This window comes from Pseudomonas sp. UBA7500 (assembly GCF_002478435.1).
Classification (GTDB): Bacteria; Pseudomonadota; Gammaproteobacteria; order Pseudomonadales; family Pseudomonadaceae; genus Aquipseudomonas; species Aquipseudomonas palmensis.
Map to the genome: position 1 here is coordinate 1 of NZ_DLNW01000051.1, position 56,358 is coordinate 56,358.

General features: G+C 64.3%; 56 protein-coding genes (1 of these 56 only partly in view). 35 read left to right on the forward strand and 21 right to left on the reverse strand.

Features of this window, described 5'->3' with window-relative positions:
• Positions 1–41: 41 nt before the first annotated feature.
• Both B4I46_RS22020 and edd read right to left on the reverse strand, forming a co-directional pair.
• Positions 42–1,007 (reverse strand): glucokinase, encoded by a 966-nt coding sequence (locus tag B4I46_RS22020; protein ID WP_286901826.1) that lies wholly within the window; start codon positions 1,005–1,007, stop codon positions 42–44.
• Positions 1,004–2,830, reverse strand: coding sequence for a phosphogluconate dehydratase (edd, locus tag B4I46_RS22025; protein WP_058541439.1), 1,827 nt, complete (start codon positions 2,828–2,830; stop codon positions 1,004–1,006). Before edd ends, B4I46_RS22020 begins: the two co-directional genes overlap by 4 nt.
• A 252-nt stretch (positions 2,831–3,082) precedes the next feature.
• Here edd and gap point away from each other — a divergent pair, with 252 nt between their 5' ends.
• The 7 genes from gap to B4I46_RS22060 all read left to right on the forward strand — a co-directional run bounded on the left by gap (position 3,083) and on the right by B4I46_RS22060 (position 11,120).
• On the forward strand, positions 3,083–4,084 hold the full coding sequence (gap, locus tag B4I46_RS22030) for a type I glyceraldehyde-3-phosphate dehydrogenase (RefSeq protein ID WP_054915083.1): 1,002 nt from the start codon (positions 3,083–3,085) through the stop codon (positions 4,082–4,084).
• A 156-nt stretch (positions 4,085–4,240) separates the two neighbouring features.
• Positions 4,241–4,759, forward strand: coding sequence for an RNA polymerase sigma factor (locus B4I46_RS22035; RefSeq protein ID WP_043860382.1), 519 nt, complete (start codon positions 4,241–4,243; stop codon positions 4,757–4,759).
• 67 nt (positions 4,760–4,826) lie between these two features.
• Complete coding sequence (locus B4I46_RS22040; RefSeq protein WP_286901827.1) at positions 4,827–5,786, forward strand: FecR family protein; 960 nt, start codon at positions 4,827–4,829, stop codon at positions 5,784–5,786.
• A gap of 119 nt (positions 5,787–5,905) precedes the next feature.
• Complete coding sequence (locus B4I46_RS22045) at positions 5,906–8,500, forward strand: TonB-dependent receptor (RefSeq protein WP_286901828.1); 2,595 nt, start codon at positions 5,906–5,908, stop codon at positions 8,498–8,500.
• 141 nt (positions 8,501–8,641) lie between these two features.
• Entirely contained in the window at positions 8,642–9,250 is a 609-nt protein-coding gene (locus B4I46_RS22050; protein WP_043860379.1) for a biliverdin-producing heme oxygenase, read from the forward strand.
• Between the two features lie 62 nt (positions 9,251–9,312).
• Entirely contained in the window at positions 9,313–9,726 is a 414-nt protein-coding gene (locus B4I46_RS22055) for a YbaN family protein (protein ID WP_043860378.1), read from the forward strand.
• Between the two features lie 35 nt (positions 9,727–9,761).
• On the forward strand, positions 9,762–11,120 hold the full coding sequence (locus tag B4I46_RS22060) for a CoA transferase (RefSeq protein ID WP_286901829.1): 1,359 nt from the start codon (positions 9,762–9,764) through the stop codon (positions 11,118–11,120).
• A 94-nt stretch (positions 11,121–11,214) separates the two neighbouring features.
• Here B4I46_RS22060 and arcD (B4I46_RS22065) read toward each other — a convergent pair whose 3' ends face one another.
• On the reverse strand, positions 11,215–12,642 hold the full coding sequence (gene arcD / locus B4I46_RS22065) for an arginine-ornithine antiporter (RefSeq protein ID WP_054915087.1): 1,428 nt from the start codon (positions 12,640–12,642) through the stop codon (positions 11,215–11,217).
• A 441-nt stretch (positions 12,643–13,083) separates the two neighbouring features.
• On the opposite strand from arcD (B4I46_RS22065), the gene arcD (B4I46_RS22070) reads away from it, so the two are divergent.
• The 12 genes from arcD (B4I46_RS22070) (at position 13,084) to B4I46_RS22125 (ending at position 27,221) form a co-directional block, all read left to right on the forward strand.
• Complete coding sequence (arcD, locus tag B4I46_RS22070) at positions 13,084–14,511, forward strand: arginine-ornithine antiporter (protein ID WP_054915088.1); 1,428 nt, start codon at positions 13,084–13,086, stop codon at positions 14,509–14,511.
• A 33-nt stretch (positions 14,512–14,544) separates the two neighbouring features.
• Positions 14,545–15,801, forward strand: coding sequence for an arginine deiminase (gene arcA, locus B4I46_RS22075; protein WP_043862423.1), 1,257 nt, complete (start codon positions 14,545–14,547; stop codon positions 15,799–15,801).
• Between the two features lie 82 nt (positions 15,802–15,883).
• The gene (locus B4I46_RS22080) at positions 15,884–16,894 is read left to right on the forward strand and encodes an ornithine carbamoyltransferase (RefSeq protein WP_043862424.1); all 1,011 of its coding nucleotides are present in this window, start codon (positions 15,884–15,886) and stop codon (positions 16,892–16,894) included.
• Positions 16,895–16,946: 52 nt separating this feature from the next.
• A complete protein-coding gene (gene arcC / locus B4I46_RS22085; protein ID WP_043862425.1) occupies positions 16,947–17,876 on the forward strand; it encodes a carbamate kinase in 930 nt (309 codons plus the stop codon).
• 54 nt (positions 17,877–17,930) lie between these two features.
• On the forward strand, positions 17,931–18,290 hold the full coding sequence (locus B4I46_RS22090; protein ID WP_043862426.1) for a DUF5064 family protein: 360 nt from the start codon (positions 17,931–17,933) through the stop codon (positions 18,288–18,290).
• Between the two features lie 139 nt (positions 18,291–18,429).
• Positions 18,430–19,947 (forward strand): sigma-54-dependent transcriptional regulator, encoded by a 1,518-nt coding sequence (locus B4I46_RS22095; RefSeq protein WP_229589551.1) that lies wholly within the window; start codon positions 18,430–18,432, stop codon positions 19,945–19,947.
• Positions 19,948–20,201: 254 nt separating this feature from the next.
• Entirely contained in the window at positions 20,202–20,585 is a 384-nt protein-coding gene (gcvH, locus tag B4I46_RS22100; protein ID WP_043862428.1) for a glycine cleavage system protein GcvH, read from the forward strand.
• A 10-nt stretch (positions 20,586–20,595) separates the two neighbouring features.
• The gene (gene gcvP, locus B4I46_RS22105) at positions 20,596–23,451 is read left to right on the forward strand and encodes an aminomethyl-transferring glycine dehydrogenase (RefSeq protein ID WP_286901830.1); all 2,856 of its coding nucleotides are present in this window, start codon (positions 20,596–20,598) and stop codon (positions 23,449–23,451) included.
• Positions 23,452–23,551: 100 nt separating this feature from the next.
• Complete coding sequence (locus B4I46_RS22110) at positions 23,552–24,928, forward strand: L-serine ammonia-lyase (RefSeq protein WP_078479978.1); 1,377 nt, start codon at positions 23,552–23,554, stop codon at positions 24,926–24,928.
• Between the two features lie 29 nt (positions 24,929–24,957).
• Complete coding sequence (gene gcvT, locus B4I46_RS22115) at positions 24,958–26,082, forward strand: glycine cleavage system aminomethyltransferase GcvT (protein WP_123752935.1); 1,125 nt, start codon at positions 24,958–24,960, stop codon at positions 26,080–26,082.
• Positions 26,083–26,422: 340 nt separating this feature from the next.
• Entirely contained in the window at positions 26,423–26,635 is a 213-nt protein-coding gene (locus tag B4I46_RS22120; RefSeq protein WP_003175786.1) for a cold-shock protein, read from the forward strand.
• 97 nt (positions 26,636–26,732) lie between these two features.
• On the forward strand, positions 26,733–27,221 hold the full coding sequence (locus tag B4I46_RS22125) for an RDD family protein (protein ID WP_043862432.1): 489 nt from the start codon (positions 26,733–26,735) through the stop codon (positions 27,219–27,221).
• Positions 27,222–27,304: 83 nt separating this feature from the next.
• Here B4I46_RS22125 and lptG read toward each other — a convergent pair whose 3' ends face one another.
• Positions 27,305–28,366 (reverse strand): LPS export ABC transporter permease LptG, encoded by a 1,062-nt coding sequence (gene lptG, locus B4I46_RS22130; protein WP_043862433.1) that lies wholly within the window; start codon positions 28,364–28,366, stop codon positions 27,305–27,307.
• Complete coding sequence (gene lptF, locus B4I46_RS22135; RefSeq protein ID WP_043862434.1) at positions 28,359–29,474, reverse strand: LPS export ABC transporter permease LptF; 1,116 nt, start codon at positions 29,472–29,474, stop codon at positions 28,359–28,361. Before lptF ends, lptG begins: the two co-directional genes overlap by 8 nt.
• Positions 29,475–29,761: 287 nt before the next feature.
• Here lptF and B4I46_RS22140 point away from each other — a divergent pair, with 287 nt between their 5' ends.
• The 5 genes from B4I46_RS22140 (at position 29,762) to rlmF (ending at position 36,195) form a co-directional block, all read left to right on the forward strand.
• A complete protein-coding gene (locus tag B4I46_RS22140) occupies positions 29,762–31,255 on the forward strand; it encodes a leucyl aminopeptidase (protein ID WP_054916377.1) in 1,494 nt (497 codons plus the stop codon).
• A gap of 51 nt (positions 31,256–31,306) precedes the next feature.
• Positions 31,307–31,735, forward strand: a complete 429-nt coding sequence (locus tag B4I46_RS22145) for a DNA polymerase III subunit chi (RefSeq protein ID WP_043862523.1) — start codon at positions 31,307–31,309, stop codon at positions 31,733–31,735.
• Between the two features lie 2 nt (positions 31,736–31,737).
• The gene (locus B4I46_RS22150) at positions 31,738–32,103 is read left to right on the forward strand and encodes a hypothetical protein (protein ID WP_043862436.1); all 366 of its coding nucleotides are present in this window, start codon (positions 31,738–31,740) and stop codon (positions 32,101–32,103) included.
• Positions 32,104–32,273: 170 nt separating this feature from the next.
• Complete coding sequence (locus tag B4I46_RS22155; RefSeq protein WP_043862437.1) at positions 32,274–35,120, forward strand: valine--tRNA ligase; 2,847 nt, start codon at positions 32,274–32,276, stop codon at positions 35,118–35,120.
• A gap of 112 nt (positions 35,121–35,232) precedes the next feature.
• Entirely contained in the window at positions 35,233–36,195 is a 963-nt protein-coding gene (rlmF, locus tag B4I46_RS22160; RefSeq protein ID WP_210014153.1) for a 23S rRNA (adenine(1618)-N(6))-methyltransferase RlmF, read from the forward strand.
• A gap of 72 nt (positions 36,196–36,267) precedes the next feature.
• Here rlmF and B4I46_RS22165 read toward each other — a convergent pair whose 3' ends face one another.
• The gene (locus B4I46_RS22165; protein ID WP_009398256.1) at positions 36,268–36,549 is read right to left on the reverse strand and encodes an HU family DNA-binding protein; all 282 of its coding nucleotides are present in this window, start codon (positions 36,547–36,549) and stop codon (positions 36,268–36,270) included.
• Between the two features lie 408 nt (positions 36,550–36,957).
• On the opposite strand from B4I46_RS22165, the gene yejK reads away from it, so the two are divergent.
• Complete coding sequence (gene yejK / locus B4I46_RS22170; protein WP_043862439.1) at positions 36,958–37,965, forward strand: nucleoid-associated protein YejK; 1,008 nt, start codon at positions 36,958–36,960, stop codon at positions 37,963–37,965.
• Here yejK and B4I46_RS22175 read toward each other — a convergent pair.
• The 14 genes from B4I46_RS22175 to B4I46_RS22240 all read right to left on the reverse strand — a co-directional run bounded on the left by B4I46_RS22175 (position 37,946) and on the right by B4I46_RS22240 (position 48,872).
• A complete protein-coding gene (locus B4I46_RS22175; protein WP_229589547.1) occupies positions 37,946–38,239 on the reverse strand; it encodes a GIY-YIG nuclease family protein in 294 nt (97 codons plus the stop codon). The two genes, yejK and B4I46_RS22175, sit on opposite strands and share 20 nt — an antisense overlap.
• Before the next feature lie 40 nt (positions 38,240–38,279).
• A complete protein-coding gene (locus B4I46_RS22180; protein WP_043862441.1) occupies positions 38,280–38,750 on the reverse strand; it encodes a nuclear transport factor 2 family protein in 471 nt (156 codons plus the stop codon).
• A 152-nt stretch (positions 38,751–38,902) separates the two neighbouring features.
• Positions 38,903–40,180 (reverse strand): CynX/NimT family MFS transporter, encoded by a 1,278-nt coding sequence (locus tag B4I46_RS22185; protein ID WP_100633030.1) that lies wholly within the window; start codon positions 40,178–40,180, stop codon positions 38,903–38,905.
• Positions 40,170–40,817, reverse strand: coding sequence for a FadR/GntR family transcriptional regulator (locus tag B4I46_RS22190; protein ID WP_286901890.1), 648 nt, complete (start codon positions 40,815–40,817; stop codon positions 40,170–40,172). Before B4I46_RS22190 ends, B4I46_RS22185 begins: the two co-directional genes overlap by 11 nt.
• 129 nt (positions 40,818–40,946) lie before the next feature.
• The gene (gene hisC / locus B4I46_RS22195) at positions 40,947–41,993 is read right to left on the reverse strand and encodes a histidinol-phosphate transaminase (protein WP_286901892.1); all 1,047 of its coding nucleotides are present in this window, start codon (positions 41,991–41,993) and stop codon (positions 40,947–40,949) included.
• A 2-nt stretch (positions 41,994–41,995) separates the two neighbouring features.
• Positions 41,996–43,336, reverse strand: coding sequence for a histidinol dehydrogenase (gene hisD / locus B4I46_RS22200; protein WP_286901894.1), 1,341 nt, complete (start codon positions 43,334–43,336; stop codon positions 41,996–41,998).
• Between the two features lie 126 nt (positions 43,337–43,462).
• Entirely contained in the window at positions 43,463–44,098 is a 636-nt protein-coding gene (gene hisG / locus B4I46_RS22205) for an ATP phosphoribosyltransferase (protein WP_043862446.1), read from the reverse strand.
• A 97-nt stretch (positions 44,099–44,195) separates the two neighbouring features.
• Positions 44,196–45,461 (reverse strand): UDP-N-acetylglucosamine 1-carboxyvinyltransferase, encoded by a 1,266-nt coding sequence (gene murA / locus B4I46_RS22210; RefSeq protein ID WP_043862447.1) that lies wholly within the window; start codon positions 45,459–45,461, stop codon positions 44,196–44,198.
• A 23-nt stretch (positions 45,462–45,484) separates the two neighbouring features.
• The gene (locus B4I46_RS22215; RefSeq protein ID WP_010223373.1) at positions 45,485–45,724 is read right to left on the reverse strand and encodes a BolA family protein; all 240 of its coding nucleotides are present in this window, start codon (positions 45,722–45,724) and stop codon (positions 45,485–45,487) included.
• A gap of 115 nt (positions 45,725–45,839) precedes the next feature.
• Complete coding sequence (locus tag B4I46_RS22220; RefSeq protein ID WP_054916378.1) at positions 45,840–46,142, reverse strand: STAS domain-containing protein; 303 nt, start codon at positions 46,140–46,142, stop codon at positions 45,840–45,842.
• A complete protein-coding gene (locus B4I46_RS22225) occupies positions 46,139–46,789 on the reverse strand; it encodes an MlaC/ttg2D family ABC transporter substrate-binding protein (RefSeq protein WP_043862449.1) in 651 nt (216 codons plus the stop codon). Before B4I46_RS22225 ends, B4I46_RS22220 begins: the two co-directional genes overlap by 4 nt.
• Positions 46,790–46,798: 9 nt before the next feature.
• Positions 46,799–47,266 (reverse strand): outer membrane lipid asymmetry maintenance protein MlaD, encoded by a 468-nt coding sequence (gene mlaD / locus B4I46_RS22230; RefSeq protein WP_043862450.1) that lies wholly within the window; start codon positions 47,264–47,266, stop codon positions 46,799–46,801.
• The gene (mlaE, locus tag B4I46_RS22235; RefSeq protein ID WP_043862451.1) at positions 47,266–48,063 is read right to left on the reverse strand and encodes a lipid asymmetry maintenance ABC transporter permease subunit MlaE; all 798 of its coding nucleotides are present in this window, start codon (positions 48,061–48,063) and stop codon (positions 47,266–47,268) included. The genes mlaD and mlaE overlap by 1 nt, the downstream gene beginning before the upstream one ends.
• Positions 48,063–48,872 carry an ATP-binding cassette domain-containing protein gene (locus tag B4I46_RS22240; RefSeq protein ID WP_043862452.1) on the reverse strand — a complete coding sequence of 270 codons (810 nt, stop codon included), beginning with the start codon at positions 48,870–48,872 and terminating at the stop codon, positions 48,063–48,065. The genes mlaE and B4I46_RS22240 overlap by 1 nt, the downstream gene beginning before the upstream one ends.
• Positions 48,873–49,128: 256 nt before the next feature.
• Between B4I46_RS22240 and B4I46_RS22245 the strand changes: the two genes are divergently transcribed.
• The 10 genes from B4I46_RS22245 (at position 49,129) to B4I46_RS22290 (ending at position 56,146) form a co-directional block, all read left to right on the forward strand.
• Positions 49,129–50,103 carry a KpsF/GutQ family sugar-phosphate isomerase gene (locus B4I46_RS22245; RefSeq protein WP_043862453.1) on the forward strand — a complete coding sequence of 325 codons (975 nt, stop codon included), beginning with the start codon at positions 49,129–49,131 and terminating at the stop codon, positions 50,101–50,103.
• Positions 50,104–50,628: a KdsC family phosphatase gene (locus B4I46_RS22250; protein ID WP_043862454.1), complete on the forward strand. Its 525-nt coding sequence runs from the start codon at positions 50,104–50,106 to the stop codon at positions 50,626–50,628.
• Positions 50,629–50,636: 8 nt separating this feature from the next.
• On the forward strand, positions 50,637–51,209 hold the full coding sequence (lptC, locus tag B4I46_RS22255) for an LPS export ABC transporter periplasmic protein LptC (protein WP_043862455.1): 573 nt from the start codon (positions 50,637–50,639) through the stop codon (positions 51,207–51,209).
• Positions 51,196–51,720 (forward strand): lipopolysaccharide transport periplasmic protein LptA, encoded by a 525-nt coding sequence (lptA, locus tag B4I46_RS22260; RefSeq protein WP_054916380.1) that lies wholly within the window; start codon positions 51,196–51,198, stop codon positions 51,718–51,720. The genes lptC and lptA overlap by 14 nt, the downstream gene beginning before the upstream one ends.
• Positions 51,721–52,446 (forward strand): LPS export ABC transporter ATP-binding protein, encoded by a 726-nt coding sequence (lptB, locus tag B4I46_RS22265; RefSeq protein WP_043862457.1) that lies wholly within the window; start codon positions 51,721–51,723, stop codon positions 52,444–52,446.
• A 188-nt stretch (positions 52,447–52,634) separates the two neighbouring features.
• Positions 52,635–54,128: an RNA polymerase factor sigma-54 gene (locus B4I46_RS22270; protein ID WP_043862458.1), complete on the forward strand. Its 1,494-nt coding sequence runs from the start codon at positions 52,635–52,637 to the stop codon at positions 54,126–54,128.
• Between the two features lie 82 nt (positions 54,129–54,210).
• On the forward strand, positions 54,211–54,519 hold the full coding sequence (hpf, locus tag B4I46_RS22275) for a ribosome hibernation-promoting factor, HPF/YfiA family (protein ID WP_043862459.1): 309 nt from the start codon (positions 54,211–54,213) through the stop codon (positions 54,517–54,519).
• Between the two features lie 12 nt (positions 54,520–54,531).
• Complete coding sequence (gene ptsN, locus B4I46_RS22280; RefSeq protein WP_043862460.1) at positions 54,532–54,996, forward strand: PTS IIA-like nitrogen regulatory protein PtsN; 465 nt, start codon at positions 54,532–54,534, stop codon at positions 54,994–54,996.
• Positions 54,997–54,998: 2 nt separating this feature from the next.
• On the forward strand, positions 54,999–55,853 hold the full coding sequence (rapZ, locus tag B4I46_RS22285; RefSeq protein WP_043862461.1) for an RNase adapter RapZ: 855 nt from the start codon (positions 54,999–55,001) through the stop codon (positions 55,851–55,853).
• 20 nt (positions 55,854–55,873) lie between these two features.
• The gene (locus B4I46_RS22290) at positions 55,874–56,146 is read left to right on the forward strand and encodes an HPr family phosphocarrier protein (protein ID WP_043862462.1); all 273 of its coding nucleotides are present in this window, start codon (positions 55,874–55,876) and stop codon (positions 56,144–56,146) included.
• A 15-nt stretch (positions 56,147–56,161) separates the two neighbouring features.
• On the opposite strand, the gene B4I46_RS22295 is transcribed toward B4I46_RS22290, so the two are convergent.
• Positions 56,162–56,358 carry the end of a ZIP family metal transporter gene (locus B4I46_RS22295; protein ID WP_058541430.1) on the reverse strand. It continues 697 nt past the right edge of the window, so 197 of the gene's 894 nt are visible here — the last part of the coding sequence; its start codon lies beyond the right edge, outside the window; its stop codon occupies positions 56,162–56,164.

Sequence of the window (56,358 nt, forward strand, 5' to 3'; positions counted from 1 at the left end):
GCGGGCTTGACCCGCGACAGGGCCCGGCCAGTCACTCCAACTCAGGCGTGCTGGGCCAGTGCCTGCTGCAACGCCACTCCCGCCCCTTCCAACCCGGAATACTCCGCCGTCACCAGCCACACCGGCACCCCTTCAAGGTAGGCGCTCATGCAGCCCTTGTCGGCAAAACTCGCGGCAAAGCCGCTGCGCAGGAACAGCTCGGCAAAGCGCGGAATCACCCCGCCCACGATGAACACCCCGCCACGCCCGCCCAGGGTCAGCACATTGTTGCCGGCCACCCGCCCCAGAAAACGGCAGAACTGCTCGATCACCTCCAGCGCCACCGGGTCGTCGTGCAACGCCGCGTCGGTGATCTGGGCCGGCGTGCCCAGCGTGGGGGCATGCCCGTCCAGTGCACAGATGGCGTGGTACAGGCGCAGCAGCCCGCCGCCACTGAGCACGGTTTCGGCGCTGACGTGGCCGGTGTCCTGCGCGATCGCCTGGCGAATCGCCGCCTCGCGCGCACTGCCCACCGGCAGGTCGACATGCCCGCCCTCACCCGGCAGCGCCAGCCAGCGCTGCTCGCCAAGGCCAAGCAAGGTCCCGACACCCAGGCCGGTACCCGGCCCGATCACCACCGCCGGACGGGTGGTGTCCGGGGTGCCGGCGCACACATTGCGCACTTCATCCGGCTGCAGGCGGGTCATGCCCAGCGCCATGGCGGTGAAGTCGTTGATCAGCAGCAGGTGCTCGACCTGCAGGTTGGCGCAGAATGCCTTGCGGCTCAGGCGCCAATGGCTGTTGGTGAAACGAAATTCATCGCCGCTGACCGGCCCGGCCACCGCCAGGCACACCGCCGCCACCTCGCCCTTGGCCAGGCCCTGCGCGGCCAGGTACACGCCGATGGCCTGCTCGGGGCTGGTGTAGTCAGCCGTGGGGAACACCTGCACCGCGTGCAGCGCGTTGTCGCGCCACAACGCGAAGCGGGCATTGGTGCCGCCTATGTCACCGACCAGTGCGACCTTCATTTGAAGTTCTCCAGGGCCGAGGTGAAGGCGCTGGCGCCCTGCTCGGCCGAGCTCAGCGCCACGCGCAGGAAGCCGAACAGCTCGCGCCCGCAGCCCAGGTCATTGCCCAGCGGCGCTGCCGGCAGCTCGCGAGCGGCCAGTTCGGCCGGCTCGACGCGCACCTGCAAGGTGCCGGCCACGCCGTCCACGCGCACGATGTCGCCATCGCGCACCCGCGCCAGCGGGCCGCCATCGAACGCTTCCGGGCACACATGAATGGCCGCCGGAATCTTGCCCGAAGCCCCCGACATGCGCCCGTCGGTCACCAACGCGACCTTGAAGCCGCGGTCCTGCAGCACACCCAGGAACGGGGTCATCTTGTGCAGTTCGGGCATGCCGTTGCAGCGCGGGCCCTGGAAGCGCACCACGGCGACGAAATCGCGCTCCAGCTCGCCGGCCTTGAACGCATCGGCCAGTTCCTGCTGATCGTGGAACACCCGCGCCGGGGCTTCGACCACCTGGTGCTCGGCCGCCACCGCAGACACCTTCATCACCCCACGGCCAAGGTTGCCTTGCATCACCCGCAGGCCGCCCTCGGCGGAGAACGGTTTGGCCACCGGACGCAGGATGCTTTCGTCAAGGCTGGCCTCGGGGCCTTCGCGCCATACCAGCCTGCCGTTGTCCAGGAACGGCTCCTGGGTATAACGGCGCAGGCCGGGGCCCGCCACGGTGTTCACGTCTTCGTGCAGCAACCCGGCATCGAGCAGCTCGCGGATCAGGAAGGCCATGCCGCCCGCCGCCTGGAAGTGGTTGATGTCGGCCTTGCCGTTGGGGTACACGTGCGACAGCGTCGGTACCACCTCGGACAGGTCGGCCATGTCCTGCCAGGTCAGCTGGATGCCGGCCGCCTGGGCAATCGCCGGCATGTGCAGGGTATGGTTGGTGGAGCCGCCGGTGGCGTGCAGCGCGACGATGGAGTTGACCAGCGACTTCTCGTCGACGATCTCGCCCAGCGGCATGAAGTTGCCACTGGCCCTGGTCAGGCGCGTGACCTGCTGCGCGGCCTCGACGGTGAGCGCATCGCGCAGCGGCGTGTACGGGTTGACGAACGAGGCACCGGGCAGGTGCAGGCCCATCACTTCCATCAGCAACTGGTTGGTATTGGCCGTGCCGTAGAAGGTGCAGGTACCGGGGCTGTGGTAGGACTTCATTTCCGACTCCAGCAGCTCTTCGCGACTGGCCTTGCCCTCGGCGTAGCGCTGGCGCACGTCGGCCTTTTCCTTGTTGGAGATACCCGAGGGCATCGGCCCGCCCGGCACGAACAGCTGGGGTAGATGGCCAAAGCGCAGCGCCCCCATCAACAGGCCCGGCACGATCTTGTCGCAGATACCCAGCAGCAGCGCCGCGTCGAACATGTTGTGCGACAGCGCAATCGCGGTGGACATGGCGATCACTTCACGGCTGGCGATGCCCAGCTCCATGCCCGGTTCACCCTGGGTGACGCCGTCGCACATGGCCGGCACCCCGCCGGCAAACTGGCCCACCGAGCCGATTTCGCGCAGCGCCTGCTTGATCTGCTGGGGGAAGTGCTCGTAGGGCTGGTGCGCCGAGAGCATGTCGTTGTAGGCCGAGACGATGGCGACGTTGGCCGCGTTCATCATGCGCAGGCTGTGCTTGTCGTCGCTGCCGCAGCCGGCCACGCCATGGGCGAAGTTGGCGCATTGCAGCTTGGCGCGCATCGGGCCGTCGCTGGCCGCCCCGCGAATCAACTGAAGGTAGCGCTCGCGGGTAGGACGGCTACGGGCGATCAGCCGTTCGGTGACCTCAAGAATGCGCGGATGCATGTACTGGACTCCAGGCTAAGGGGCAGCAACCTCTGCGGCGGTTTCCCTTACAAACGATTGCGACCTAGGCTCAAGGCAGGGGCGCGAATGTCGGTGGGTAACGGCTTGGCCGGTCACTCGTTGTAGATTGAACAAAATACTGCCAGCAAAAAGGCTTGTTTTCTATTTTTTTACGAATAATCTTGTAATTCCAACAACAAAATCAGATTCAGGCTCTTTCCGGGGCTCAGACAGTCTGCCAGAGGTAGCTCCATGACATTACGTATCGCAATCAATGGTTTTGGCCGCATCGGCCGCAACATTCTTCGCGCACTGTATACCCAAGGCTACCGTCAGGACCTGCAGGTCGTCGCCATCAACGACCTGGGCGACAGCTCGATCAATGCGCACCTGCTCAAGTACGACAGCGTGCACGGGGCATTCGATGCACAGGTTCACAGCGATGGCGAGAGCATCACGGTCAACGGCGACCGAATTGCCGTCAGCGCGATTCGCAACCCCGCCGAGCTGCCGTGGCAGGCGCTGGGTGTGGACGTGGTGTTCGAATGCACGGGCCTGTTCACCGAGCGCACCCGGGCCGCGGCCCATCTTACTGCCGGGGCACGCAAAGTCATCATCTCGGCCCCCGGCAAGGGCGTGGACGCAACAGTTGTGTACGGGGTCAACCACGACATCCTGCGCCCCTCGCACCAGATCATCTCCAGCGCCTCGTGCACCACCAACTGCCTGGCGCCGGTGGCGCAGGTACTGCACCGCGAACTGGGCATCGAACAGGGCCTGATGACCACCATCCATGCCTACACCAACGACCAGAGCCTGACCGACGTGTACCACAGCGACCCGTACCGGGCGCGGGCGGCCACCCAGTCGATGATCCCGAGCAAGACCGGCGCAGCCGAGGCCGTGGGCCTGGTGTTGCCGGAACTGGCCGGCAAGCTGACCGGCATGGCGGTGCGGGTGCCGGTGATCAACGTTTCGCTGGTGGACCTGACCCTGAATGTGACACGCGAGGCCAGCGTGGAAGAGGTCAATGCACTGATGAAAGAGGCCAGCCAGCACTCGAAGATCCTCGGTTACAACACCCTGCCGCTGGTGTCGTGCGACTTCAACCACAACCCGCTTTCGTCGATCTTCGACGCCAATCACACCAAGGTTGCCGGCAAGATGCTCAAGGTGATGGCCTGGTACGACAACGAATGGGGCTTTTCCAACCGCATGCTGGACAACTGCCTGGCGCTATGGGAGGCGCAATAGTCTCAACCCGCAAGCTTCAGGCGGCAGGCAAGCAGGGGGTAAGCCTGCTTTTCCTCCTGCCGCCTGGCGCAAAAAGCTTGCCGCTGCTTTTCCCCCTTGACCAACAGCATTGATGATAAGCATTATCATTCGCTGAAATCCCGGTCAGGTATCGCTGTGAGTCAGTCCCACTTCAACGCCGTCTTCCTCGCCCAGCGGGTCACCCTGCTACGCACCCTGCAGCGCATGGTCGACAACCCCAGCACCGCCGAAGACCTGCTTCAGGAAACCTACCTGCGCGTCACCCGCGCCCTGGGCGAACGCCCCATCGAGCACCTCGAACCCTTCGTGTTCCAGACCGCCCGCAACCTCGCCCTGGACCACCTGCGCGCCCGCCGCGTGCAAGCCCGCACCCTGCTCGACGATGTGCCCGAGGCGGTGCTGCACAACGTGGCCGCCAGTCACGGCAGCGCCGAGGACGCCACCCACGCGGAGCAGTTGCTGCGCCGCCTGAGCACCTCGCTGGGCGAGCTCAGCGCCCGCCAGCAGCGCATCTTCATCCTCAGCCGATTGCACGGCGCCAGCTATCTGGAAATCGCCGAACAACTGAAGGTGTCCGCCAGCACGGTTCAGAAGGAACTGAAACTGATCATGGCCATCTGTGTAGGCGTAGCCGATCGTCTCAATCGCGATTGAGCCTGCTTGCCTCACATGCCGATACACTTGATCATTACCTGATACACAAGCATGCCAAGGACCCTCCGTGACCGACAGTGCCCCTGACCGCCCTGCGCCGCCAGACCCGGCTGCCTGCGACAGCGCCATGGACCAGGCGCTGGACTGGCTGATACGCCTGCAATGCGCCACGCCCGAAGACACCCGGGCCTTCGAGGCCTGGCTCGAGGCCGACCCGGCCAATGCCCCGGCCTACGTGCAGGCCGAAGCCCTGTGGCACGGCGACAGCGTGCGCGCCGCCGCGCTGCAGCTGCAGCAACGCCAGCGCCCCTCACGCCTGGCCCGCCTGCGCCCGCACTGGAAGCCACTGGCCACCGCCGCGGTGCTGCTGGTGGGTGTGTTCACGGTCGGCAACCTGCCCATGCGCCTGCAGGCCGATCACCTGACCGTGGTCGGCGAGCGCCAGCGCCTGGAACTGCAGGACGGCTCCAAGGTACTGCTCAATACCAATTCGGCGTTCTCCAGCAACATCAACGACCGCCAGCGCATCGCCCGGCTGTACCAGGGCGAAGCCTACTTCCAGGTCCCCGGCGGGCAGCAGCCCTTCGAGCTGCGCGCCGGGCCGTTGCGCGCCAGCGTGCGCGACACCGATTTTGCGGTGCGCTACCTCGACGGCCAGGCAGAGGTGCGGGTGCAGCGCGGCGACGTCGACCTGCTGGGCAACAGCGACCAGCGCATCCGCCTGTCGGCCGGCGACAGCATCAGCCTCGGCCCCAACGGCTTCAGCCAGCGCGAGCGCCTGGACGGGCAAAAGGACCTGGCCTGGATCGAGGGCCGGCTGGTGTTCGAGAACTGCCCCCTGAGCCAGGTGCTGGCCGAGCTGGGGCGCTACTACCCGGGCTGGATCATCAACACCAGCGAGCGCCTGCAGAACGTCGCCGTCACCGGCAACTACCGCCTCGACCAACCCCTCGAAGCGGTGCGCTCGCTGGCCCACATCACCTCCGCACGCCTGCAGGAGTACCCGGCGCTGGTGATTCTGAACTGAATCGGAATCTTTTTTTACGCGATGCCCCGTGGTCACACGTCTCGTTATAGCCAATGCAACTGATTCTTATTTTTGAATCGGCCGCACCTATAACATTCGCGCGACAGGGAGCGCTTTCGATGTCCAGAGGTTTCACTCGCCGGTCTACCGTCTCCACCCGCACAGCGGGCCTGCAACGTTGCACGCTGTCGCTGCTGACCTTGGCCATGCTGGCCGGCGGCGTCTGCAGCCTGCCGGCGCTGGCCGCCGAGCCCGCCCAGGCAGCCAACCCGCGCATGGGTGACTACCGCTTCGCCATTGCCCAGCAGCCGCTGGTGTCGGCGCTCAACGCGTTTACCGCCGTCACCGGCTGGCAGGTGGGGTTGTCCGCCGAGCTGGCCGAAGGTGTCGCCTCGCCAGGCGTGCGCGGCTCGATGCCGCCCGAGCAGGCCCTGCGCCAGATGCTCGCCGGCACCCAGCTGAACTACCGCAAGCTCAGTGCCGGCAATGTGGTGATCGAGCGCGCCGCCTCCAACGCCATCACCCTGCAGCAGGTGACCGTCAGCGCCACCCGTACCGCGCAGGACGTGAACCAGGTGCCAAGCACGGTGAGCGTGCAGACCCGCGAGCAGCTGGACCGCAGCAACGTCAACACCATCAAGGACCTGGTGCGCTACGAGCCAGGCGTCTCGGTCAGCGGCGTCGGCCAGCGCAGCGGCCTCAACGGCTACAACATCCGCGGCATCGATGGCGAGCGCGTACTGACCCAGATCGATGGCGTGTCGATCCCCGACAGCTACTTCTACGGCCCCTACGCCCAGACCCAGCGCAACTACGTCGACCCCGAGATCGTCAAGCGCGTGGAGATCCTGCGCGGCCCGGCCTCGGTGCTGTACGGCAGCAACGCCATCGGCGGCGCGGTCAGCTACTTCACCCTCGACCCGGACGACATCATCAAGCCGGGCAAGGACGTGGGCGCACGCCTCAAGGCCGGCTACAGCTCGGCCGACGAGAGCTGGCTGACCTCGGCCACCGTGGCCGGGCGCGAGGGCGACTTCGACGGCCTGCTGCACCTGAGCCAGCGCAACGGCCACGAGACCGAGTCCTACGGCAGCCACAGCGGCGATGGCCTGGCGCGCACCGAGGCCAACCCGCAGGATGCGCGCACCACCAACGTGCTGGCCAAGCTGGGCTGGAACTACGCCGACGACGCGCGGCTGGGCCTGACCTACGAGCGCTACAAGGATGATCGCGATACCAACGTGCTGAGCGCCGTTGGCGGGCCGTTCATTCCAGGTTTTCCCGCGATGAATTCCTATCGCGCACGCAGCGGCAACGACACCGTCAGCCGCGAGCGTTTCGGCCTCAACCATGAGCTTGCCCTGGACAGCCTGCTGGCCGACAACATGAAGTGGAGCCTGAACTATCAGGTCGGCAAGACCGATCAGCGCACTGACGAGCTGTATGTGGCCGGTGGGCGCGAAGTGGCGCGCGATCGCAAGACACTCTACCAGGACCGCCAATGGATACTCGACGCCCAGTTCGACAAGGCCTTCACCCTGGGCAGCACCGAGCACCTGCTGACCTACGGCACCACACTCAAGCAGCAGAAGGTCACCGGGTCGCGCAGCGGCACCGCCACCTGCCTGAATGCCGGGGGCACTTGCGGCGCCATCGGCGATGCCAGCCCGCGCGACGCCCAGGTCAAGGTCAGCGACTTCCCGGACCCGACCATCAATACCTACAGCCTGTTCGCGCAGGACGAGATCCGCTGGAACGACTGGACCTTCCTGCCGGGTGCGCGCTATGACTACACCCAGCTCAAGCCGCACCTGACCGACGAGTTCCTGGCCACCCTGCCTACCGGGCCGACCACCACCGTCAACGACAAGCAGAAGAACTGGCACCGCGTGTCGCCCAAGTTCGGCGTGACCTATGCCTTCAACGACAACTACACCTGGTACGGCCAGTACGCCGAGGGCTTCCGCACCCCGACGGCCAAGGCACTGTACGGGCGCTTCGAGAACCTGGCCGGCAACTACGTGGTCGAGCCCAACCCCGACCTGGAGCCGGAGAAGAGCAAGGGCTACGAGACCGGCCTGCGCGGCAACTTCGACGCGGGCAACTTCGCCGTCGCGGTGTTCTACAACAAGTACCGCGACTTCATCAACGAAGACGCCCTGGTCAACGGCAAGGACGCGATGGACTTCCGTGCCGAGAACATCAAGCACGCCACCATCAAGGGCGCCGAGTTCAAGGGCCGCCTGAACCTGGACCACTTCGGTGCACCGCAGGGCCTGTATACCCAGGGCTCGGTGGCCTACACCTACGGGCGCAACAATGACACCGGCGAGCCGCTCAACAGCATCAACCCGCTGACCGGCGTGGTTGGCCTGGGCTACGAGCAGGAAAACTACGGCGGCCTGCTGAGCTGGACACTGGTCAAGCGCAAGACCCGTGTCGACGACAACCAGTTCAAGGCGCCCGATGGTGCCAGCAGCCACTTCCGTACCCCCGGCTACGGCGTTCTGGACCTGAGCGGCTTCTACAAGGTGAGCAACGACGTGACGATCAACGCAGGCATCTACAACCTGGCCGACAAGAAATACTGGCAGTGGGATGACGTTCGTGCCTACGACGGTGTCGGCGAGGCATCGGTGACCCAGCCGGCCAACATGGACCGCCTGACCATGCCGGGGCGCAACTTCGCCATCAACCTGGTGTGGGATATCTAGACGCTACGCCGGCAAGGCCGGCTCCCACAGGGAGCTGGCCTGCCGGCGAATGGCCCGCAACCTTTTTTACTATTTCCACGCCCCTCATTCGTCTAGTTACTAACGTCTAGTCACCCGCTCACCATTTCCCAAGGATGCCCCATGACCGCAACCGCCGAACGCCCTGCACTGCGCTCGCAGCGCCTCAACCAGCTCACCCATGCGCCGCACAGCGAGCTCGATGCGCTGGTCAAGTCCCATGCCCCCTTCGACACCCGCGAAAGCTTCGCCCGTTTCGTGGTCGCCCAATACCTGTTCCAGTCCGAACTCCAGGCGCTGTACAACGACCCGCAACTGATCGCCATCGTGCCCGACCTGGCCGAGCGCTGCCGCGCCGAACAGGCCCGCCTCGACCTCGCCGACCTCGACACCGCAGTACCGGCCGCCTTCCCCGGCGCCGTGCATAACCCAAGCCTGGGCGCCGCCATGGGCTGGATATTCGTCTCCGAAGGCTCCAAACTCGGCGCCGCGTTCCTGATCAAGCGCGCCGTCGGCCTGGGCCTGTCGGACAGCTTCGGTGCCCGTCACCTGGGCGAGCCGGCCGGTGGTCGCGCCGAGGGCTGGAAGCAGTTCACCCGCATCCTCGATGGCCTGGAGCTCAGCGCCGAAGAAGAAGCGGCCGCTGAACAAGGCGCCGTGGCTGCGTTCGAACGTTTTACCGAGTTGCTCAAACACGCCTACGCCACCGCGCCCAAGGCCGAGCTGGCCTGATGCGTGCCGGGCCGGCCAGCCGCGTTGGCAGCCGGCCCTCACCTGTGCAGTCAATGGACCCCATGACCCGCCCATCCACCTCCAAGCTGTCCCGCGTGCTGTTCGGCCTGCTTGCCTATGTAAGCCTGGGCATCGGCCTGGTGGCCATCGTGATCCCCGGCCTGCCGACCACCGAGTTCATCCTGCTCGCGGCCTGGGCTGCCACGCGCAGCTCGCCGCGCCTGAGCGCCTGGTTGGAAAACCACCGGTTGTTCGGGCCGATCCTGCACAACTGGCGCAACGGCAAGGTGATTCAGCGCCGGGCCAAGGTCAGCGCCACGCTCAGCATGCTGCTGTGCGCCGGCCTGATGCTGGTGTTCATCGGCCTGCGCTGGCCGGTAGGGCTCGCCATCGGCGGCATGGCCCTGGGCAACCTGTGGATCTGGTCGCGCCCCGAGCGCGTGCCTGCCGCCCCGCATTTGACCAATCAGCCCTGATGGTCTGCAATGGCCCACCAACGGGAGGGCCAACCATGAGTCATGTTCTCAACAGCATCGTCAGCGCCCTGGGGTTAGCCCAGGATGCGCTTGAGCACCTGCACCTGCACACTGCAGGAGCCCTGCCATCGACCTTCGAAGTCACCGAACTGGCCAGTGCCAGCATTGCCGCCACGGGCCTGGCCATTGCCGACCTGCTCGCCTGCCAGACCGGCACGCGCCCCGGGGTGCAGGTGGACCGACGTCTGAGCTCCCTGTGGTTCGCCACCAGCATTCGCCCCCAGGGCTGGAGCCTGCCGCCGCTGTGGGACGCCGTGGCAGGCGATTACCCGACCCGCGATGGCTGGGTCCGCCTGCACACCAATGCCGCGCATCACCGCGCCGCTGCCGAACGGGTGCTGGGAGCGGTACACGACCGCGATCAGATGGCCCGGCGGGTTGCCGAGTGGGAGGCAGAGGCGCTGGAAACTGCCGTGGTGGCTGCGGGCGGATGTGCCGCGCAGATGCGCAGCTGGCAGCAATGGTCGGCGCACCCGCAGGGCATGGCGGTCAATGCCGAGCCGCTGATCGATCGCAAGGCTGGGCCGGCTGGCGTACTCAAGGGCTGGACCGGCACCGCGGCGCAGCCGCTCAAGGGGGTACGCGTGCTGGACCTGACGCGCATTCTTGCCGGGCCCGTTGCCAGCCGCCTGCTGGCGGGGTTCGGTGCCGACGTGTTGCGCATCGATCCGCCGGGCTGGGAGGAACCCTCGGTGGTGGCCGAGGTGACCTTGGGCAAGCGCTGCGCGCGCCTGGACCTGCATGCTGCAGAGGACCGCGCCGTGTTCGAAGGCCTGCTGGCAGGTGCCGATATCCTCCTGCACGGCTACCGCGCCGACGCGCTGGAGCGCCTCGGCTATGGCGCCGAACAACGGCGCAGGCTCAACCCCGGGCTGATCGATGTCAGCCTCAATGCCTATGGCTGGAGCGGCCCGTGGCAGCATCGTCGCGGCTTCGACAGCCTGGTGCAGATGAGCAGCGGGATCGCTCGCGAGGGCATGCGCTGGCGTCAGGGCGAGCGGCCGGTGCCGTTGCCGGTGCAGGCCCTGGACCATGCCACCGGCTACCTGATGGCGGCTGCCGCGATCCGTGCACTGGATAAGCGGCTGCGCAGCGGCTGTGGCGGCTCGGCGCGTCTGTCGCTGGCGCGCACGGCCAAGCTGCTGGTGGACCAGGGCACGGTGATCGAGGACTTGCCGTTGGCCGGCGAAACCGAGGCAGACCTGGCCCCGGCCGTGGAGCAGACGCCGTGGGGGCCGGCCAGGCGCCTGCAGGCGCCGTTGCAGGTGCAAGGCGCGCCGCTGGCATGGGCGCGGGGGGCTTGCGAGCTGGGGTCGGCCGAGCCTCGCTGGTGACCGCCAGAGGCTCTTCGCCNNCGGCAAGGCCGGCCCCTACAGACACCGCCAACCTGTAGGAGCCGGCCTTGCCGGCGAACACCTCGACACCGCTCTAAAGCGTCAACCACCCCGCATACAACGCATACGCCGCCACCCCCGCCCCCACCAGCACCGCCGCGAAAATCAGCTTCTCCCACCCGGTGAACAGCGGCTGCCCCTGCTCGTGCTTGGCGCGGTAGAACAGGATCACCCCCGGCGCGTACAACAGCGCCGACAGCAGCAGGTACTTCAGCCCCCCGGCGTAAAGCAGCCAGATCGCATACACCAGCGCCACCCCGGCCACCAGCAGGTCCTTGCGCCGCGCCCCGGGGTGGCGCTCATAGGTTTCCCCGCGCAGTGCCAGCAGAAACGCATAGGCCGCCGACCACAGGTACGGCACCAGGATCATCGACGACGCCAGGTAGATCAGGCTGGTGTAGGTGCCCGCAGAGAACAGCGTGATCAGCAGGAACAGCTGGATCATGCAGTTGGTCATCCACAGCGCATTGACCGGCACATGGTTGGCATTCTCGCGGGTCAGAAACCGCGGCATGGTCTTGTCGCGGGCGGTGGCGAACAGGATCTCGGCACACAGCAACGCCCACGACAGCAGCGCCCCCAGCAGCGACACCGCCAGCCCCAGGCTGATCAGCAGCCCGCCCCAGGGCCCGACGATATGCTCCATCACCGAGGCCAGTGACGGGTTCTGCAAGCCGGCAAGCTCCGGCTGGGTCATCACCCCCAGCGACAGCACGTTGACCAGCACCAGCAGCGCCAGCACCCCGAGAAAGCCGATCACCGTGGCCTTGCCCACGTCCGAACGCCTTTCGGCACGGGCCGAATACACGCTGGCGCCCTCGATGCCGATGAACACGAACACGGTCACCAGCATCATGTTGCGCACCTGGTCCAGCACCCCGCCGAACTTGGGGTTGCTCAGCCCCCAGATGTCGCGGGTGAAGATATCGGCGCGAAACGCCACCGCCGCGATCACGATGAACATCACCAGCGGCACCACCTTGGCCACGGTGGTCACCAGGTTGATGAACGCCGCCTCCTTGATGCCGCGCAGTACCAGAAAGTGCACCGCCCACAGCAATAGCGAAGCGCAGGCGATGGCGATCGGCGTGTTGCCCTCCCCGAACACCGGAAAGTAGAAGCCCAGGGTGCTGAACAGCAGCACGAAGTAGCCCACGTTGCCCAGCCAGGCGCTGATCCAGTAACCCCAGGCCGACGAAAAGCCCATGTACTCGCCAAACCCGGCCTTGGCATAGGCATATACACCCGAATCGAGCTCGGGCTTGCGGTTGGCCAGGGTCTGGAACACGAACGCCAGCGCCAGCATGCCCACGGCGGTGATGCCCCAGCCGATCAGCACGGCGCCGACATCGGCCCGGGCGGCCATGTTCTGCGGCAGCGAGAAGATACCGCCACCGATCATCGAGCCCACCACCAGCGCGACGAGCGCACCCAAGCGCAGTTTCTGTCCTGGTTCGGACATGCAGTTCCCCTTTTCGTCCCGCGTTGTCATGGTGCTGTTACACACTAGGCCTAAATATAAGCACAGCCCTGACGTTTATAGTGGATTGTCTTCAAAACTATAACCTTCATAACTAGTACGTCTATGCCGAGGCGAACTAAACAGTGAGTTTTGCGTACCCCATCTACTTCATCAAGCAAACAAGATCTTTTCTCGTCAAAAATTTGCTAAACCCGTAAAAGCGACTAGCTTCAAATCTCGCAGCCATTCAGAGCGAATGCTCTAGAAAAAGGCTGGAGGTGCCATTGCACAAGGCTTGCGGGGTGTCGGCGAGGCGCCGGCTGCAGCGCTTCAAGTCCTTCAACAACAATGGAATGTATCAATGAACTGACCTGAATCAGCTCTCGTCACGCTTGCTGGATTTATTCTGGCATCTCTCTTCTCCTGGAATGGAGTTATCCAATGTCAGACACTCCCGGAAAACTACGACTGGGTGCGTTAGTCGCACTTGTAGTGGGTTCCATGATCGGCGGCGGCATCTTCTCGCTGCCGCAGAACATGGCCGCCAGCGCCGATGTCGGCGCCGTGCTGATCGGCTGGGGCATCACCGCCATCGGCATGCTGACCCTGGCCTTCGTGTTCCAGACCCTGGCCAATCGCAAACCTGACCTGGACGGTGGCGTATACGCCTACGCCAAGGCCGGTTTTGGCGACTACATGGGCTTTTCGTCCGCCTGGGGCTACTGGATCAGTGCCTGGCTGGGCAACGTGGGCTACTTCGTACTGCTGTTCAGCACCCTGGGCTACTTCTTCCCGATCTTCGGCGAAGGCAACACCCCGGCGGCGATCATCGGTGCCTCGATCCTGCTGTGGGCAGTGCACTTTCTGGTGCTGCGCGGCATCAAGGAAGCAGCGTTCATCAACCTGGTCACCACCGTGGCCAAGGTCGTGCCACTGGCGCTGTTCATCCTGATTGCCCTGTTCGCGTTCAAGCTGGACATCTTCACCGCCGACATCTGGGGCACGATGAACCCGGATCTGGGCAGCGTGATGAACCAGGTGCGCAACATGATGCTGGTCACCGTGTGGGTGTTCATCGGCATCGAGGGCGCCAGCATCTTCTCGGCCCGCGCCGAAAAACGCTCCGACGTGGGCAAGGCCACCGTGATCGGCTTCATCACCGTGCTGCTGTTCCTGGTACTGGTGAACGTGCTGTCGCTGGGCATCATGACCCAACCGGAACTGGCCAAGCTGCAGAACCCGTCGATGGCCGCAGTGCTGGAGCACGTGGTCGGTCACTGGGGCGCGGTGCTGATCAGCGTCGGCCTGATCGTCTCGCTGCTGGGGGCCCTGCTGTCGTGGGTACTGCTGTGCGCCGAGATCATGTTCGCCGCAGCCAAGGACCACACCATGCCGGAGTTCCTGCGCCGCGAGAACGCCAACCACGTGCCGGCCAACGCCCTGTGGCTGACCAACGCCATGGTGCAGATCTTCCTGGTCATCACGCTGTTCTCGGCCAGTACCTACCTGTCGCTGATCTACCTCGCCACCTCGATGATCCTGGTGCCCTACCTGTGGTCGGCGGCCTATGCGTTCCTGCTGGCACTGCGCAGCGAAACCTATGAACAGGCCCTGGCCGAACGCAAGAAAGACCTGATCATCGGCGGTATCGCACTGCTCTATGCCATCTGGCTGCTGTACGCCGGTGGCGTCAAGTACCTGCTGCTCTCGGCCCTGCTGTATGCCCCTGGCGTGGTGCTGTTCGCCAAGGCCAAGCGCGAGGTGGGCCAACCGATCTTTACCAACGTGGAGAAGCTGATCTTCGCCGCCGTAGTCATTGGCGCCCTGGTGGCGGCCTATGGCCTGTACGACGGCTTCCTGACTCTGTAACCCCCCGTATTCGCAACTTGGAGGAAATGAACCATGTCCACGGAAAAAGCTAAGTACGGCGTACATTCCGAAGCCGGCAAACTGCGCAAAGTGATGGTTTGCTCCCCAGGCCTGGCTCACCAGCGCCTGACCCCGAACAACTGCGACGAACTGCTGTTCGACGACGTACTCTGGGTCGCCCAGGCCAAGCGCGACCACTTCGACTTCGTGACCAAGATGCGCGAGCGCGGCATCGAAGTGCTGGAAATGCACAACCTGCTGACCGACATCGTCGCGATGCCCGAAGCACTGGACTGGATTCTGGAGCGCAAGGTCACCGCCGACTCGGTGGGCCTGGGCCTGATCAACGAAGTGAAATCCTGGCTGCGCAGCCTGGAGCCGCGACACATCGCCGAGTACCTGATCGGCGGCGTCTCGGCCGATGACCTGCCCGACAGCTTCGGTGGCAAGACCATCCAGATGTTCCGCGACTTCCTGGGCCACTCCAGCTTCATCCTGCCGCCGCTGCCCAACACCCAGTTCACCCGCGACACCACCTGCTGGATCTACGGCGGCGTGACGCTGAACCCGATGTACTGGCCGGCGCGTCGCCAGGAGACCCTGCTGACCACCGCCATCTACAAGTTCCACCCGCAGTTCACCAATGCCGATTTCGAGATCTGGTACGGCGACCCGGACAAGGACCACGGCAACTCCACCCTCGAAGGCGGCGACGTGATGCCTATCGGCAACGGCGTGGTACTGATCGGCATGGGCGAACGCACGTCGCGTCAGGCCATCGGCCAACTGGCGCTGAACCTGTTCAAGAACAAGGCCGTGGAACGCGTGATCGTGGCCGGGCTGCCGAAGTCCCGCGCTGCGATGCACCTGGACACCGTGTTCAGCTTCTGCGACCGCGACCTGGTCACGATCTTCCCCGAAGTGGTGAACCAGATCGTCGCCTTCACCCTGCAACCCGACGAAAGCAAGCAGGGCGGCATCGACATCCGCCGCGAAGAAGCCAGCTTCCTCGATGTGGTGGCCAAGGCCCTCAAGCTGCCCAAGCTGCGCGTGGTTGAAACCGGTGGCAACAGCTTCGCCGCCGAACGCGAGCAGTGGGACGACGGCAACAACGTGGTGGCCGTGGAGCCGGGCGTGGTCATCGGCTACGACCGCAACACCTACACCAACACCCTGCTGCGCAAGGCCGGTGTCGAGGTCATCACCATCAGTGCCGGCGAACTGGGCCGCGGACGTGGGGGCGGCCACTGCATGACCTGCCCGATCGTGCGCGACCCAATCGACTACTAAAACGACCATCGTCCGGCCGCGCCCACAAGGCGCCGGCCGGGCCGATCAGCCCTTTGCGTTCTAAAAGAACAGGAGCAACATCATGGCGTTCAACATCCACAACCGCAGCCTGCTGAGCCTGGAACACCACACCCCGCGCGAGCTGCGCTACCTGCTGGACCTGTCCCGTGACCTCAAGCGTGCCAAGTACACCGGCACCGAGCAGCAGCACCTCAAGGGCAACAACATTGCGCTGATTTTCGAGAAGACCTCGACCCGCACCCGTTGCGCCTTCGAAGTGGCCGCCTATGACCAGGGCGCCAACGTCACCTACATCGACCCCAACTCCTCGCAGATCGGCCACAAGGAGAGCATGAAGGACACCGCCCGCGTGCTCGGGCGCATGTACGATGCCATCGAGTACCGTGGCTTCAAGCAGGAAGTGGTCGAGGAACTGGCCAAGTTCGCCGGCGTACCGGTGTTCAACGGCCTCACCGACGAATACCACCCCACCCAGATGATCGCCGACGTGCTGACCATGCGCGAGCATGCCGACAAGCCGATCCACGACATCAGCTACGCCTACCTGGGCGATGCGCGCAACAACATGGGCAACTCGCTGCTGCTGGTCGGCTCCAAGCTGGGCATGGACGTGCGTATCTGTGCGCCCAAGGCCCTGTGGCCGCATGACGACCTGGTGGCACGCTGCAAACAGTACGCAGAGGAAAGCGGTGCCCGCATCACCCTCACCGAAGACCCGAAAGCTGCGGTCAAGGGCGTGGACTTCATCCACACCGACGTGTGGGTATCGATGGGCGAGCCGGTCGAAGCCTGGGGCGAACGCATCAAGCAACTGCTGCCATACCAGGTCAACGCCGAGCTGATGAAGGCCACCGGCAACCCACGCACCAAGTTCATGCACTGCCTGCCGGCGTTCCACAACTCCGACACCAAGGTCGGCAAGCAGATCGCCGAGCAGTACCCGCACCTGGCCAACGGCATCGAAGTGACCGATGACGTGTTCGAGTCGCCGGCCTGCATCGCCTTCGAGCAGGCGGAAAACCGCATGCACACGATCAAGGCGATCCTGGTGTCGACCCTGGCCGACCTGTAACCCCGCCGGGAGCCGGCGCTGCCGGCTCCTGCACCCTAGAAAGGACATCATCATGCGTATCGTTGTTGCATTGGGCGGCAACGCCCTGCTGCGCCGCGGCGAGCCCCTGACCGCCGACAATCAGCGCGCCAACATCCGTATCGCCGCCGAACAGATCGCCAAGATCCACCCCGGCAACGAACTGGTCATCGCCCACGGCAACGGCCCGCAGGTCGGCCTGCTGTCGCTGCAGGCGCAATCCTACAAACCCGACGAAGCCTACCCGCTGGACGTGCTCGGTGCCGAAACCGAAGGCATGATCGGCTACATCATCGAACAGGAGCTGGGCAACCTGCTGGATTTCGAGGTGCCCTTCGCCACCCTGCTGACCCAGGTGGAAGTGGACGCCAACGACCCTGCCTTCAAGGACCCGACCAAGTTCATCGGCCCGGTCTACGGCAAGGAAGAAGCCGAGCGCCTGGCCAAGGAAAAAGGCTGGGTGGTCAAGGCCGACGGCGACAAGTTCCGCCGCGTGGTGGCCAGCCCCAAACCCAAGCGCATCTTCGAGATCCGCCCGATCAAGTGGCTGCTGGAAAAGAGCAGTATCGTGATCTGTGCCGGGGGTGGCGGCATCCCCACCATGTATGGTGAGAACGGCAAGCTGCAGGGCATCGAGGCGGTGATCGACAAGGACCTGTGCTCGTCGCTGCTGGCCGAACAGCTGGACGCCGACCTGCTGGTGATTGCCACGGACGTGAACGCGGCGTATGTCGACTTCAACAAGCCGACCCAGAAAGCCATCGCTCAGGCCCACCCGGACGAACTGGAGCGCCTGGGCTTTGCCGCAGGCTCCATGGGGCCGAAGGTGCAGGCCGCTTGCGACTTTGCCCGGCACACCGGCAAAGTAGCGGTTATCGGCTCGCTGGCCGATATCGAAGACATCGTCAAGGGCACTGCCGGCACTCGGGTGAGTACGTCCAAGCCGGGTATCGACTACCGTTGATGCAGTTGGGCGGATCTGCAGGTCCGCCCGTTTCAACCTTCCAGAGGAGCCGCCATGGCCATATTCGAACCCGGTCATCTGCACATCGAGCGCCATGCGCTGAACAAGGCCGATTACAGCTACAACCTGTGCATCGACTACAAGGTTGAGCAGGATCCCAAGGAAGGCAAAGGCATGAGTTTTCGCATGCATGGCACCATCGAGGACAAGCCGATGGACGAAACCTTCTTCATGCCCAAGGACCAGGCCTTCGACTTCGCGCGGCAGGCCTCGATCATCGCGCAGAAGTACGGCATGCCCAAAACCGCCAGCATCAGCTCGCTGCACAAGATCTACGACATGATGTTCGAGGATGTGCGCGCACAGCTCGATGTGAAATCGGGCGACCCGGTCAAGCCCGAGCACCTAGGCTAGCTCACCACGACCTCATCGCGGGTCAAGCCCGCTCCCACAAAAATCACCTGCGCCTGTGGGAGCGGGCTTGACCCGCGATTCGACCGCACCACGCCCGCCAAGGCATACTTGCCATCCCGGCAAGCCAGAACATCCCCCCATGCGTATCCACGTCAGCTTCATCGACCGCGTCGGCATCACCCAGGAAGTGCTGGCCCTGCTCGGTGCCCGCCACCTCAACCTGGACGCCGTGGAGATGGTGCCGCCCAATGTCTACATCGACGCCCCGACCCTGAGCCCCGACGTGCTCGAAGAGCTGCATGACGCGCTGTTCAACGTGCACGGCGTGCAAAGCGTGAAAGTGGTCGACATCCTCCCCGGCCAGCGCCGCCACCTGCAGCTCGATGCCCTGCTCGCCGCCATGAGCGACCCGGTCCTGGCCCTGGACAGCGCCGGCCATGTGCTGCTGGCCAACCCCGCATTGATCGCCCTGTGCGGCCAGGACCCGGAGGGCCGCTCGGTGGGTGAGCTGTTCGGCGACCCGCAACTGCTCGATGCGCTGATCGAACAGGGTTTCCACCTGCCCCTGCGCGAAGTCACCCTCAACGGCCAGACCCTGCTGCTCGACGCCACCCCGATCACCAACGCCGGCGCCCTGCTGACGCTGTACCAGGCCAACCGCATCGGCGAACGCCTGTCGGCCCTGCACCACGACCATGCCGAAGGCTTCGACGCGCTGCTCGGCGACTCGCCGCCCATCCGTACCCTCAAGGCCCGCGCCCTGCGTGTGGCGGCGCTGGATGCGCCGCTGCTGATCCACGGCGAGACCGGCACCGGCAAGGAACTTGTAGCCCGTGCCTGCCACGCCATCAGCAGCCGCCACAGCGCACCCTTCCTGGCACTGAACTGTGCGGCGCTGCCGGAGAACCTGGCCGAGAGCGAGCTGTTCGGCTACGCCCCCGGTGCCTTCACCGGCGCGCAACGCGGCGGCAAGCCGGGGCTGATGGAGCTGGCCAACCAGGGCACGGTGTTTCTCGATGAAATCGGCGAGATGTCGCCTTACCTTCAGGCCAAGCTGCTGCGGTTTCTGAGCGATGGCAGCTTTCGCCGCGTGGGCGGTGATCGCGAGGTCAAGGTCAACGTGCGCATCCTCAGCGCCACCCACCGCGACCTGGAAAAGATGGTTGCCGAAGGCAGTTTTCGCGAAGACCTGTTCTACCGCCTGAACGTGCTCAATCTGGAAGTGCCGCCGCTGCGCGAGCGTGGCCAGGACATCCTGATGCTGGCGCGTGCCTTCATGCGCCAGGCCTGCACGCAGATCCAGCGTCCGCTGTGCCGGCTGGCGCCGGGCACCTACCCGGCGTTGCTGGGCAACCGCTGGCCGGGCAACGTGCGCCAGTTGCAGAACGTGATCTTTCGCGCTGCGGCCATCTGCGAGAGCAGCCTGGTGGATATTGGTGACCTGGACATTGCCGGCACCTCGGTGGCGCGCCAAAGCGATGGTGAAGTGGCCAGCCTGGAGCAGGCCGTGGAGAACTTCGAGCGTGGCCTGCTGGAAAAGCTCTACGCCACCTACCCCTCCACCCGCCAGTTGGCCAGTCGCTTGCAGACTTCGCACACGGCTATCGCGCATCGGCTGCGCAAGTATGGCATTCCCGGAAAGGAAACCCTTCCGTAGCGAATTCGATACACCGTATCGATTTCGCTACATCGCCCGTTTGCCACTGTAATGCAAGGTTTTGATCCCTCTGCGCTTTTTCAATACTCGACAGGTGTAGCGATTTCGCTACGACCTGGATAACGAGCACCGCTGGCAAATACATAACCAATTGATTTGTAAGCATTTTTTATAAATGGCCACGAACTTGCTAAGGAGATGTCAGTTCCGGGCTGGCCTGATGGTGAGCCCTACCGCACCCCTGAGGAGTTCCCATGAGCGAGTTGCGTTTTACCGAAGATCACGAATGGCTGCGCGCCGAAGCCGACGGCAGCGTCACGGTCGGGATCACCGCCTTTGCCCAGAACGCACTGGGTGACGTGGTCTATGTGCAACTGCCGGAACTGCAAACCTACGAAGCCGGGGCCGAAGCCTCCACCGTCGAATCGGTCAAAGCCGCCAGCGGCGTGTACATGCCGCTGACCGGTGAAGTGGTGGCAGTCAACGAACAGCTGCAGGACAGCCCCGAGCTGGTCAACGAAGACCCGCTGGGCGAAGGCTGGTTCTTCCGCTTCATCCCGGCCGATGCCGGCGCCGTCGCGCAACTGCTCGACCAGGACGCCTACGACCGTCTGATCAAAGCCAACGCCGACGCCTGAGGAAATCACCATGACCATCAACCTCGGCACCGCCAATCAGTTCATCGCCCGTCATATCGGCCCGCGCGACACCGACGAGCAGGCCATGCTCGCCACCCTGGGCTTCGACTCGCTGGAGGCCATGAGCGCCGCCGTGATCCCCGACAGCATCAAGGGCACCAGCGTGCTCGAGCTCGGTGACGGGCAGAGCGAAGCCGATGCCCTGGCCTCGCTCAAGGCCATCGCCGGCAAGAACCAGCTGTTCAAGAGCTTCATCGGCCAGGGCTACTACAACACCCACACCCCGGCACCGATCCTGCGCAACCTGCTGGAAAACCCGGCCTGGTACACCGCCTATACCCCCTATCAGCCCGAGATTTCCCAGGGCCGCCTGGAAGCGCTGCTGAACTTCCAGACCCTGATCAGCGACCTCACCGGCTTGCCGATCGCCAACGCCTCCCTGCTCGACGAAGCCACGGCCGCCGCCGAAGCCATGACGTTCTGCAAGCGCCTGAGCAAGAACAAGGGCAGCCACGCCTTCTTCGCCTCGGTGCATTGCCACCCGCAGACCCTCGACGTGCTGCGCACCCGTGCCGAGCCGCTGGGCATCGAGGTGGTGGTGGGCGACGAGCGCGAGCTGGGCGACGTGAGCGCCTTCTTCGGCGCCCTGCTGCAGTACCCGGCCAGCAACGGCGAGGTGTTCGACTACCGCGAACTGGTGGAGCGCCTGCACGCCGCCAACGCGCTGGTGGCGGTAGCCGCCGACCTGCTGGCGCTGACCCTGCTGACCCCGCCGGGCGAATTCGGCGCCGACGTGGCCATCGGCAGCGCCCAGCGCTTCGGCGTGCCGCTGGGCTTCGGCGGCCCGCATGCGGCGTACTTCTCCACCCGCGATGCGTTCAAGCGCGACATGCCAGGGCGCCTGGTCGGCGTGTCCATCGACCGCTTCGGCAAGACCGCCCTGCGCCTGGCCATGCAGACCCGCGAGCAGCACATCCGCCGCGAGAAGGCCACCAGCAACATCTGCACCGCCCAGGTACTGCTGGCCAACATCGCCAGCATGTACGCCGTGTACCACGGCCCGCAGGGCCTCAAGCAGATCGCCCAGCGCACTCACCAGCTGACCGCGATCCTGGCCAGCGGCCTCAAGGCACTGGGCGTGAACGTGCAGAACGCCGCGTTCTTCGACACCCTGACCCTGGCCACCGGCGGCGCGACTGCCGCGCTGCATGAACAGGCGCGCGCCCGCCAGCTCAACCTGCGCCAGATCGATGCCGACCACCTGGGCCTGTCGCTGGATGAAACCAGCACCCAGGCCGATGTCGAGGCCCTGTGGCAGTTGTTCGCCAATGGCCAGGCCGTACCGGACTTCGCCGCGCTGGCCGCTGCCACGCCAGCACGACTGCCGGCCGCCCTGCTGCGCCAGTCGGCCATCCTCGAACACCCGGTGTTCAACCGCTACCACAGCGAAACCGAACTGATGCGCTACCTGCGCAAGCTGGCCGACAAGGACCTGGCGCTGGACCGCACCATGATCCCGCTGGGCTCGTGCACCATGAAGCTCAACGCCGCCAGCGAAATGATCCCGGTGACCTGGGCCGAGTTCGGCAACCTGCACCCCTTTGCCCCCGCCGAGCAGAGCCAGGGCTACCAGCAACTGACCGACGAGCTGGAGGCCATGCTGTGCGCCGCCACTGGCTATGACGCCGTGTCGTTGCAGCCCAACGCCGGTTCGCAGGGCGAGTACGCCGGCCTGCTGGCGATCCGCGCCTACCACCAGAGCCGGGGCGATGCCCGCCGCGATATCTGCCTGATTCCCTCGTCGGCCCACGGCACCAACCCGGCCACCGCACACATGGCCGGCATGCGCGTGGTGGTCACTGCGTGCGATGCCCGTGGCAACGTCGACATCGACGACCTGCGCGCCAAGGCCATCGAGCACCGCGACCAGTTGGCCGCGCTGATGATCACCTACCCGTCCACCCACGGTGTGTTCGAGGAGGCCATCGGCGAGATCTGCGCGATCATCCACGACAACGGCGGCCAGGTGTACATCGACGGCGCCAACATGAACGCGATGGTCGGCCTGTGCGCCCCGGGCAAGTTCGGCGGCGACGTGTCCCACCTGAACCTGCACAAGACCTTCTGCATCCCCCACGGCGGTGGCGGCCCGGGCGTCGGCCCGATCGGCGTCAAGGCGCACCTGGCGCCGTTCCTGCCGGGCCATGCGCACCTGCACAACCCCCAGGGCGCGGTATGCGCAGCGCCGTTCGGCAGTGCCAGCATCCTGCCGATCACCTGGATGTACATCCGCATGATGGGCGGCGCCGGGCTCAAGCGTGCGTCGCAGATGGCGATCCTGAATGCCAACTACATCGCCCGCCGCCTGGAAGAGCACTATCCTGTGTTGTACACCGGCGGCAATGGCCTGGTGGCGCACGAGTGCATCCTGGACCTGCGCCCGCTCAAGGACAGCAGCGGCATCAGCGTCGACGACGTGGCCAAGCGCCTGATCGACTTCGGCTTCCATGCCCCGACCATGTCGTTCCCGGTGGCCGGCACGTTGATGATCGAGCCGACCGAGAGCGAGGCCAAGGAGGAACTGGACCGCTTCTGCAACGCCATGATCTGTATTCGCGAAGAGATTCGCGCAGTGGAGAACGGCAGCCTGGACAAGGACGACAACCCGCTGAAGAACGCCCCGCACACCGCGGCCGAGCTGGCCGGCGAATGGCCCCACGGCTATAGCCGCCAGCAGGCGGTGTACCCGCTGCCATCGCTGGTGGAGGCCAAGTACTGGCCACCCGTGGGGCGTGTCGACAACGTGTTCGGCGACCGCAACCTGATCTGCGCCTGCCCGTCGATCGAAAGCTATCAGGACGCCTGAGGGCCTCTTCGCCGGCAAGGCCGGCTCCTGCAGAGCCCGCGCGCATCTGTAGGGGCCGGCCTTGCCGGCGAAGCTTTTCAACCTGCACGAGGGTACGACCATGTCACTCAGCGTCTTCGACCTGTTCAAGATCGGCATCGGCCCCTCCAGCTCCCATACCGTCGGGCCGATGCGCGCAGCCGCGCGTTTTGCCGAGGGCCTGCGCCGCGACGACCTGCTGGCCAGTACCGCCAGCGTCAAGGTCGAGCTGTACGGCTCGCTCGGCGCCACCGGCAAGGGCCACGGCAGCGACAAGGCGGTGCTGCTGGGGCTTGAGGGCGAACACCCCGACAGCGTCGACACCGACACCATCGCAGCGCGCCTGCAGGCGATCCGCAGCAGCGGGCAGCTCTACCTGCTGGGCGAGCACGCCATCGAGTTCAACGAAAAACAGCACCTGGCGATGATCCGCAAGCCGCTGGCCTTTCACCCCAACGGCATGATCTTTCGTGCCTTCGACGCCGCCGGCCTGCAGGTACGCAGCCGCGAGTACTACTCGGTGGGCGGCGGTTTCGTGGTCGACGAAGGCGCCGCCGGGGCCGACCGTATCGTCGAGGACAGCACCACACTGCCCTACCCGTTCAAGACGGCCCGGGAACTGCTTGGCCACTGCACCACGCATCACCTGAGCATCAGCCAGGTGATGCTGGCCAACGAATCGGCCTGGCGCCCCGAGGCCGAGACCCGCAGCGGCCTGCTGCACATCTGGCAAGTGATGCAGGACTGCGTGGCTGCCGGCTGTCGCAACGAGGGTATTCTGCCCGGCGGGCTCAAGGTCAAGCGCCGCGCTGCGGCCCTGCACCGCCAGCTGTGCGCCAACCCCGAGGCGAGCCTGCGCGATGCGCTGTCGGTACTCGACTGGGTCAACCTCTATGCCCTGGCGGTCAACGAAGAAAACGCCTCCGGCGGTCGAGTGGTCACCGCACCCACCAATGGCGCTGCCGGCATCGTGCCGGCGGTGCTGCACTACTACATGCGCTTCATCGGGGGTGCCAGCGAAGACGGCGTGGTGCGCTTTCTGCTCACCGCCGCTGCCATCGGCATCCTGTATAAGGAAAACGCCTCGATCTCGGGGGCCGAAGTGGGCTGCCAGGGTGAGGTCGGGGTGGCCTGTTCGATGGCAGCCGGGGCCCTGTGCGAGGTGCTGGGCGGCAGCGTGCAACAGGTCGAGAACGCCGCCGAAATCGGCATGGAACACAACCTGGGCCTGACCTGCGACCCGATTGGCGGGCTGGTCCAGGTGCCCTGCATCGAACGCAATGCCATGGGCTCGGTCAAGGCGATCAACGCGGTGCGCATGGCCTTGCGCGGCGACGGGCAGCACTTCGTCTCGCTCGACAAGGTGATCCGCACCATGCGCCAGACCGGCGCCGACATGAAAAGCAAATACAAGGAGACCGCCCGCGGCGGTCTGGCCGTCAACATCATCGAGTGCTGACAACCTCAAGCCTCTAGAAGGAGTCATCAATGTCCACCGACACACTGCTGCAAACACCGCTTCATGCCCTGCATCTGGAACTGGGCGCGCGCATGGTGCCGTTCGCCGGCTACGACATGCCCGTGCAGTACCCGCTGGGGGTGCTCAAGGAGCACCTGCACACCCGCGAACAGGCCGGCCTGTTCGACGTGTCGCACATGGGCCAGATCCGCCTGGTGGGCGCCGATGCCGCCAAGGCCCTGGAAACCCTGGTGCCGGTCGACATCATCGATTTGCCGGTGGGCATGCAACGTTACGCGATGTTCACCAACGAACAGGGCGGCATCCTCGACGACCTGATGGTGGCCAACCTGGGCAACGACGAACTGTTCCTGGTGGTCAACGCCGCCTGCAAGGACCAGGACCTGGCCCACCTGCGCCAGCACATCGGCACGCTGTGCCAGGTGCAGCCGCTGTTCGAAGAGCGTGCCCTGCTGGCCCTGCAGGGCCCGGCGGCGGTCAAGGTGCTGCAGCGCCTGACCCCCGAGGTGGCGGACATGACCTTCATGCAGTTCAAGCCCGTGGTGTTGCTGGGCGTGGACTGCTACGTGAGCCGTTCGGGCTACACCGGTGAAGACGGCTTCGAGATCAGTGTGCCCAGCGCCAGCGCCGAGGCCCTGGCCCGTCACCTGCTGGCCGAGCCGGAAGTGGCCGCCATCGGCCTGGGCGCGCGCGACTCGCTGCGCCTGGAAGCCGGCCTGTGCCTGTACGGGCATGACATGAATGCCGACACCACGCCGATCGAGGCGAGCCTGCTGTGGGCCATCTCCAAGGTACGCCGCGCCGATGGCTCGCGGGCGGGAGGCTTCCCCGGCGCTGCTGCGATCTTCGCCCAGCAGCACAGCGGCGTGGCGCGCAAGCGCGTCGGCCTGCTGCCGCAGGAGCGCACCCCGGTGCGCGAAGGGGCCGAGATCGTGGATGAGGCCGGCACGGTGGTCGGCAGCATCTGCAGCGGAGGCTTCGGGCCCACGCTGGGCGCGCCAGTGGCGATGGGATATGTGGACCAGGCCCATGCAGCGCTCGATACACCGCTGTGGGCCATCGTGCGCGGCAAACGGGTGGCGATGAAGGTCAGCAAGATGCCGTTCGTTGCCCAGCGCTACTATCGCGGCTGAAACAGCGCAATTGAAACAAGGTGTCATGGCGCGTTCGGGATATTCGTTTTCGAACGCGTTTTACAACTTTCGAACACGCCCGACAGCGGCCCGCAAACAGCCCCGGAAATTTCCCGCCAGGCCCCGTGGTGCGGCGCTCTGCGGGACTTGTTTTTGCAATCGAAATGAGTGTAGATTCACTGCACTGTGTTTGCATGGGTCGCTATGGTTCGTGACCTGGGCAGTAGCGCCGAGTTTTGCTACAACCCGTTCGACGTCTCTTACTTTCCTGCAACCCAGCCCAGTACTCTTTCAATGAAAGAAACTGTTACTAATTCTAAGTTTCAAAGGAAATAAGACAATGTCCCAACGTCAGAGCGGTACCGTCAAGTGGTTTAACGACGAGAAAGGTTTTGGTTTCATCACTCCAGAAAGCGGTCCGGATCTGTTCGTACACTTCCGCGCTATTCAGGGCAACGGCTTCAAGAGCCTGAAAGAAGGCCAGAAAGTGACCTTCGTTGCTGTGCAGGGCCAAAAAGGCATGCAAGCCGACGAAGTTCAAGCCGAAGCCTGATCTTCATCAACGAAAGAGCCCCTGCTGGCAACAGCAGGGGCTTTTTTGTGCGCGCAATTCCGTAGAATGGGCGCTTTGTCACCCGGAGCCTGAGCGCATGCCCAAGCAACTTCTTCAACCACAGGGCGAGTTCCCCGTGGTCGGCCTGGGCCGTCGCCTGGCCGCGATGTTCTATGACTTCCTGTTGTGCACCGCCCTGCTGATGGTGACCACGCTGGTGTACAAGATGGTGCAGATGGCGATCATCGGCGAGACGCGCATGCGCGCCCTGACCGAGGCGGGGGCGCTGGATGGCGATCCATTGCTGTCGACCGTTCTGCTGTTCATGCTGTTCGGCTTCTTCGCCAAGTTCTGGACCCACGGCGGCCAGACCCTTGGCATGCAGGTATGGGGCATCCGCGTGCAGAATGCCGACGGCAGTGCCATCAGCCTGTGGCAGGCACTGCTGCGCTTTGTGGTGTCGATTGCGTCGTGGCTGTGCCTGGGCCTGGGGTTTCTGTGGTCGCTGGTGGACAAGAAAAAACGCGCCTGGCATGACATGTACTCGGAAACCCAGCTGGTGCGGATTCCCAAGCGCAAGAAGTAGAACCGCAGCGCACCGTTCGCCGGCATAGGCAACCAATGAAAAAGCCGACCCTGAGGTCGGCTTTTTGTTGGCCAGGGTAATCGCTACCCCGCCCTGCGTAGCAACCACACCCCCGCCAGCGCACAGATTGCCGCCGGGATCACCACCGCCAGCAGCGGCGGGAAGCCGAACACCTGGCTCGAAGGGCCCAGCAGGTCCTGGGCGATGCGGAACACGAAGCCCACCAGCACCCCGGTGAACACCCGCTGGCCCAGCGTCACCGAACGCAGCGGGCCGAAGATGAACGACACCGCCATCAGTACCAGCGCCGCCGTGACCACCGGTTGCAGCACCTTGGTCCAGAACGCCAGCCAGTAGCGCGCGTTGTTCAGGCCCTGGTCGGAGAGGTAATGAATGTAGTCCCACAGCCCGCTGATCGACAGCGACTCGGGCGCCAGTACCACGGTGCTGAGCAGCTCGGGGGTCAGCGCGACGTCCCAGCGCTCCTCGGCATTGTGGATGACTTCGGTGTGGTCCCCACGGAAGTGCGTGGTGGTCACGTCGGTCAGTTCCCAGTGGCCCTGGGTGTATTGCGCCCTGCGCGCAAAGCTGGAGGTCTGCATGTGACGCTCGTTGTCGAAGCGATAACGCGTCACGCCCAGCAACAGCCCATTGGGCTGCACGGTGTTGATGTGCACGAACTCTTCGCCCTGACGGTGCCACAGGCCGCGCTTGGAGCTTTGCGCCTCACCGCCACCCTGCGCCAGCGAACGGTCGGCCTGGGCCTTGTTCTCGGTCACGGGTGCCAGGTACTCGCCCATCAGCACGCCGATCAGCATCAGTACCAGCATCGGCTTCATGACCGCCCACACGATGCGCCCGATGGACACGCCGGCAGCGCGCATGATGGTCAGTTCGCTGCTGCTGGCCAGGCTGCCCAGGCCGATCAGGCAGCCGATCAGCGCGGCCATCGGCAGCATGTCGTACAGGCGCCGTGGCGCGGTCAGCAGCACGTAGTTGCCCGCGTCCCACAAGGTGTAGGTATCGCTGATGTCGCCCATCTCGTCGATGAAGGCGAACAGCGACGCCAGGCCGAGGATGATCCCCAGCACGGCGAGGATGGCCATGAACACGCTCTGGCCGATGTAGCGATCGAGTTTAGCCACGGGCCACCTCCGCACGACGGCTGGCGCGCTTGAGGCGCAGCGGTTCCCAGAACATCAGGCCCAGGCCGATCAGCAGGAACAGCCCATGCACCGGCCACAGGCCCAGGCCGATCGGCAACTTGCCTTTCTCCAGGGCGCCGCGGGCGGCAATCAGAATCGTCAGGTAAGCCATATACAGAAGGATCGCCGGCAGCAGCTTGAGGAAACGGCCCTGGCGCGGGTTGACCCGCGACAGCGGCACCGCCATCAGGGTCACGATGAACACCAGCAGCGGCAGCGACAGGCGCCACTGCAGTTCGGCACGCTCGCGCAGCCCGGTACTGCCGATCAGTTCGGACGTCGGAATGGCCTCGCGCTCGGTGACTTCCTGGCTGACCTCCGGCTTGGGCAGCAGCACACCGTAGGTGTCGTACTTGATGGCGCGGTAATCGGCCTGGCCCGGGTTGCCGTCGTAGCGGTAGCCGTTTTCAAGGATCAGGTAGCGGTTGCCGTCGGCCTGCACTTCCTGACGGCCCTTTTCGGCCACCAGCACGGAGATGCCACGGTCCTTGCTCTTGTCCTGGGACAGGCGCTTCTCGGAAATGAACACGCCAGCCAGCTTTGAACGGTCATCCGACAGCTGCTCGGTGTAGGTGACCCGCGAACCGTCGCGCAGGTTCTGGAAGCGGCCCGGCACCAGGGTGTCGAACTCGGTCAGCGCATCCTGCTGGTTGATGATCTGCGATACCTGGGTCACGCCCTGGGGCGCCAGGCTCAGGCTCAGCCAGGCCACCAGCACCGCGATCAGTGCCGCCGGCATCAGGGTCATGCCCAGCAGGCGCTGCTGGCTCATGCCGGTTGCCGAGAGCACGGTCATCTCGCTTTCCAGGTACAGCCGGCCGTAGGCCAGCAGGATGCCCAGAAACAGGCCCAGCGGCAGGATCAGTTGCAGAAAGCCCGGCAGGCGGTAGCCCATGATCAGGAACAGTACGCCCGGATCGAGCATGCCCTGGGCCGCCTGGGCCAGGTATTTGATGAAGCGCCCGCTCATGATGATGACCAGCAGCACAGCGCTGACGGCACTCAAGGTCACCAGGACCTCGCGGGACAGATAACGGAAGACGATCAAACCAGACACTCCTGGGTTGTCAGGCTCGGACAGCCGAACAAGGGAAAACGTTGCAACCAAGATAGTCGCCCGCCCGCCAAAGGCGAACCCGGACAAAAGTGCGCGCATTATCCTGTGAATGGCCGTGCCTGTCACTTGGCGCCGTGCAAAGCTTCATCTCGGGGTTGTCAGCGCGCCCGCCGCAGGCTCAAACTGGGCGCTTTCTGACTGGCCCGCCACGGCGCGCCAGGCCGCTTCGAGCGCCTGCACCGCCAGCGCGCACTGACAGTTCATTCGGGGACCCTGACATGGAATTGGTTGTAAAAAGCGTAGCCGCAGCATCCTTGAAAACCGCCACCCTGGTACTGAGCGTGGGTGAAGGCCGCACACTGGGCGCTACCGCCAAGGCCGTGGACGACGCCAGCAACGGCGCCCTGAGCGCAGTGCTCAAGCGCGGCGACCTGGCCGGCAAGGTCGGCCAGACCCTGCTGCTGCAAGGCCTGGCCGGGGTCAAGGCCGAGCGCGTATTGCTGGTGGGGACCGGCAAGGACGCCCTTGCCGACCGCGCCTGGCGCAAGCTGGCGGGCAGCGTGCTCAACGTGCTCAAGGGCCTGGCTGGCAGCGATGCGGTGCTGGCACTGGACGACGTTGCCGTGACCGGCCGCGATGCCAACTACGGCAAGGTACGCCTGCTGGCCGAGAGCCTGCTCGATGGTCAATATGTATTCGATCATTACAAGAGCAAGAAGGCCGAGCCGATCGCCCTGAAGAAGATCACCCTGCTCAGCGACAAGGCCGGCCTGGCCGAGGTGGAGCGCGCCGTCAAGCACGCCACCGCGATCGCCAACGGCATGGGCTTCACCCGCGACCTGGGCAACCTGCCGCCGAACATCTGCCACCCAAGCTACCTGGCCGAACAGGCCAAGGCGCTGGGCAAGGAGTTCAAGGGCCTCAAGGTCGAGGTGCTGGACGAGAAGAAGATCAAGGACCTGGGCATGGGCGCGTTCTACGCCGTGGGCCAGGGCAGCGATCAGCCGCCACGCCTGATCGTGCTCAGCTACCAGGGCGCCGCCAAGAAGAGCGAGAAGCCTTACGTACTGGTGGGCAAGGGCATCACCTTCGACACCGGCGGCATCAGCCTCAAGCCCGGTGCCGGCATGGATGAAATGAAGTACGACATGGGCGGTGCAGCCAGCGTGTTCGGCACCCTGCGTGCCGTGCTCGAACTCAAGCTGCCGATCAACCTGGTGTGTGTACTGGCCTGTGCCGAGAACATGCCCAGCGGTGGCGCCAGCCGTCCGGGCGACATCGTCACCACCATGAGCGGGCAGACCGTCGAAATCCTCAACACCGACGCCGAAGGCCGCCTGGTGCTGTGCGACGCACTGACCTACGTGGAGCGCTTCAAGCCGCAGGCAGTGATCGACATCGCCACCCTGACCGGCGCCTGCATCGTCGCCCTGGGCAGCCATACCTCGGGCCTGATGGGCAACGACGACGAACTGATCGGCCAACTGCTGGACGCCGGCAAGCGTGCCGACGACCGCGCCTGGCAACTGCCGCTGTTCGACGAGTACCAGGAGCAGCTCGACAGCCCGTTCGCCGACATCGCCAACATCGGCGGCCCGAAGGCGGGCAGCATTACCGCCGGCTGCTTCCTGTCGCGCTTTGCCAAGGCCTACCACTGGGCCCACCTGGACATCGCCGGCACGGCCTGGACCAGCGGCGGCAAGGACAAGGGCGCCACTGGCCGCCCGGTACCGCTGCTGACCCAATACCTGCTCGACCGCGCCAACGCCTGAGGCGCCGTCCACCGGCCGCACTGCAAGGCGTAGCCGGTGGGCCACCCCACCATGAGCAAAGTCGACTTCTATATCCTGCCCAGCCCCGCGCCTGCCGCGCGGCTGGATTTCGCCTGCAAGCTGTGCGAAAAGGCCTGGCGCCTTGGGCACCGCGTGTACCTCAACTGCAGCGATGCGGCCCAGCGCGACGAGCTGGATGCGCGGCTGTGGGCGTTCAAGGGCGAGGCCTTCGTGCCCCACAGCGCGCTCGAGGACGACCCGCACGGCGCGGTGGCGCTGGGGGTCGGTGACGACCCGGGCGATCATCAGGACCTGCTGGTCAATCTCGACCTGAAGGTACCCGGTTTTGCCGCACGCTTTGCCCGCATTGCCGAGATCGTGGTGGAGGAGCCGGCCATTCGTGCGGCGGCGCGGGAGAGTTTCCGTTTCTACCGTGAACAGGGCTATGCTCTGCAAGACCACCGTTTACAGCGACTCTGATGATGGACAAACCTGCCCCCATGCCAAAACCTGCGCATTTGCTGGACGATCTGGAGTCGATTCGCCAGTTGCTGGGTGACGATGCCCTGGAACCGCCACTGCTGACCGAAACCGTCGAGGAGCAGATACCGTTGCTGCTCGAGCCGGCCGAACCGGCAGCGCGGGCCCCGGTGGCTGCCGAGCCGGCTGCCGAGCCCGACCCGCAGGCGCGCCGCCAGGACACCCTGCTGCACCTGGACAGCGAACTGCGCGCGGCGGCGCAGTTGATCATGCAGGATGTGATCAAGGACTTTACCCCGCATATCGAGAACGAGATCAAGCGGCGCCTGGATGCCCGCCTGGAGCGGTTGTTGAACTCACGCTCGTAATCAAAAACGGGGGGCGAGCCTTTGGCTCGCTTCGCCGGCAAGGCCGGCTCCTACGTGAAGAATTCCCCACAGTTTTTTGCCCCACTCCCGCACCTCACGCTACGCCCCGGCCCTTATCCCCGCTATACTTCTCGGCTTTCCTGAATAAATGCCATAGGGTCCCGCCGCGCATGGATAAGACCTACCAGCCGCACGCCATTGAAACTTCCTGGTACAACACCTGGGAGTCAGAGAATTATTTCGCCCCGCAAGGCGCGGGCGATTCGTACACCATCATGATCCCGCCGCCGAACGTGACCGGCAGCCTGCACATGGGTCACGGCTTCAACAACGCGATCATGGACGCCCTGATCCGTTTTCGCCGCATGCAGGGTCGCAACACCCTGTGGCAACCAGGCACCGACCACGCCGGCATCGCCACGCAGATGCTGGTGGAGCGTCAACTGGAGGCCAAGGGCCAGAACCGTCACGACCTGGGCCGCGACAAATTCCTCGAGAAAGTCTGGGAATGGAAGGATCAGTCCGGTGGCAACATCAGCCGCCAGATCCGCCGCCTGGGCTCGTCGGTAGACTGGAGCCGCGAGCGCTTCACCATGGACGACGGCCTGTCCGAAGCGGTCAAGGAAGCCTTCGTGCGCCTGCATGAAGATGGCCTGATCTACCGCGGCAAGCGCCTGGTCAACTGGGACACCAAGCTGCACACGGCGATCTCCGACCTCGAAGTGGAAAGCCACGACGAGAAAGGCCATCTGTGGAACCTGCGCTACCCGCTGGCCGACGGTGCCACCACGGCCGACGGCAAGGACCACCTGGTGGTCGCCACCACCCGTCCGGAAACCCTGCTCGGCGACGCCGCCGTGGCCGTCAACCCGAACGACGAGCGCTACCAGGCGCTGATCGGCAAGTTCGTCAAGCTGCCGCTGGTCGGTCGCCTGATCCCGATCATCGCCGATGACTACTGCGACCCCGAATTCGGCACCGGCTGCGTGAAGATCACCCCGGCCCACGACTTCAACGACTACGAAGTCGGCAAGCGCCACAACCTGCCGCTGCTCAACATCTTCGACAAGAACGCTGCGGTGCTGCCGGCAGCCCAGGTGTTCAACCTCGACGGCAGCCTGAACGAAAGCCTGGACGCCAGCCTGCCTGCCGCCTACGCCGGCCTCGACCGCTTCGTGGCGCGCAAGCAGATCGTTGCCGACCTGGATGCCGCAGGCCTGCTGGTCAGCGTCGACGACCACGCCTTGAAAGTGCCCAAGGGCGACCGCTCCGGCACCATCATCGAGCCATGGCTGACCGACCAGTGGTACGTGTCGACCAAGCCGCTGGCCGAGCCTGCGATCGCCGCTGTCGAAGACGGCCGCATCCAGTTCGTGCCCAAGCAGTACGAGAACATGTATTTCTCCTGGATGCGCGACATCCAGGACTGGTGCATCAGCCGCCAGCTGTGGTGGGGCCACCGCATTCCGGCCTGGTACGACGTGTCGGGCAAGGTCTATGTGGGGCGCAGCGAAGAAGAAGTGCGCGCCAAGCACCAGCTGGGCGACGACGTGGTCCTGAACCAGGACAACGACGTGCTCGACACCTGGTTCAGCTCGGGCCTGTGGACATTCTCCACCCTGGGCTGGCCGCAGCAGACCGAATTCCTCAAGACCTTCCACTCCACCGACGTGCTGGTGACCGGTTTCGACATCATCTTCTTCTGGGTTGCCCGGATGATCATGTTGACCATGCACCTGGTGAAGAACGAGGACGGCACCCCGCAGGTGCCGTTCAAGACCGTGTACGTGCATGGTCTGGTTCGTGATGGCCAGGGCCAGAAGATGTCCAAGTCCAAGGGCAACGTGCTCGACCCGCTGGACATCGTCGATGGCATCACCCTGGACGCGCTGCTGGAGAAACGCACCAGCGGTCTGATGCAGCCCAAGCTGGCCGACAAGATCGCCAAGCAGACCAAGGCCGAGTTCCCCGAAGGCATCGCCAGCTACGGCACCGATGCCCTGCGCTTCACCTTCTGCTCGCTGGCGTCCACCGGTCGCGACATCAAGTTCGACATGGGCCGCGTCGAAGGCTATCGCAACTTCTGCAACAAGATCTGGAACGCCGCGCGCTACGTGCTGGACAAGGGCGAGGACTGCGGCCAGAACGGCGAGGCCTACGAGCTGTCGCTGGCCGACCGCTGGATCATCTCGCAGCTGCAGCGCACCGAAGCCGAAGTGACCCGCCAGCTGGACCAGTTCCGCTTCGACCTGGCCGCCCAGGCGCTGTACGAGTTCATCTGGAACCAGTACTGCGACTGGTATCTGGAGCTGTCCAAGCCGGTACTGTGGGACGAGAACGCACCGGTCGAACGCCAGCGCGGCACCCGTCGCACCCTGGTCCGCGTGCTGGAAGTGGCGCTGCGCCTGGCGCACCCGTTCATGCCGTTCATCACCGAGGAAATCTGGCAGCGCCTGGCGCCGCTGGCCGGTATCGAAGGCAAGACCATCATGCTGCAGCCGTGGCCGGTGGCCAACGAAAGCCGCATCGATGAAGCGGCCGAAGGCGATATCGAGTGGCTCAAGGAACTGATGCTGGGCGTGCGCAACATCCGTGGCGAAATGAACATCGGCCCGGGCAAGCCATTGCAGCTGTTCCTCAAGAACGCCAGTGCCGAAGACGTGCGTCGCCTGCAGGAAAACGAAGCACTGCTCAAGAAGCTGGCCAAGATCGAATCCTTCACCGTGCTGGGCGAGCAGGACGAGGCGCCACTGAGCGCCACCGCCCTGGTCGGTGACCTGCAGGTGCTGGTGCCGATGGCCGGGCTGATCGACAAGGATGCCGAGCTGGCGCGTCTGAACAAGGAAATCCAGCGCCTGCAAGGCGAAGTGCAGCGGGTGGGCGGCAAGCTGTCCAACCCGGCGTTCGTCGACAAGGCGCCGCCTGCGGTGATCGACAAGGAGCGCGCCAAGCTGGCCGAGGCCGAACAGGCCCTGGCCAACTTCACCGAGCAGCATGCGCGGATTGCCGCCTTGTAATAGCGCTGATCACAGCGACGCCATCGCGGGTCAAGCCCGCTCCCACCAGGAACTGTGCATGCAGCCCTGTGGGAGCGGGCTTGACCCGCGATGCTTTTCACCGGACACAAACATGACCACACCCAACAAACCCACCCTGCACCCGCGCAACCGCCACCAGGGTCGCTACGACTTCCCGCAACTGATCAAGAGCAGCCCCGAGCTGGGCCGCTTCATGATCACCAACCCCCACGGCAAGCCGAGCATCGATTTCGCCGACCCCGAGGCAGTGCGCGTATTCAACCGCGCCCTGCTCAAGGCCCAGTACGGCATCCAGCACTGGGACATCCCGGCCGACTACCTGTGCCCGCCCATACCCGGCCGCGCCGACTACCTGCATGGCCTGGCCGACCTGCTGGCCACCGACAACGATGGCGAGATTCCGCGGGGTGCGATGATCCAGGCACTGGATGTGGGGGTCGGGGCCAACTGCATCTATCCGCTGCTGGGTCACGTCGACTACCGCTGGCGCTTCCTGGGCTCGGACATCGACCCGGTGGCCCTGGGCGCCGCCAAGGCCATCGTGCAAGCCAACGGGCTGGGCAAGGTCATCAGCCTGCGCCAGCAGGGCAATGCGCGGCAGATCCTCGCCGGCCTGCTAAAGAGCGACGAACGCTTCGACGTCACCCTGTGCAACCCGCCCTTCCACGCCTCGCGTGACGAAGCCACCCGTGGCAGCCAGCGCAAATGGCGGGCGCTGGGCAAGGCCGACCCCAAGCGCAAGCTGCCGGTACTGAACTTTGGGGGGCAGAACAACGAGCTGTGGTGCGAAGGCGGTGAAATCCGCTTTGTCAGCCAGCTGGTGAATGAAAGCGTGGCCCTGGGCCAACAGGTGCTGTGGTTCAGCAGCCTGGTGTCGAAGGCATCGAACCTGCCGGGTATCGAGGCGGCCCTGAACAAGGCCGGCGCAGTAGAGCACCGCGTGCTGGAGATGGGCCAGGGGCAGAAGCAGAGCCGCCTGGTGGCCTGGACCTTCCAGACACCTCAGGCGCGCGCTGCGTGGCGCCAGCTGCGCTGGACGAAACCCGCCCCCTAGGGGCATGCGCAGCACCCACAAAAAAACCGCGCCTGGCTCGCACCGGACGCGGTTTTCAGAAGCTGTTTACAATTACTTGTTTACAGCGTCGGTCAGCACTTTGGCTGGAACGAACTTGACGACTTTCTTGGCAGCGATTTCGATGGCTGCGCCAGTCGAAGGGTTACGACCGGTACGGGCAGGACGCTCGGTGATCTTCAGCTTGCCGATACCCGGCAGGGTGATTTCGCTGCCATTTTCCAGTTGATCAGCAACGATCTGGCCCAGTTGCTCCAGAGCGTTACGCGCGGTGGTTTTCGGCGCGTCGATAGCTTCGGCGATATCGGCGATCAGTTGGTCTTTGGTCAATGCCATGGTGGTGTTCCTTCCCTATCAAATTCAGTTGGTTTGCAGAGTGCAGCGTCAGCCATCGGCCCAGACCCGCGAGTCTTCGGCGGTCCGGGGTATATCCATTGCCAATCGCGTATGTAGATACACAAAAATGCGTTTGGTTCGACGTGACATCAGCGGTCTGCCAGCAATGCGCCACACGCGGTGCGCAAGACCGGGCAAAACTACCACACGAAGCGATAAATATCCGCCTCCCACAGGCCAAATGTTCTGGTTTTTCGGGGGTTTGCAGCAAATTTCGCAAAAAATCGCACAAAAAATGAACAACCCTTGCGTCGACACACATCCATACCCTGCTCAAGCCCCCGGCTGGGTTACACTTGGCCGCTTTGCAGCGCCGTATGTCGCGCCCTATTTTCAGCCGAGAATCCCATGCCGATCCGTCATTGCATCGTCCACCTGATCGACAAGAAACCCGATGGCAGCCCTGCCGTGCTGCACGCACGCGACTCGGAACTGGCCGAGTCGACCGCCATCGAGAACCTGCTGGCCGACCTCAACGACAGCTACAACGCCAAACAGGGCAAAGCCTGGGGCCTGTTCCACGCCGAGTCCGGCGCCCATCCGTTCAGCGGCTGGCTGAAGGAATACCTGGATGAAGGCAAGACCTTCACCGCCTTCAGCCGCGTGGCCGTCGAGCACCTGCAGAAGCTGATGGAAGAGTCGAACCTGTCCACCGGTGGCCACGTACTGTTCGCCCACTACCAGCAAGGCATGACCGACTACCTGGCCATCGCCCTGCTGCACCACAGCGAAGGTGTGGCGGTGAACGCCGACCTGGACGTGACCCCCTCGCGCCACCTGGACCTGGGCCAGCTGCACCTGGCTGCTCGCATCAACATCTCCGAGTGGCAGAACAACAAGCAGTCCAAGCAGTACATCTCGTTCATCAAGGGCAAGAACGGCAAGAAGGTCTCGGAGTACTTCCGCGACTTCATCGGCTGCCAGGAAGGCGTCGACGGCCCGGGAGAGACCCGCACCCTGCTCAAGGCCTTCAGCGACTTCGTCGAGAGCGAGGACCTGCCCGAGGAAGCCGCCCGCGAAAAGACCCAGACCCTGGTCGAGTACGCCACCAGCCAGACCAAGGCAGGCGAGCCAGTGACCCTGAGCGAGCTGTCGGAACTGATCGACGAGGACCGCCCACGGGCCTTCTATGACCATATCCGCAACAAGGACTACGGCCTGTCGCCGGAGATCCCGGCCGACAAGCGCACCCTGAACCAGTTCCGCCGCTTCACCGGCCGCGCCGAGGGCCTGTCGATCAGCTTCGAGGCACACCTGCTGGGCTCGAAGATCGAGTACGACGAAGAGGCCGGCACCCTGATCATCAAGGGCCTGCCCACCCAGCTCACCGATCAGCTCAAGCGTCGCAAGGACTGAGCCCCGTCCAGGAGGCCACCAGTGCCTCCTTGGCCGACTTGCGCAGCTTCTTCACCAGGCGTTCCTGGCGCAGCGCCTCGGCCTTGTCCGGCCAGGCTTCCACATACACCAGCGCCACTGCCGGGCTGGTGCTGAAGTAACGCGCACCGCGGCCGCTCTGATGCGCATTGAAACGGCGCTCGGGGTTGTCGCTGATGCCGCAGTACAACGAACCGTTGGCGGTGCGTACCAGATAGACATACCAGGGTTTGCGAGAGGTGGGGGTTTCGGTCACGGGCATCTGCGTACAGGGGTGAAGGCGACAGCTTACCCCGTCAACGCCCGGCCTGAAATGCGCGCAGGCCTTTTGCCGCCTGTTGGCGAATCTTGCCCTGTACCAGCGGTGTCCAGCCCAGCAGCAGGCCCTTGGTACCCAGCGCCTGGCGAGCCCAGCGCCACAGGTCGAAATGATCGTGATGCTCGACGATCAACCCGTCGCGGATCACGAAACGTGCCTGAATGTCGTTGACCACCACGCGACCGGTCTGGCTGAACAGGTAGGTGGCCACCCAGTGCGCAGTGGCGCTGCGCTCGTCGGCGCGCACGCTGTCGAAGGTCAGGGAGAAATCCTTGGCGCGACTGGCGAGCATGCGCCACATGTCGGCGGCGTCCTTGCCACGCAGGGTACCGAAGGCCGGGTCGCTGAACACCACCTCGGGGCTGTAGCAGGCGACCATGGCCTCGGCGTCGAGGCGCTGGAAGGCCTGGTAGAAACGTGTGATCAGCGCGATGTTGGCGTCGCTCATGGGCGCGGTCCATTACAGGGGAACGGACGTGAACGATAGGCCGAGTGATGGCTGAAAGCTACGGGTATATACGGTGCGAATGATGTGCCCCATCGCAGGTCAGGCCCGCTCCCACAGGTGCAGTGCAGACCCGCGATGGCAGCCACGCGAAGTCAGACCCGTTCGCTGACCACACCCACCTGCAACGCCCGCCCGGCCTTGAGCCCGAAACCGATCGCACCCACGCCCAGCACCGCGAAGATCCAGCCCACCGCGTCCCAGCCACCGGTCACGTCATGCACCAGGCCTACCGCGAACGGCCCCATCGAGGCCAGGGTATAGCCGATGCCCTGGGCCATGCTCGACAGGTTGGCCGCCACATGCGAGTCCTTCGACCGCAACACGATCAGGGTCAGCGCCAGGGCAAAGGTGCCGCCCTGCCCGATACCCAGTACCACCGCCCAACCCCACAGCCCGCCTAACGGGGCATACAGGCAGCCGAACAGGCCGGCCAGGGTCAGCAGCATCACCAGCACGATGGCCAGGCGCTGGTCCTTGCCACGGGTGGCCAGCCACGGCGCGGTCAGGGCACTGGCCAGTTGCACGATCACCGAACCGGACAGCACCAGCCCGGCCTCGGTCGGGCTCAGGCCACGGCCGATCAGAATCGAGGGCAGCCAGCCGAACACGATGTACGCCAGCGACGACTGCAGGCCCATGTACAGGGTCACCTGCCAGGCCAGCGGATCGCGCAGCAGCCCCCTCACCCGATAAGCCACCGCATGCTTGCCATGCCCGTGGCGCGCCTGGGGCAGCCAGAACAGCGCCGCCACCACCGCCGGAATCAGCCAGACACCCAGGCCCAGCGCCCAACTGTCGTCGAAGTGCTGGCTCAACGGCACGGTGGCGCCGGCCGCCAGGGCCGCGCCCAGGCACAGGGCCATGGTGTACACGCCGGTCAGGGCGCCGGCATGCTTGGGGAAGTCGCGCTTGACGATGCCCGGCAGCAGCACGCCAATCACGCCGATGCTGGCCCCGGCCAGGATGCTGCCGGCAAACAGCCCCACACTGCCCAGCGAGCTGCGCAGCAAGATGCCGCACGCCAGCGTGAGCAGAATGCCCAGCACCACCCGCTCGCTGCCGAAGCGACGCGCCAGGATCGGTGCCAGCGGCGCGAACAGGCCCAGGCACAGTACCGGCAGCGTGGTCAGCAGGCCGGCCTGCGAAGCACTCAGCCCCAGGCTGTCGGACACCTGCCCGAGCAACGGCGCCATGCTCGACAGCGCCGGGCGCAGGTTCAGTGCCACCAGTACCAGCCCCAGCAGCAACAGCCACGGGCGCTGCAGCACGGCGGGCGGTTGCAGCTGGGCGTCGTCGGCTTCGGCGTCGATCAGGAGTTCTTCGAGCGGCGGGTTGGGTTTGGGCATGGCTGTCTCTGCGTCAGGCTTCATTGATAAGGGTTCTGCTCAGGGCCTTGGCCCGTTCCGGGTCGCGTTGCTCGACCGCCCGCAGGATTTCGCGGTGCAGGTCGAACACGCCCTGGCAACGCGATTCGCGCATGTTGTGGTGCACGGCGCACGCCACCACGGCGGAGAAGTAGCGGTACAGCTCGCTCAATGCCGGGTTGTGTGCGGCGTCCACCAGGCGCTGGTGAAACACCAGGTCGCAGGCCACGTAGCTGTCGAGGTCGTCGTGAAAGTGCTCGGCGCTGTGCTGCAGGGCTTCATGCAGCCCCTTGAGGTCGTCGTCGGTGCGGCGCAGCGCCGCCAGCCCGATGGCCTCGGCTTCGAGGATGTGCCGGGTTTCGCGGGCCTGCTCGAGGCTGCAACGCGACAGCACCTGCACGGTGGCCAGCGGGTCGACATTGGCGCGCAGGTAGGTGCCGTCGCCCTGGCGCACTTCGACCAGGCCGCTGAAGGCGAGCACGCGCATCGCTTCACGCACGGTATTGCGGCTGATGCCCAGTTCCAGGGCCAGTTCGGGCTCGGTGGGCAGGCGCTGGCCGACGGCCCAGGCGCCATCGGCGACGCGCTGGCGCAGTTGTTCGACGGCCTGCTCGACAAGGGAGCGTTTGATGAGTTGAGTCATTGACGTGCTTACATCCAATCATCGGACGAATCTGAGGAGCGGAGAATAGCCTGTCGGGCCACGTCGATGCAATCGCCAGCTAGGCCGGCTCCCGCAGGAGCCCGCCTAGCTGGCGATTGCAAGGCGCGATCAGTTCAAGGCGTCAAGCAGCGCCTGGTTCTGCTCGGGCGTACCGATGCTGATACGCAGGAACTGCACGATGCGCTGCTGCTTGAAGTGGCGCACGATCACGCCCTGCTCGCGCAACTTGGCCGCCAGCGCAGCGGCATCCTGGTCGGGGTGACGGGCAAAGATGAAGTTGGCCGCCGACGGCAGCACCTGGAAACCGCGGTCGGTCAACTGCGCCACCAGCTGCTCCCGGCTGTCGATCACCTGGCGGCAGGTCTGTTCGAAATACGCCTGGTCCTCGAACGCCGCCGCCGCGCCGACGATGGCCAGGCGATCCAGCGGATAGGAGTTGAAGCTGTTCTTGATGCGCTCCAGCGCCTCGATCAGGTCCGGGTGGCCGACCGCCAGCCCGACCCGCAGGCCGGCCAGGGAACGCGACTTGGACAAGGTCTGGGTCACCAGCAGGTTCGGGTAGCGGTCCACCAGGCTGATGGCGGTCTGGCCGCCGAAGTCGATGTAGGCTTCGTCGACCACCACCACCGAATCCGGGTTGGCCTGCAGCATCTGCTCGACTGCCTCCAGCGCCAGCAGGCAGCCAGTGGGTGCGTTCGGGTTGGGGAAGATGATGCCGCCGTTGGCGCGCTGGTAATCCTCGACACGAACCTGGAACTGCTCGTCCAGCGCTACCGCCTCATACGGGATGCCGTACAGGCCGCAGTACACCGGGTAGAAGCTGTAGCTGATGTCGGGGAACAGCAGCGGCGCATCGTGCTGGAACAGGCCGTGGAAAATGTGCGCGAGCACTTCGTCCGAACCGTTGCCCAGGAACACCTGGCTGGCCTGCACGCCGTAGTAACTGGCCACCGCCTGCTTAAGCCGGTCGCCATTGGGGTCCGGGTACAGGCGCAGGTTGTCGTTGAGCTCGCCGCGCATGGCCTCCAGCGCCTTTGGCGAAGGGCCATAGGGGTTTTCGTTGGTGTTGAGCTTGACCAGCTTGCTCAGCTTGGGCTGCTCGCCCGGCACGTAAGGCACCAGGTCCTTGACGAAGGGGCTCCAGAATTTGCTCATGCTCAGTTGCCCTCTTTATCGACAGGGGTGTGATCGCCAAGGATGCGGTATTCGGCGCTGCGTGCGTGCGCGCTCAGGGATTCGCCACGAGCCAGCACCGACGCGGTGCGACCCAGGTCCGAAGCGCCCTGCTCGGAACAGAAGATGATCGAGGAACGCTTCTGGAAGTCGTACACCCCCAGCGGCGAGGAGAACCGTGCGGTGCCGGAGGTAGGCAGCACGTGGTTGGGGCCAGCGCAGTAGTCGCCCAGCGCTTCGCTGGTGTGGCGGCCCATGAAGATCGCACCGGCATGGCGGATCTGCGGCAACCAGGCCTGCGGGTCGGCCACCGACAACTCCAGGTGCTCGGGGGCGATGCGGTTGGCCACCTCGATGGCCTGCTGCATGTCGCGCACGTGGATCAGTGCGCCACGGCCATTGATGGAGGTCTGGATGATCTCGGCGCGGTCCATGCCCGGCAGCAGCTTGTCGATGCTTGCGACCACGCGGTCGAGGAAGTCGGCGTCGGGGCTGACCAGAATCGCCTGGGCGTCTTCGTCATGCTCGGCCTGGGAGAACAGGTCCATGGCGATCCAGTCCGGGTCGGTCTGGCCGTCGCACACCACGAGGATCTCCGACGGGCCGGCAATCATGTCGATGCCCACCTGGCCGAACACATGGCGCTTGGCGGTGGCCACGTAGATGTTGCCCGGGCCGACCACCTTGTCTACCTGCGGCACGCTCTCGGTGCCGTAGGCCAGTGCGGCAACCGCCTGGGCGCCACCGATGGTGAACACCCGATCGACCCCGGCGATGCACGCCGCAGCCAGCACCAGCTCGTTGATTTCACCACGCGGGGTGGGTACCACCATGACCACTTCGGACACCCCGGCAACCTTGGCCGGAATCGCGTTCATCAGTACCGACGAAGGGTACGACGCCTTGCCACCCGGTACGTACAGCCCGGCGCGGTCCAGCGGCGTGACCTTCTGGCCCAGCACGGTGCCGTCGGCCTCGGTGTAGGTCCAGGAGTCCTGCTTCTGCCTTTCGTGGTAGCTGCGCACCCGGCGGGCGGCGGTTTCCAGCGCCTCGCGCTGCGCCGGGGTAATGCGGCTCAGGGCCAGCTCCAGGCGCTCGCGCCCCAGGATCAGGTCATCGATGGAGGTGGCCTGGACGCCGTCGAAACGCTGGGTGAATTCCACCAGCGCCGCGTCGCCGCGCTCGCGCACGGCCTTGATGATGTCCAGCACCCGCTGGTTGACCGCATCGTCAGACACGCTTTCCCAGCTCAGCAGATGATCCAGATGTCGGGCGAAATCCGGGTCAGCAGCGTTGAGTCGGCGAATTGCAGTGGACGTGGTCATGGCTAAGGCCTCGGTAAATGGCGGATGCTCAGGCGCCCTAAGCTACCAGTCCATCCGCGCGGGCACCCGAGAAAATTGGCTATGACGCGGATAGACGGGCGCGACAGCGAAGGTCGCGCGCAGGGGTCAGCCGCGGTGTCGCGATTCCACGGCCAGACGCAAGGCGTCGATCAGGCTCTGGATGCGTGCGTGCTGCATCTTCATCGAGGCCTTGTTGACCACCAGCCGGGAGCTGATGGTGGCGATCAGTTCCTGGGGTTCCAGGCCGTTGGCACGCAGGGTGTTGCCGGTGTCGACCACGTCGATGATCTTGTCGGCCAGGTTGATCAGCGGTGCCAGCTCCATCGAGCCGTACAGCTTGATGATGTCGACCTGACGGCCCTGCTCGGCGTAGTAGCGCTTGGCGACGTTGACGAACTTGGTGGCCACGCGCAGGCGCCCCTTGGGTTCGGCAGCGCCGATGGCACCGGCGGTCATCAGCTTGCATTGGGCAATCTGCAGGTCCAGCGGCTCGTACAGGCCCTGGCCGCCGTACTCCATCAGCACGTCCTTGCCGGCCACGCCCAGGTCGGCGGCGCCATGCTCGACGTAGGTCGGCACGTCGGTGGCACGCACGATCAGCAGGCGCACATCGTCCTGGGTGGTCGGGATGATCAGCTTGCGGCTTTTGTCCGGATTCTCGGTAGGCACGATGCCCGCCTCTGCCAGCAATGGCAGGGTGTCGTCGAGAATACGGCCCTTGGACAGCGCGATGGTCAACATGGGAAACGTCAATCCTTAAGCGGCTTTAGCCGCCGGACCCGTGCAGGCGCCCGACGGCAATCGATTCTTGTGGCGCGTCCCTGCGCCGAGTGCAGGGCTAGCCCGGTACGCGACGGATCTTCGCGCCCAGCATCTGCAGTTTCTCTTCGATGCACTCGTAGCCACGGTCTATGTGGTAGATGCGATCGATCAGGGTGTCGCCCTCGGCGACCAGCGCCGAAATGACCAGGCTGGCCGAAGCCCGCAGGTCGGTGGCCATGACCGGAGCGCCCTTGAGGGTCTTGGTGCCGGTGACGATGGCCGTGTTGCCTTCGACCTGGATCTGCGCGCCCATGCGGTGCATCTCGTACACGTGCATGAAGCGGTTTTCGAAGATCGTCTCGATCACCGCGCCGGTGCCTTCGGCAATGGCGTTGAGGGAGATGAACTGAGCCTGCATGTCGGTAGGGAACGCCGGGTACGGGGCGGTGCGCAGGTTCACGGCTTTCGGCCGCTTGCCGTGCATGTCCAGCTCGATCCAGTCTTCACCGGTGGTGATTTCGGCACCGGCTTCCTTGAGCTTCTCCAGTACCGCCTCGAGGATGGTCGGATCGGTGTCCTTGACCTTGACGCGACCGCCGGTCACGGCAGCGGCTACCAGGTAGGTGCCGGTCTCGATACGGTCGGGCATCACGCGGTATACCGCCGAACCCAGGCGCTCGACGCCGTCGATGGTGATGGTGTCGGTACCGGCACCCTGCACCTTGGCGCCCATGGCGTTGAGGAAGTTGGCCAGGTCGACCACTTCCGGCTCGCGCGCGGCGTTCTGCAGCACGCTGCGGCCCTTGGCCAGGGCAGCGGCCATCATGATGTTCTCGGTACCGGTCACGCTGACGGTGTCGAAGAAGAAGTGCGCACCGCGCAGGCCGCCTTCAGGCGCCTTGGCCTTGATGTAGCCGCCTTCGACTTCGATCTTCGCGCCCATCGCCTCGAGGCCGCGGATGTGCAGGTCGACCGGGCGCGAGCCAATGGCGCAGCCGCCAGGCAGGGCCACTTCGGCCTCGCCGAAACGGGCGACCATCGGGCCCAGCACCAGGATCGAGGCGCGCATGGTCTTCACCAGCTCATACGGCGCGACCAGGGTCTTGATGGTGCGTGGGTCGATCTCCACCGCGAGCTTCTCGTCGATCACAGGCTCGATGCCCATGCGACCGAACAGCTCGATCATGGTGGTGATGTCGTGCAGGTGCGGCAGGTTGCCGACGGTGACCGGGCCGTCGCACAGCAGGGTGGCCGCCAGAATCGGCAGCGCTGCGTTCTTTGCGCCGGAAATGCGGATTTCGCCATCGAGACGAACGCCGCCAGTGATAATCAGTTTGTCCATTGGAATCTCGCCGCCAAGTTGGCTCAGGTGCGCTCAGCCCAGGCTGCGCTGCTGAAAAATTTCATGGTTACCGCATGGATGCTGCCATCGGTGATCCACGGGTTCAGGTGAGCATAGATCTGCTGCTGACGCTTGACCGGGCTCAGGGCCGCCAATTCGTCACTGATTACGTTCAGCTGGAAGTTGCAGCCTTCGCCTTCAACTTCGACCCGGGTTCCCGGCAACTTTTCTTCAAGGAAGTTCTTAACTTCTACGGCCTGCATGCTCAACCTCAATCGGCGCCCTGTGCGCGCGGGTCGGCCATCATACAAAAAAGCCCCTCGCCTGCGAACCCCGTAAACGAGGACTCTGACAGAGGGGCCCGTCGCGCACCCGTATTTATTGACCGGCCAGCAGCTCGCCGAGCCCGTACACCTGAGCGATTTCGTGCATGCCATGGGGCATGCCGCGCACCTCGATGGTCTTGCCCGCCGCCTGCCCGTCACGGGTGAAGGCCAGCAGCAGGGACAGACCCACGCTGCTGGAAAGCTCCACCGCCGAACAGTCCAGCACCAGCGAAGGCTCGCGACTGGCAGCAATCAGGGCCCTGCCCTGCTTGCGCAGCACCGGGCCGGTGCGGTAATCCAGCACACCGGACAGGCTCAGCACGCCGGGTGCGGCAAGGGTGACTGCCGCACTCATTGGGCCTGCTTCTCGGCCGCTTGCTCGGTGGTTTCCTTGGCCTTGGCCACTTCGCCGGCCCAGCCGTCGATGGTCTTGTCCAGGTCGTTGCCGTTGCGCTGCATGGCGTCGGCGAACTGGTCACGGAACAGCTTGCCGATGTTGATGCCGTTGACGATAACGTTACGCACCTTCCACTCGCCATTGAGCTTGGTCAGGGTGTAGGAAACCGGGTAGACGGCGCCGTTGTTGCCCTTGACCGTCATGTCGACGCTGGCACGGTCGTCGCCGTCCTTCTTCTCGGCGCCCACGGTGATGCCCTGGTTGTTGTATTCCAGCAGGGCGTTGCCATAGAACTGCATCAGGCTGCGCTTGAAGTTTTCCTGGAAGCGCTGCATCTGGGCCGGGGTAGCCTTGCGCGAGTACTTGACCGTCATGATGCTGCGGGAGATGCCATCGGCATCCACCACCGGTCCCAGGTTGGCGTTGAGCGCATCGTAGAACGCGCTGGGGTTGGCCTTGTACTGCTCCTTGTTCGCCTTGAGGTCGGACAGCAGTTGCGTGGTGGTGGTCTGGATCACTTCTTTGGGCGATTGCGTGGCCGCAACGGCCATCAACGGCAGGCTCGCCAGCAATACCAACAGGCCGCGTCGCAGGATGGAAATCATGGAAACTCCTTATTTAGCTTCTTTGCCAACGGTATTGAGCAAAAACTTGCCAATCAGATCTTCCAGTACCAGCGCCGACTGGGTGTCATGGATGGTTCCACCTTCCTTGAGCACCGCTTCCTCACCGCCCACGCTGATGCCGATGTACTTCTCGCCGAGCAACCCGGCGGTCAGGATCGAGGCGGTGGAATCGGTCGGCAGGTTGTCGACGCGTTTTTCCAGCTGCAACGTCACCCGACCGGTATAGGTATCGCGGTCCAGATCGATGGCCGTGACCTTGCCGATGGTTACACCGGCCATGGTCACTTTAGCTCTGACAGTCAAACCGGCGATATTGTCGAAGTAGGCGTAAAGTTTATAGGTATCGCTGCTCGGGCTGGCGGACAGGCCGCTGACGCGCAGGGCCAGCAGAAGCAGTGCCAGGATCCCGGCCAGGAGGAACAGGCCGACACCGATTTCCAGGGTGCGGTTTTGCATCAGAAATCTCCAAACATCAAGGCGGTCAGAATAAAGTCCAGACCCAGGACTGCCAGCGAGGCATAGACCACGGTCTTGGTAGTGGCACGGCTGATCCCCTCTGAAGTGGGCTCACAGTCATAGCCTTGGAATACGGCAATCCAGGTGACGACGAAGGCAAACACGAGGCTCTTGAGCACCCCGTTGAGTACATCGTCGACGAACGAAACGCTGTTCTGCATGTTCGACCAGAAGGAACCTTCATAGACTCCCAGCCAGTCCACCGCCACCCAGGACCCGCCCCAGATGCCGACCACGCTGAAGATCATCGCCAGCAGCGGCAGCGAGATGAAGCCGGCCCACAGGCGCGGTGCAACGATGTACTTGAGCGGGTCGACGCCGATCATCTCCAGGCTCGACAGCTGCTCGGTGGATTTCATGTTGCCGATTTCGGCCGTCAGCGCCGACCCGGCCCGCCCGGCGAACAGCAGCGCGGTCACCACCGGGCCCAGTTCACGCAGCAGGGTCAGGGCAACCATCTGCCCCACCGCCTGTTCCGAACCGTACTTGGTGAGGATGCTGAAGCCCTGCAGGGCCAGCACCATGCCGATGAACACGCCGGACACGACGATGATGGCCAGCGACATCACGCCGACCGAGTACAGCTGCTTGACCAGCAACTGGAACCCGCCGCCAATCCCGCCGCGCCCCACCAGGGCATGCAGCAGGAACAGGCAGGAGCGCCCCAGCACGGCCACTACGTCGATCGCGGAGCGACCAAACAGACGAATACGTTCGAGCAATGACTTTCTGCGCATCAACGCTTCCCCAACAGATCGGCGCGGTAATCAGGCGCAGGAAAATGAAAGGGCACCGGACCATCCGGATCGCCTTTCATGAATTGGCGGATACGCGGGTTGTCCGACTCCATCAGCTCCTGCGGCGTACCCTGGCCCAGTACCTGGCCGTCCCCCACCACATACAGGTAGTCGGCAATGCTCGCGGTTTCTGCAAGATCGTGCGAAACCACGATGCTGGTGATGCCCAGCGCATCGTTGAGCAGGCGGATCAGGCGTACCAGCACGCCCATGGCGATCGGGTCCTGGCCGACGAAAGGTTCGTCGTACATGAGGATCTGCGGGTCCAGGGCAATCGCCCGGGCCAGCGCCACACGGCGCTTCATGCCGCCGGACAGTTCGTCGGGCATCAGCTCGATGGCACCGCGCAAGCCCACGGCCTGCAGCTTCATCAGCACGATGTCGCGAATCATTTCCTCGGGCAGCTGGGTATGCACCCGCAGCGGGAAGGCGACGTTCTCGAACACGTCGAGGTCGGTGAACAGTGCACCGCTCTGGAACAGCACGCCCATGTGCTTGCGCGCGTCGAACAGGTCGCTGCGCGACAGGGTCGGCAGGTTTTGCCCGGCCACCCACACCTCACCGCTGGCAGGGCGCAGTTGCGCGCCCATCAGACGCAGCAGCGTGGTCTTGCCGCACCCGGAAGGCCCCATGATGCCGGTAACCTTGCCGCGGGGAATGCGTATGTCGACATTATTGAAGATGCTGCGCGCGCCGCGCTTGAAGGTCACGCCCTTCAATTCGACCGCGTAGGCGTTATCAACGCTCATCTAAACTCCTTGCGATGCAGCCTTTTCACTCAGACGCCAACCTCCTTCATGGAGGCACGCACGCTCCGAGCGGGCCGAACAGGCGGCGAACTATAGCACCGCTGATAGAGCCACCCCAAGGCCATCACCGAGGCTGTTCAGCTCAAGTTAAGGCTCACTTAAGGTTTCTGGCAGAGCATCCTTGCAATCACAGGTGAGGCTTTGGCGCATTACCGCTATAATCCCCGCCTTTTCATCAGGCAATCCGATCTACGACATGAGCCAATCCACCGACCTGATCCAATCCGCACAGCGCACCATCCGTCTCGAGATCGAAGCGGTAGAGGGCCTGCTGGCCCATATCGACGCCGATTTCGTCAAGGCCTGCGAGCTGATCCTGGCCAGCAAGGGCCGGGTCGTGGTGGTGGGCATGGGCAAATCCGGGCACATCGGCAACAAGATTGCCGCCACCCTGGCCAGCACCGGCACCACGTCGTTCTTCGTTCACCCCGCCGAGGCCAGCCACGGCGACATGGGCATGATCACCCGGGACGACATCATCCTGGCACTGTCCAACTCGGGCACCACCAACGAAATCGTGACCCTGCTGCCACTGATCAAGCGCCTGGGCATCAAGCTCATCAGCCTCACCGGCAACCCCGACTCGCCGCTGGCCAAGGCCGCCGAGGTCAACCTGGACGCCCGCGTGGGCCAGGAGGCCTGCCCGCTGAACCTGGCCCCGACGTCCTCCACCACCGCTGCGCTGGTACTCGGCGACGCCCTGGCCATCGCCCTGCTCGAGGCGCGCGGCTTCACTGCCGAAGACTTCGCCTTCTCGCACCCGGGCGGTGCCTTGGGCCGACGCCTGCTGCTCAAGGTCGAGAACGTGATGCACGGCGGTGACGAGCTGCCTCAGGTTCAGCGCGGCACGCTGCTCAAGGACGCCCTGCTTGAAATGTCTCGCAAAGGTTTGGGCATGACCGTGGTGCGCGAAAGCGACGGCCGCCTGGCCGGGGTGTTCACCGACGGCGACCTGCGCCGCAGCCTGGATCGCAACATCGACGTGCACACCACGCTGATCGACGAAGTGATGACCGTACACGGCAAGACCGCCCGCGCCGAGATGCTCGCGGCCGAGGCCCTGAAGATCATGGAAGACCACAAGATCAGCGCGCTGGTGGTGGTGGACACGCTCGACCAGCCGGTCGGCGCCCTGAACATGCACGACCTGCTGCGCGCCGGAGTGATGTAAATGAACGACGATCTGCTGCAACGCGGCAAGGCCATCAAGCTGGCGGTATTCGATGTGGACGGCGTGCTGACCGACGGTCGCCTGTACTTTCTCGAGGACGGCAGCGAATTCAAGACCTTCAACACCCTCGACGGCCAGGGCATCAAGATGCTCATGAACTCGGGCGTGACCACCGCGATCATCAGCGGGCGCAAGACGCCGGTGGTCGAACGTCGTGCGAAAAACCTCGGCATCCCGCACCTGTACCAGGGCCGCGAAGATAAACTGGTGGTGCTCGACGACCTTCTTGGTCAACTGGGCCTAAGCTATGAACAGGTTGCCTACCTGGGCGACGACCTGCCAGACCTGCCGGTGATTCGCCGGGTTGGCCTGGGCATGGCCGTAGCCAGTGCCGCTCCGTTCGTGCGCCAGCACGCCCATGGCGTGACCCTTGCGCGCGGAGGCGAAGGCGCAGCCCGCGAGTTCTGCGAACTGATCCTGCAAGCCCAGGGCAACCTGGACGCGGCGAATGCCAACTACCTGTAGAGCGATCCATGTTCAGTAAAAAGATCCGCAATATCGCGCTGTTCAGTGTGATCGCTGCCTTGTTTGCAGCGGTCGGCTACTGGAACATCAGCCCCGAGACGTTCCTCGACGAGCCCGCAGCGCAGGTCGACGAAAGCGCCATCGACTACTACGCCATCAACGCCCACAGCGTGCAGTTTCTGCCCGATGGCAAGCTGCAGTACGAGATGACCGCCGACAAGGTCGAACACCTCAAGGCCAGCGAAGTGACGCTGCTGACCACGCCGGACCTCAACATGTACCGCGGTACCGCCTACCCGTGGCACGTGCAGAGCACCCGCGGCGAGGTCAACCCGGACGGTACCGAAGTGGAACTGATCGACAACGTGCGGGTTGCCCGCACCGACGACCAGAACCGCGAAACCATCATTACCACCACCCGCATGACAGTCTTCCCGCAGAAGCAATATGCGCAGACCGAGCAAGCCGTTAGAATCGACGGCGCCGGTGGCACAACTACGGGCAAGGGAATGAAAGCGTATCTGAAAGACGGCAGGATGAACCTGCTGTCCAACGTAAGAGGACAGTATGAGGCTCGTTAAAACCCTCCCCTTTTTGCTCAGCCTGAGCGCAGCACTGGGAAGCGCGAGCGCCTGGGCCCTGCCGAACGACCGTGATCAGCCTATCCGTATCCAGGCTGACCAGGCTCAACTGGATGACAAGAAAGGCGTTGCCACCTATACCGGTGACGTGATCATCACCCAGGGCTCGATGATGATCAAAGGCAACACCGTGACCATCACCCGCACTGCCTCCGGCGATATCGACGTCGTGACCTCGGTGGGCAACCTGGCCTACTTCGAGCAGCAGCAGAGCGCAGCCAAGCCGGACAAGATGCAGGGCTACGGCAAGACCATTCAGTACAATGCGCCACAGAACCGCATCGTGCTGATCGACCGCGCCAAGGTCATCAATGAAGGCAACACCACCGAAGGCGAGAAAATCGTCTACGACACGGTGAAGCAGATCGCTACCGCTGGTCGCGGTGGCAAAGTCACCGAGTCGCGTCCGCGCATCGACATGGTGATCCAGCCGAAGAAGAAGGCCGAGTAGATGGCAACCCTCAAAGCCCAGCACCTGGCCAAGGCCTACAAAAGCCGGCAAGTCGTGCGTGATGTCAGCCTGTCCATCGACAGCGGCCAGATCGTCGGCCTGCTCGGCCCCAACGGCGCCGGCAAGACCACCTGCTTCTACATGATCGTCGGCCTGGTACAGGCCGACCAGGGCCGCGTGCTGATCGACGACCTGGACGTCAGCCACCAGCCCATGCATGGTCGCGCACGTGCCGGCATCGGCTACCTGCCGCAGGAAGCCTCGATCTTTCGCAAGCTGTCGGTGGCCGACAACATCATGGCGATCCTCGAGACCCGCAAGGAGCTCGACCGCGATGGTCGCCGCAAGGAGCTTGAAAGCCTGCTGCAGGAATTTCACATCAGCCACATCCGCGACAACCTGGGCATGAGCCTGTCCGGTGGTGAGCGGCGCAGGGTGGAGATTGCCCGGGCACTGGCCACCGCGCCCAAGTTCATCCTGCTCGACGAACCTTTCGCCGGTGTCGACCCGATCTCCGTGGGCGACATCAAGCAGATCATCCACCACCTGAAGGCCAAGGGCATCGGCGTGCTGATCACCGACCACAACGTCCGTGAAACCCTGGATATCTGCGAAACCGCCTACATCGTCAACGATGGCCAGTTGATCGCCGAAGGCGATGCACAGACCATCCTGGCCAACGACCTGGTGAAAGAGGTGTACCTCGGCCACGAGTTCCGCCTGTAAGCTGCGGCACATGGCTGAACATGGCGCTGCCTGGGCGCTGGCAAATGGCTCCACCCGGGGTTAATTGTTCCAGCGCTCTAGGCAAACGCTTTGATTTCAGGCATATAATTTGCTTAAAGTTGGCGCCTCTCGCGCCCTTGTAGTAGATGGCGCCTGTGCGCCGGCGAATAAGGTGTTAAGCCCCAGCCATGAAACCATCGCTCGTCCTAAGAATGGGCCAGCAACTGACGATGACTCCTCAGTTGCAACAGGCTATCCGACTGCTCCAGCTCTCCACCCTGGACCTGCAACAGGAAATCCAGGAGGCGCTGGAGTCCAACCCGATGCTCGAACGCCAGGAAGAAGGCGAGGATTTCGACAACAGCGACCCGATGGCCGACAACGCCGAGACCAAGCCGGTTGCCGAACCTCAGGAGAGCAGCTTCCAGGAGTCCGCCCCCACGGTGGACAACCTCGAAGAAGGCGAATGGAACGAGCGCATCCCCAACGAACTGCCGGTCGACACGGCCTGGGAAGACATCTACCAGACCAGCGCCAGCAGCCTGCCCAGCAATGACGATGACGAGTGGGACTTCACCACCCGCACCTCCGCCGGCGAGAGCCTGCAGAGCCACCTGCTGTGGCAGCTCAACCTGGCACCGATGTCCGACACCGACCGGCTGATTGCCGTGACGCTGATCGACTGCATCAACAACCAGGGGTATCTCGAGGAAACCCTCGAAGAGGTGTGCGAGTCGTTCGACCCGGAACTGGACATCGAACTCGACGAAGTCGAGGCCGTGCTGCACCGCATCCAGCAGTTCGAGCCCGCCGGCATCGGTGCCCGCAACCTCAGCGAATGCCTGCTGCTGCAACTGCGCCAGCTGCCGCCGCGTACGCCGTGGATGGCCGAGGCGCAGCGCCTGGTCAGCGACTACATCGACCTGCTCGGCAGCCGCGACTACAGCCAGCTGATGCGTCGCATGAAGCTCAAGGAAGACGAACTGCGCCAGGTCATCGAACTGGTACAGAGCCTCAACCCGCGCCCCGGCTCGCAGATCGAGTCCAGCGAAGCCGAATACGTGGTGCCCGATGTCATCGTGCGCAAGGATTCCGACCGCTGGCTGGTCGAGCTGAACCAGGAAGCCGTGCCGCGCCTGCGGGTCAACCCGCAATACGCCGGTTTCGTGCGTCGCGCCGACACCAGCGCCGACAACACCTTCATGCGCAACCAGTTGCAGGAGGCGCGCTGGTTCATCAAGAGCCTGCAGAGCCGCAACGAGACGCTGATGAAGGTGGCCACGCAGATCGTCGAGCACCAGCGCGGCTTTCTCGACCACGGCGACGAGGCGATGAAACCGCTGGTACTGCACGATATCGCCGAGGCGGTGGGCATGCACGAGTCGACCATTTCGCGGGTGACCACGCAGAAATACATGCACACCCCGCGCGGCATCTACGAACTGAAATACTTTTTCTCGAGCCACGTGAGCACCTCCGAGGGCGGCGAATGCTCGTCCACGGCGATCCGCGCGATCATCAAGAAACTGGTCGCGGCTGAAAATCAGAAAAAGCCATTGAGTGACAGCAAGATCGCTGGTTTACTGGAGGCACAAGGCATCCAGGTAGCCCGTCGCACCGTCGCCAAGTACCGCGAGTCCCTTGGCATTGCACCGTCGAGCGAACGCAAGCGATTGATGTGACATCCCCTGAGATGTGCCACCGCAATTCAGTGGCAGGCGCAACACCTGCCTCTTATGCACCGGCAACAAAAGGAGAAGCTGTATGCAAGTCAATATCAGTGGACAGCATGTAGAAGTCACTCCGCCACTGCGCGAGTATGTCGAGCAGAAGCTGAAACGACTGGAGGGTCACTTCGACAAGATCACCAACGTGACGGTGATCATGAAGGTCGAAAAGCTTCAGCAGAAAATTGAGGCTACCTTGCAGATCCCGGGCGGCGAAGTGGTTGCCAACGCCGAACATCAAGACATGTATGCAGCGATCGACGCCCTTACCGACAAGCTCGACCGCCAACTGAAAAAACACAAGGAAAAACAGCAAAGCCTCCTGCAAGGTGCAGCGGCCCGCTGATCCCCCCCACCCATGATCCGACTAGAAGATATCCTGACCCCCGGCCGTTCCCTCGTGAACGTGCCGGGCGGCAGTAAAAAGCGTGCGCTCGAACAGATTGCCAATCTGATCGGCAAGGAAGTACCCGAGCTGGACACCCAAACCGTGTTCGAGAGCCTGATCGCCCGTGAAAAACTGGGTTCGACCGGCTTCGGCAATGGTATCGCCATCCCGCACTGCCGCTTGAAAGGTTGTGAAAAACCGGTAAGCGCCCTGCTGCACCTGGACGCTCCCATCGACTTCGACGCCATCGATGGCGCCCCCGTCGACCTGCTGTTTCTGCTGCTGGTCCCGGAAGCCGCCACCGATGCGCACCTTGAGCTGCTGCGCCAGATCGCCAGCATGCTCGACCGCAAGGACGTGCGCGACAAACTGCGCGCGGCCACCGATAGCCAATCCCTGTACCAGGTCGTACTGGACGTGCAAAACGGGCACTGAACATGCGCTTGATCATCGTCAGCGGTCGCTCCGGCTCCGGCAAGAGCACCGCGCTCGCGGTACTTGAGGACAACGGCTACTACTGCATCGACAACCTGCCTGCCGGGCTGTTGCCGCAGCTGGCCGAAAACGCACTGATCAATACCGAGCTGCTGCAGCCGCTGGTGGCCGTTTCCATCGACGCGCGCAACCTGCCCAGCCACCTGAGCCGCTTCCCCGAGCTGCTGGAGGATGCCCGCAGCAAGCACATCCATTGCGACGTGGTGTACCTGGACGCCGACGAGGAAACCCTGCTCAAGCGCTTCTCGGAGACGCGCCGGCGCCACCCGCTGACCAACACGCAACGCTCCCTGGCCGAAGCCATCCGGGTAGAGAGCGACCTGCTGGGGCCGATCGCCGACCTGGCCGACCTCAAGATCGACACCACCAACCTCAACCTGTACCAGCTGCGCGACTCGATCAAGCTGCGCCTGCTCAACCAGCCCGAGCCGGGCACGGCGTTTCTGGTGGAGTCGTTCGGCTTCAAGCGTGGCATGCCGGTCGACGCCGACCTGGTGTTCGATGTGCGCTGCCTGCCCAACCCCTATTGGAAGCCCGAGCTACGGGATCATTCGGGGTTGGAGCAACCGGTCATCGACTACCTGGCCGCGCAACCGGACGTCGAGGAGATGTTCCAGGACATTTCGTCGTACCTGCTCAAGTGGCTGCCACGGTTCGCCGCCAGCAACCGGGCCTATGTCACCATCGCCATCGGCTGTACCGGCGGTCATCATCGCTCGGTGTACATCACCGAACGCCTGGGCCAGGTGCTGCAACAAACATTGAAGAACGTCCAGGTTCGCCACCGCGACCTCTAGCCCTCAGGATCCCGCCCGCGATGCCCGCAATTGAAATCGAGATTATCAACAAGCTGGGGCTGCACGCCCGGGCAGCGGCCAAGTTCGTTGGCGTGGCGGGCAAGTACCCGTGTTCGGTGCGTGTAGGCCGTACCCCGGAGTCGATGGTCGATGGCAAGAGCATCATGGCCGTGATGATGCTCGCCGCCGGCAAGGGCACGAGCATCCACCTCAAGACCGAAGGCGAACAGGAAGCCGAAGCGCTGCAAGGCCTGGTCGAACTGATCAACAACTATTTCGACGAAGGCGAGTAACCTCGCCTTCTCGCTTCAGGACAACGCGGTATCCATCACCATCATCAGGCAGAAGCCGATGCACAGCCCCAGGCTGGCCAGGCGATGATTGCCGTTGCTGCGTGACTCGGGAATGATCTCCTGGGTCACCACCAGCAACATGGCCCCGGCAGCGAAAGCCAGGCCCAGCGGCAGCATCAGTTCGGCGACGCTCACCACCCACGCGCACAACA

Excerpts from the sequence above, each read along its gene's own strand:
- lptC (WP_043862455.1), top strand. The coding sequence starts at position 50,637 with ATGTTCAGTAAAAAGATCCGCAATATCGCGCTGTTCAGTGTGATCGCT.
- B4I46_RS22145 (WP_043862523.1), top strand. The coding sequence starts at position 31,307 with ATGAGCAAAGTCGACTTCTATATCCTGCCCAGCCCCGCGCCTGCCGCG.
- B4I46_RS22225 (WP_043862449.1), bottom strand. The coding sequence starts at position 46,789 with ATGATTTCCATCCTGCGACGCGGCCTGTTGGTATTGCTGGCGAGCCTG.
- hpf (WP_043862459.1), top strand. The coding sequence starts at position 54,211 with ATGCAAGTCAATATCAGTGGACAGCATGTAGAAGTCACTCCGCCACTG.
- B4I46_RS22180 (WP_043862441.1), bottom strand. The coding sequence starts at position 38,750 with ATGAGCGACGCCAACATCGCGCTGATCACACGTTTCTACCAGGCCTTC.
- gcvH (WP_043862428.1), top strand. The coding sequence starts at position 20,202 with ATGAGCGAGTTGCGTTTTACCGAAGATCACGAATGGCTGCGCGCCGAA.
- lptB (WP_043862457.1), top strand. The coding sequence starts at position 51,721 with ATGGCAACCCTCAAAGCCCAGCACCTGGCCAAGGCCTACAAAAGCCGG.
- hisC (WP_286901892.1), bottom strand. The coding sequence starts at position 41,993 with ATGAGCAAATTCTGGAGCCCCTTCGTCAAGGACCTGGTGCCTTACGTG.
- B4I46_RS22290 (WP_043862462.1), top strand. The coding sequence starts at position 55,874 with ATGCCCGCAATTGAAATCGAGATTATCAACAAGCTGGGGCTGCACGCC.
- B4I46_RS22050 (WP_043860379.1), top strand. The coding sequence starts at position 8,642 with ATGACCGCAACCGCCGAACGCCCTGCACTGCGCTCGCAGCGCCTCAAC.
- B4I46_RS22240 (WP_043862452.1), bottom strand. The coding sequence starts at position 48,872 with ATGAGCGTTGATAACGCCTACGCGGTCGAATTGAAGGGCGTGACCTTC.
- B4I46_RS22140 (WP_054916377.1), top strand. The coding sequence starts at position 29,762 with ATGGAATTGGTTGTAAAAAGCGTAGCCGCAGCATCCTTGAAAACCGCC.
- B4I46_RS22185 (WP_100633030.1), bottom strand. The coding sequence starts at position 40,180 with ATGAAGCCTGACGCAGAGACAGCCATGCCCAAACCCAACCCGCCGCTC.
- mlaD (WP_043862450.1), bottom strand. The coding sequence starts at position 47,266 with ATGCAAAACCGCACCCTGGAAATCGGTGTCGGCCTGTTCCTCCTGGCC.
- arcA (WP_043862423.1), top strand. The coding sequence starts at position 14,545 with ATGTCCACGGAAAAAGCTAAGTACGGCGTACATTCCGAAGCCGGCAAA.
- arcC (WP_043862425.1), top strand. The coding sequence starts at position 16,947 with ATGCGTATCGTTGTTGCATTGGGCGGCAACGCCCTGCTGCGCCGCGGC.
- rlmF (WP_210014153.1), top strand. The coding sequence starts at position 35,233 with ATGACCACACCCAACAAACCCACCCTGCACCCGCGCAACCGCCACCAG.
- edd (WP_058541439.1), bottom strand. The coding sequence starts at position 2,830 with ATGCATCCGCGCATTCTTGAGGTCACCGAACGGCTGATCGCCCGTAGC.
- B4I46_RS22165 (WP_009398256.1), bottom strand. The coding sequence starts at position 36,549 with ATGGCATTGACCAAAGACCAACTGATCGCCGATATCGCCGAAGCTATC.
- arcD (WP_054915088.1), top strand. The coding sequence starts at position 13,084 with ATGTCAGACACTCCCGGAAAACTACGACTGGGTGCGTTAGTCGCACTT.
- B4I46_RS22125 (WP_043862432.1), top strand. The coding sequence starts at position 26,733 with ATGCCCAAGCAACTTCTTCAACCACAGGGCGAGTTCCCCGTGGTCGGC.
- B4I46_RS22190 (WP_286901890.1), bottom strand. The coding sequence starts at position 40,817 with ATGACTCAACTCATCAAACGCTCCCTTGTCGAGCAGGCCGTCGAACAA.
- B4I46_RS22045 (WP_286901828.1), top strand. The coding sequence starts at position 5,906 with ATGTCCAGAGGTTTCACTCGCCGGTCTACCGTCTCCACCCGCACAGCG.
- B4I46_RS22095 (WP_229589551.1), top strand. The coding sequence starts at position 18,430 with ATGCGTATCCACGTCAGCTTCATCGACCGCGTCGGCATCACCCAGGAA.
- hisG (WP_043862446.1), bottom strand. The coding sequence starts at position 44,098 with ATGTTGACCATCGCGCTGTCCAAGGGCCGTATTCTCGACGACACCCTG.
- B4I46_RS22090 (WP_043862426.1), top strand. The coding sequence starts at position 17,931 with ATGGCCATATTCGAACCCGGTCATCTGCACATCGAGCGCCATGCGCTG.
- B4I46_RS22245 (WP_043862453.1), top strand. The coding sequence starts at position 49,129 with ATGAGCCAATCCACCGACCTGATCCAATCCGCACAGCGCACCATCCGT.
- mlaE (WP_043862451.1), bottom strand. The coding sequence starts at position 48,063 with ATGCGCAGAAAGTCATTGCTCGAACGTATTCGTCTGTTTGGTCGCTCC.
- B4I46_RS22020 (WP_286901826.1), bottom strand. The coding sequence starts at position 1,007 with ATGAAGGTCGCACTGGTCGGTGACATAGGCGGCACCAATGCCCGCTTC.
- gcvP (WP_286901830.1), top strand. The coding sequence starts at position 20,596 with ATGACCATCAACCTCGGCACCGCCAATCAGTTCATCGCCCGTCATATC.
- murA (WP_043862447.1), bottom strand. The coding sequence starts at position 45,461 with ATGGACAAACTGATTATCACTGGCGGCGTTCGTCTCGATGGCGAAATC.
- B4I46_RS22120 (WP_003175786.1), top strand. The coding sequence starts at position 26,423 with ATGTCCCAACGTCAGAGCGGTACCGTCAAGTGGTTTAACGACGAGAAA.
- gcvT (WP_123752935.1), top strand. The coding sequence starts at position 24,958 with ATGTCCACCGACACACTGCTGCAAACACCGCTTCATGCCCTGCATCTG.
- hisD (WP_286901894.1), bottom strand. The coding sequence starts at position 43,336 with ATGACCACGTCCACTGCAATTCGCCGACTCAACGCTGCTGACCCGGAT.
- yejK (WP_043862439.1), top strand. The coding sequence starts at position 36,958 with ATGCCGATCCGTCATTGCATCGTCCACCTGATCGACAAGAAACCCGAT.
- B4I46_RS22155 (WP_043862437.1), top strand. The coding sequence starts at position 32,274 with ATGGATAAGACCTACCAGCCGCACGCCATTGAAACTTCCTGGTACAAC.
- ptsN (WP_043862460.1), top strand. The coding sequence starts at position 54,532 with ATGATCCGACTAGAAGATATCCTGACCCCCGGCCGTTCCCTCGTGAAC.
- B4I46_RS22080 (WP_043862424.1), top strand. The coding sequence starts at position 15,884 with ATGGCGTTCAACATCCACAACCGCAGCCTGCTGAGCCTGGAACACCAC.
- B4I46_RS22060 (WP_286901829.1), top strand. The coding sequence starts at position 9,762 with ATGAGTCATGTTCTCAACAGCATCGTCAGCGCCCTGGGGTTAGCCCAG.
- B4I46_RS22150 (WP_043862436.1), top strand. The coding sequence starts at position 31,738 with ATGGACAAACCTGCCCCCATGCCAAAACCTGCGCATTTGCTGGACGAT.
- B4I46_RS22270 (WP_043862458.1), top strand. The coding sequence starts at position 52,635 with ATGAAACCATCGCTCGTCCTAAGAATGGGCCAGCAACTGACGATGACT.
- B4I46_RS22215 (WP_010223373.1), bottom strand. The coding sequence starts at position 45,724 with ATGCAGGCCGTAGAAGTTAAGAACTTCCTTGAAGAAAAGTTGCCGGGA.
- B4I46_RS22250 (WP_043862454.1), top strand. The coding sequence starts at position 50,104 with ATGAACGACGATCTGCTGCAACGCGGCAAGGCCATCAAGCTGGCGGTA.
- B4I46_RS22220 (WP_054916378.1), bottom strand. The coding sequence starts at position 46,142 with ATGAGTGCGGCAGTCACCCTTGCCGCACCCGGCGTGCTGAGCCTGTCC.
- rapZ (WP_043862461.1), top strand. The coding sequence starts at position 54,999 with ATGCGCTTGATCATCGTCAGCGGTCGCTCCGGCTCCGGCAAGAGCACC.
- arcD (WP_054915087.1), bottom strand. The coding sequence starts at position 12,642 with ATGTCCGAACCAGGACAGAAACTGCGCTTGGGTGCGCTCGTCGCGCTG.
- gap (WP_054915083.1), top strand. The coding sequence starts at position 3,083 with ATGACATTACGTATCGCAATCAATGGTTTTGGCCGCATCGGCCGCAAC.
- lptA (WP_054916380.1), top strand. The coding sequence starts at position 51,196 with ATGAGGCTCGTTAAAACCCTCCCCTTTTTGCTCAGCCTGAGCGCAGCA.
- B4I46_RS22110 (WP_078479978.1), top strand. The coding sequence starts at position 23,552 with ATGTCACTCAGCGTCTTCGACCTGTTCAAGATCGGCATCGGCCCCTCC.
- B4I46_RS22055 (WP_043860378.1), top strand. The coding sequence starts at position 9,313 with ATGACCCGCCCATCCACCTCCAAGCTGTCCCGCGTGCTGTTCGGCCTG.